The organism is Chryseobacterium gwangjuense, from assembly GCF_021311115.1.
GTDB lineage: Bacteria > Bacteroidota > Bacteroidia > Flavobacteriales > Weeksellaceae > Chryseobacterium > Chryseobacterium gwangjuense.
The window spans coordinates 115,344-173,014 of record NZ_JAJTNP010000003.1 but is presented as its reverse complement, the minus strand read 5'-3'; the positions used below and the strand labels follow the sequence as shown (position 1 = coordinate 173,014).

Annotated in this window: 52 protein-coding genes and 4 tRNA genes (2 of these 56 cut by a window edge); 21 read left to right on the top strand and 35 right to left on the bottom strand. The window is 34.4% G+C overall.

The window, feature by feature from the left end:
- Positions 1–409 carry the 3' portion of an RsmE family RNA methyltransferase gene (locus LV842_RS07365; protein ID WP_233110809.1) on the top strand. The gene continues 287 nt to the left of window position 1, outside the view, so only the last 409 of its 696 coding nucleotides appear in the window; its start codon lies beyond the left edge, outside the window; its stop codon occupies positions 407–409.
- Here the strand turns inward: LV842_RS07365 and LV842_RS07360 are convergent.
- Complete coding sequence (locus tag LV842_RS07360) at positions 406–939, bottom strand: hypothetical protein (RefSeq protein ID WP_233110808.1); 534 nt, start codon at positions 937–939, stop codon at positions 406–408. The genes LV842_RS07365 and LV842_RS07360 overlap by 4 nt on opposite strands.
- A gap of 29 nt (positions 940–968) precedes the next feature.
- The gene (locus LV842_RS07355) at positions 969–1,640 is read right to left on the bottom strand and encodes a TrmH family RNA methyltransferase (protein WP_233110807.1); all 672 of its coding nucleotides are present in this window, start codon (positions 1,638–1,640) and stop codon (positions 969–971) included.
- A 78-nt stretch (positions 1,641–1,718) separates the two neighbouring features.
- Here LV842_RS07355 and LV842_RS07350 point away from each other — a divergent pair, with 78 nt between their 5' ends.
- Positions 1,719–2,744: an asparaginase gene (locus tag LV842_RS07350; protein WP_233110806.1), complete on the top strand. Its 1,026-nt coding sequence runs from the start codon at positions 1,719–1,721 to the stop codon at positions 2,742–2,744.
- A gap of 45 nt (positions 2,745–2,789) precedes the next feature.
- Positions 2,790–2,876, top strand: a tRNA-Ser gene (locus LV842_RS07345).
- A gap of 92 nt (positions 2,877–2,968) precedes the next feature.
- Here the strand turns inward: LV842_RS07345 and LV842_RS07340 are convergent.
- The 5 genes from LV842_RS07340 to LV842_RS07320 form a co-directional block, all read right to left on the bottom strand.
- Entirely contained in the window at positions 2,969–3,664 is a 696-nt protein-coding gene (locus LV842_RS07340) for a hypothetical protein (protein ID WP_233110805.1), read from the bottom strand.
- A gap of 140 nt (positions 3,665–3,804) precedes the next feature.
- Positions 3,805–5,247 (bottom strand): TolC family protein, encoded by a 1,443-nt coding sequence (locus LV842_RS07335; protein WP_233110804.1) that lies wholly within the window; start codon positions 5,245–5,247, stop codon positions 3,805–3,807.
- A complete protein-coding gene (locus LV842_RS07330) occupies positions 5,234–8,428 on the bottom strand; it encodes an efflux RND transporter permease subunit (protein ID WP_233110803.1) in 3,195 nt (1,064 codons plus the stop codon). The genes LV842_RS07335 and LV842_RS07330 overlap by 14 nt, the downstream gene beginning before the upstream one ends.
- Before the next feature lie 20 nt (positions 8,429–8,448).
- The gene (locus LV842_RS07325; protein WP_233110802.1) at positions 8,449–9,534 is read right to left on the bottom strand and encodes an efflux RND transporter periplasmic adaptor subunit; all 1,086 of its coding nucleotides are present in this window, start codon (positions 9,532–9,534) and stop codon (positions 8,449–8,451) included.
- Between the two features lie 146 nt (positions 9,535–9,680).
- Positions 9,681–10,073, bottom strand: coding sequence for a hypothetical protein (locus tag LV842_RS07320; RefSeq protein ID WP_233110801.1), 393 nt, complete (start codon positions 10,071–10,073; stop codon positions 9,681–9,683).
- 381 nt (positions 10,074–10,454) lie between these two features.
- Between LV842_RS07320 and LV842_RS07315 the strand changes: the two genes are divergently transcribed.
- Together LV842_RS07315 and LV842_RS07310 are read left to right on the top strand one after the other, a co-directional pair.
- Positions 10,455–10,853, top strand: a complete 399-nt coding sequence (locus LV842_RS07315; RefSeq protein WP_233110800.1) for a hypothetical protein — start codon at positions 10,455–10,457, stop codon at positions 10,851–10,853.
- Between the two features lie 36 nt (positions 10,854–10,889).
- The gene (locus tag LV842_RS07310) at positions 10,890–11,321 is read left to right on the top strand and encodes an META domain-containing protein (protein WP_233110799.1); all 432 of its coding nucleotides are present in this window, start codon (positions 10,890–10,892) and stop codon (positions 11,319–11,321) included.
- Positions 11,322–11,377: 56 nt separating this feature from the next.
- Here LV842_RS07310 and LV842_RS07305 read toward each other — a convergent pair whose 3' ends face one another.
- The 8 genes from LV842_RS07305 to LV842_RS07270 form a co-directional block, all read right to left on the bottom strand.
- Entirely contained in the window at positions 11,378–12,415 is a 1,038-nt protein-coding gene (locus tag LV842_RS07305; RefSeq protein WP_233110798.1) for an NAD(P)/FAD-dependent oxidoreductase, read from the bottom strand.
- 128 nt (positions 12,416–12,543) lie between these two features.
- The gene (gene porN, locus LV842_RS07300) at positions 12,544–13,482 is read right to left on the bottom strand and encodes a type IX secretion system ring subunit PorN/GldN (protein ID WP_233110797.1); all 939 of its coding nucleotides are present in this window, start codon (positions 13,480–13,482) and stop codon (positions 12,544–12,546) included.
- 18 nt (positions 13,483–13,500) lie between these two features.
- Positions 13,501–15,087, bottom strand: coding sequence for a type IX secretion system motor protein PorM/GldM (gene porM, locus LV842_RS07295; protein ID WP_233110796.1), 1,587 nt, complete (start codon positions 15,085–15,087; stop codon positions 13,501–13,503).
- Positions 15,088–15,139: 52 nt separating this feature from the next.
- On the bottom strand, positions 15,140–15,832 hold the full coding sequence (gene porL, locus LV842_RS07290) for a type IX secretion system motor protein PorL/GldL (protein WP_233110795.1): 693 nt from the start codon (positions 15,830–15,832) through the stop codon (positions 15,140–15,142).
- Between the two features lie 45 nt (positions 15,833–15,877).
- A complete protein-coding gene (porK, locus tag LV842_RS07285; RefSeq protein ID WP_233110794.1) occupies positions 15,878–17,296 on the bottom strand; it encodes a T9SS ring complex lipoprotein PorK/GldK in 1,419 nt (472 codons plus the stop codon).
- A gap of 108 nt (positions 17,297–17,404) precedes the next feature.
- The gene (glmS, locus tag LV842_RS07280) at positions 17,405–19,258 is read right to left on the bottom strand and encodes a glutamine--fructose-6-phosphate transaminase (isomerizing) (protein WP_233110793.1); all 1,854 of its coding nucleotides are present in this window, start codon (positions 19,256–19,258) and stop codon (positions 17,405–17,407) included.
- A gap of 28 nt (positions 19,259–19,286) precedes the next feature.
- Positions 19,287–20,846, bottom strand: a complete 1,560-nt coding sequence (locus tag LV842_RS07275) for a DUF4270 family protein (RefSeq protein WP_233110792.1) — start codon at positions 20,844–20,846, stop codon at positions 19,287–19,289.
- Positions 20,847–20,859: 13 nt separating this feature from the next.
- Positions 20,860–21,630, bottom strand: a complete 771-nt coding sequence (locus LV842_RS07270) for a glycogen/starch synthase (protein WP_233110791.1) — start codon at positions 21,628–21,630, stop codon at positions 20,860–20,862.
- Positions 21,631–21,800: 170 nt separating this feature from the next.
- Between LV842_RS07270 and panC the strand changes: the two genes are divergently transcribed.
- Positions 21,801–22,649 carry a pantoate--beta-alanine ligase gene (panC, locus tag LV842_RS07265; protein ID WP_233110790.1) on the top strand — a complete coding sequence of 283 codons (849 nt, stop codon included), beginning with the start codon at positions 21,801–21,803 and terminating at the stop codon, positions 22,647–22,649.
- Between the two features lie 321 nt (positions 22,650–22,970).
- Here panC and LV842_RS07260 read toward each other — a convergent pair.
- From LV842_RS07260 to LV842_RS07250, 3 genes are all read right to left on the bottom strand, one after another.
- Positions 22,971–23,043, bottom strand: a tRNA-Lys gene (locus LV842_RS07260).
- A gap of 72 nt (positions 23,044–23,115) precedes the next feature.
- Positions 23,116–23,198 (bottom strand) — tRNA-Leu (locus LV842_RS07255).
- A gap of 37 nt (positions 23,199–23,235) precedes the next feature.
- Positions 23,236–23,308, bottom strand: a tRNA-Lys gene (locus LV842_RS07250).
- A gap of 113 nt (positions 23,309–23,421) precedes the next feature.
- On the opposite strand from LV842_RS07250, the gene LV842_RS07245 reads away from it, so the two are divergent.
- Positions 23,422–23,937: a shikimate kinase gene (locus LV842_RS07245; protein ID WP_233110789.1), complete on the top strand. Its 516-nt coding sequence runs from the start codon at positions 23,422–23,424 to the stop codon at positions 23,935–23,937.
- Between the two features lie 23 nt (positions 23,938–23,960).
- On the opposite strand, the gene LV842_RS07240 is transcribed toward LV842_RS07245, so the two are convergent.
- Positions 23,961–24,398: an RNA-binding S4 domain-containing protein gene (locus LV842_RS07240; protein ID WP_233110788.1), complete on the bottom strand. Its 438-nt coding sequence runs from the start codon at positions 24,396–24,398 to the stop codon at positions 23,961–23,963.
- 58 nt (positions 24,399–24,456) lie between these two features.
- Here LV842_RS07240 and LV842_RS07235 point away from each other — a divergent pair, with 58 nt between their 5' ends.
- Positions 24,457–25,206 carry a hypothetical protein gene (locus LV842_RS07235; RefSeq protein WP_233110787.1) on the top strand — a complete coding sequence of 250 codons (750 nt, stop codon included), beginning with the start codon at positions 24,457–24,459 and terminating at the stop codon, positions 25,204–25,206.
- 47 nt (positions 25,207–25,253) lie between these two features.
- On the opposite strand, the gene LV842_RS07230 is transcribed toward LV842_RS07235, so the two are convergent.
- The 5 genes from LV842_RS07230 to LV842_RS07210 all read right to left on the bottom strand — a co-directional run bounded on the left by LV842_RS07230 (position 25,254) and on the right by LV842_RS07210 (position 31,945).
- On the bottom strand, positions 25,254–26,771 hold the full coding sequence (locus LV842_RS07230) for an FMN-binding glutamate synthase family protein (RefSeq protein ID WP_233110786.1): 1,518 nt from the start codon (positions 26,769–26,771) through the stop codon (positions 25,254–25,256).
- Between the two features lie 52 nt (positions 26,772–26,823).
- The gene (gene mtaB, locus LV842_RS07225) at positions 26,824–28,170 is read right to left on the bottom strand and encodes a tRNA (N(6)-L-threonylcarbamoyladenosine(37)-C(2))-methylthiotransferase MtaB (protein WP_233110785.1); all 1,347 of its coding nucleotides are present in this window, start codon (positions 28,168–28,170) and stop codon (positions 26,824–26,826) included.
- 67 nt (positions 28,171–28,237) lie between these two features.
- Positions 28,238–28,828, bottom strand: coding sequence for a DUF1572 domain-containing protein (locus LV842_RS07220; protein ID WP_233110784.1), 591 nt, complete (start codon positions 28,826–28,828; stop codon positions 28,238–28,240).
- Between the two features lie 86 nt (positions 28,829–28,914).
- Entirely contained in the window at positions 28,915–31,011 is a 2,097-nt protein-coding gene (locus LV842_RS07215; protein ID WP_233110783.1) for a T9SS type B sorting domain-containing protein, read from the bottom strand.
- Positions 31,012–31,147: 136 nt separating this feature from the next.
- Complete coding sequence (locus LV842_RS07210; protein ID WP_233110782.1) at positions 31,148–31,945, bottom strand: hypothetical protein; 798 nt, start codon at positions 31,943–31,945, stop codon at positions 31,148–31,150.
- Positions 31,946–32,144: 199 nt separating this feature from the next.
- Here LV842_RS07210 and glgP point away from each other — a divergent pair, with 199 nt between their 5' ends.
- A complete protein-coding gene (gene glgP / locus LV842_RS07205) occupies positions 32,145–33,809 on the top strand; it encodes an alpha-glucan family phosphorylase (protein WP_233110781.1) in 1,665 nt (554 codons plus the stop codon).
- Between the two features lie 63 nt (positions 33,810–33,872).
- On the opposite strand, the gene LV842_RS07200 is transcribed toward glgP, so the two are convergent.
- The gene (locus tag LV842_RS07200; RefSeq protein WP_233110780.1) at positions 33,873–34,058 is read right to left on the bottom strand and encodes a DUF6496 domain-containing protein; all 186 of its coding nucleotides are present in this window, start codon (positions 34,056–34,058) and stop codon (positions 33,873–33,875) included.
- Positions 34,059–34,072: 14 nt separating this feature from the next.
- Positions 34,073–34,546, bottom strand: coding sequence for a hypothetical protein (locus tag LV842_RS07195; protein ID WP_233110779.1), 474 nt, complete (start codon positions 34,544–34,546; stop codon positions 34,073–34,075).
- A 119-nt stretch (positions 34,547–34,665) separates the two neighbouring features.
- On the opposite strand from LV842_RS07195, the gene LV842_RS07190 reads away from it, so the two are divergent.
- The 8 genes from LV842_RS07190 to recG all read left to right on the top strand — a co-directional run bounded on the left by LV842_RS07190 (position 34,666) and on the right by recG (position 46,099).
- Positions 34,666–36,795: a S9 family peptidase gene (locus LV842_RS07190; RefSeq protein ID WP_233110778.1), complete on the top strand. Its 2,130-nt coding sequence runs from the start codon at positions 34,666–34,668 to the stop codon at positions 36,793–36,795.
- Positions 36,796–36,878: 83 nt separating this feature from the next.
- Positions 36,879–37,493 (top strand): hypothetical protein, encoded by a 615-nt coding sequence (locus tag LV842_RS07185; protein ID WP_233110777.1) that lies wholly within the window; start codon positions 36,879–36,881, stop codon positions 37,491–37,493.
- A 137-nt stretch (positions 37,494–37,630) separates the two neighbouring features.
- Positions 37,631–39,286: a peptide MFS transporter gene (locus tag LV842_RS07180; protein WP_233110776.1), complete on the top strand. Its 1,656-nt coding sequence runs from the start codon at positions 37,631–37,633 to the stop codon at positions 39,284–39,286.
- Positions 39,287–39,418: 132 nt separating this feature from the next.
- Positions 39,419–41,173 (top strand): peptide MFS transporter, encoded by a 1,755-nt coding sequence (locus LV842_RS07175; protein ID WP_233110775.1) that lies wholly within the window; start codon positions 39,419–39,421, stop codon positions 41,171–41,173.
- A gap of 148 nt (positions 41,174–41,321) precedes the next feature.
- Entirely contained in the window at positions 41,322–42,833 is a 1,512-nt protein-coding gene (locus tag LV842_RS07170) for a peptide MFS transporter (protein ID WP_233110774.1), read from the top strand.
- Positions 42,834–42,871: 38 nt separating this feature from the next.
- On the top strand, positions 42,872–43,405 hold the full coding sequence (locus LV842_RS07165) for a thioredoxin family protein (protein WP_233110773.1): 534 nt from the start codon (positions 42,872–42,874) through the stop codon (positions 43,403–43,405).
- Positions 43,406–43,472: 67 nt separating this feature from the next.
- On the top strand, positions 43,473–44,018 hold the full coding sequence (locus LV842_RS07160; protein WP_233110772.1) for a hypothetical protein: 546 nt from the start codon (positions 43,473–43,475) through the stop codon (positions 44,016–44,018).
- Positions 44,015–46,099, top strand: a complete 2,085-nt coding sequence (gene recG / locus LV842_RS07155; RefSeq protein ID WP_233110771.1) for an ATP-dependent DNA helicase RecG — start codon at positions 44,015–44,017, stop codon at positions 46,097–46,099. The genes LV842_RS07160 and recG overlap by 4 nt, the downstream gene beginning before the upstream one ends.
- A 424-nt stretch (positions 46,100–46,523) precedes the next feature.
- Here the strand turns inward: recG and LV842_RS07150 are convergent, their stop codons facing one another.
- The 4 genes from LV842_RS07150 to dapA all read right to left on the bottom strand — a co-directional run bounded on the left by LV842_RS07150 (position 46,524) and on the right by dapA (position 49,284).
- Positions 46,524–46,973 (bottom strand): hypothetical protein, encoded by a 450-nt coding sequence (locus tag LV842_RS07150; RefSeq protein ID WP_233110770.1) that lies wholly within the window; start codon positions 46,971–46,973, stop codon positions 46,524–46,526.
- A complete protein-coding gene (locus tag LV842_RS07145) occupies positions 46,970–47,548 on the bottom strand; it encodes a helix-turn-helix domain-containing protein (RefSeq protein WP_233110769.1) in 579 nt (192 codons plus the stop codon). The genes LV842_RS07150 and LV842_RS07145 overlap by 4 nt, the downstream gene beginning before the upstream one ends.
- A gap of 263 nt (positions 47,549–47,811) precedes the next feature.
- Entirely contained in the window at positions 47,812–48,315 is a 504-nt protein-coding gene (locus LV842_RS07140; RefSeq protein WP_233110768.1) for a GNAT family N-acetyltransferase, read from the bottom strand.
- Between the two features lie 96 nt (positions 48,316–48,411).
- Positions 48,412–49,284, bottom strand: a complete 873-nt coding sequence (gene dapA, locus LV842_RS07135) for a 4-hydroxy-tetrahydrodipicolinate synthase (protein ID WP_233110767.1) — start codon at positions 49,282–49,284, stop codon at positions 48,412–48,414.
- Positions 49,285–49,478: 194 nt separating this feature from the next.
- Between dapA and LV842_RS07130 the strand changes: the two genes are divergently transcribed.
- The 4 genes from LV842_RS07130 to recO are packed head-to-tail and all read left to right on the top strand — an operon-like array spanning position 49,479 to position 54,127.
- Complete coding sequence (locus LV842_RS07130; RefSeq protein ID WP_233110766.1) at positions 49,479–50,237, top strand: 5'-nucleotidase C-terminal domain-containing protein; 759 nt, start codon at positions 49,479–49,481, stop codon at positions 50,235–50,237.
- Positions 50,237–51,187, top strand: a complete 951-nt coding sequence (locus LV842_RS07125; RefSeq protein ID WP_233110765.1) for a bifunctional metallophosphatase/5'-nucleotidase — start codon at positions 50,237–50,239, stop codon at positions 51,185–51,187. Before LV842_RS07130 ends, LV842_RS07125 begins: the two co-directional genes overlap by 1 nt.
- 1 nt (position 51,188) lies before the next feature.
- A complete protein-coding gene (porZ, locus tag LV842_RS07120; RefSeq protein ID WP_233110764.1) occupies positions 51,189–53,441 on the top strand; it encodes a type IX secretion system anionic LPS delivery protein PorZ in 2,253 nt (750 codons plus the stop codon).
- A complete protein-coding gene (gene recO / locus LV842_RS07115; RefSeq protein WP_233110763.1) occupies positions 53,441–54,127 on the top strand; it encodes a DNA repair protein RecO in 687 nt (228 codons plus the stop codon). The genes porZ and recO overlap by 1 nt, the downstream gene beginning before the upstream one ends.
- Before the next feature lie 3 nt (positions 54,128–54,130).
- Here the strand turns inward: recO and LV842_RS07110 are convergent, their stop codons facing one another.
- From LV842_RS07110 to LV842_RS07090, 5 genes are all read right to left on the bottom strand, one after another.
- Positions 54,131–54,604: a GNAT family N-acetyltransferase gene (locus LV842_RS07110; RefSeq protein WP_233110762.1), complete on the bottom strand. Its 474-nt coding sequence runs from the start codon at positions 54,602–54,604 to the stop codon at positions 54,131–54,133.
- Positions 54,605–54,616: 12 nt separating this feature from the next.
- Complete coding sequence (locus LV842_RS07105; protein ID WP_233110761.1) at positions 54,617–55,264, bottom strand: DUF1684 domain-containing protein; 648 nt, start codon at positions 55,262–55,264, stop codon at positions 54,617–54,619.
- Positions 55,264–55,719: a hypothetical protein gene (locus LV842_RS07100; RefSeq protein WP_233110760.1), complete on the bottom strand. Its 456-nt coding sequence runs from the start codon at positions 55,717–55,719 to the stop codon at positions 55,264–55,266. The genes LV842_RS07105 and LV842_RS07100 overlap by 1 nt, the downstream gene beginning before the upstream one ends.
- Positions 55,720–55,735: 16 nt before the next feature.
- Positions 55,736–57,241, bottom strand: a complete 1,506-nt coding sequence (gene mqo, locus LV842_RS07095; RefSeq protein ID WP_233110759.1) for a malate dehydrogenase (quinone) — start codon at positions 57,239–57,241, stop codon at positions 55,736–55,738.
- A gap of 196 nt (positions 57,242–57,437) precedes the next feature.
- A protein-coding gene (locus tag LV842_RS07090) for an NAD(P)H-dependent glycerol-3-phosphate dehydrogenase (RefSeq protein WP_233110758.1) crosses the window boundary here: on the bottom strand, positions 57,438–57,671 show its 3' end. Its footprint extends 789 nt past the window's final position; the window shows 234 of its 1,023 coding nt (coding positions 790–1,023); the start codon falls outside the window, past its right edge; it ends in the stop codon at positions 57,438–57,440.

The window sequence follows — 57,671 nt, the reverse complement described above, 5'->3', positions numbered from 1 at the left end:
AATGGGAATTTCAGAGATTACTATTCTACAGACAGAAAAAACGGAGCGTAAAAACATCAATATTGATAAGCTCAGAAAACAGGCTGTTGCTGCCTCAAAACAGAGTCTACGATTTCATTTCCCTATTATTAATGATTCTATAAAGATTTCGGATTTTCTAAAAAAGATCAATCCTGAAAATACATTTGTAGCGCATTGTCATGAAAATCTGAAGAGAATTCAACTTAAAGAAATTCCACACCTGGAACATATTACTTTTTTAATTGGTCCGGAAGGAGACTTTTCCGAAAAAGAGATTTCCTTTTTAGCAGAACATAAAATAAAAGCAGTTTCATTGGGTAGCCAAAGGCTGAGAACTGAAACGGCAGGACTTTTTGTAGCCGCCTGGAATTACAACAAAATGATCTAACTTTTCTCTTTAAATCTTTTTATAGGCATCGTCAATCCGATCTGAAGCATATTAATTGGAAAATTTTCTGCTTTTAATAATCTGAAATTATATCCTACAGTCAGTTTTCCACCACTACCGCCAAATCCTAAATAAGGCATTACTCGTGGAATTACTTTTTCAAAATTAGTCTGGAATTGCACTTCTGCACCCATTGAAAGGCCTGCGCTGGAACTCACTCCCACTTTAGGTGCCATAAAAAAACCATAGCGATTGTTAATGATAAAATCACTTCCTGCATAATAGGTTTTTGCAGCTCCATGATTGCCTCCATAATCAATTATTTTAGCAACCACCAGTTCTATAATATGCATTTGTGAAGCTCTGAAAGTCTCTGAGTTGTCTTTTGTATCACCTGCATAATGATACCCTACTAATATTGCGGGGGAAATGGTTGTTTTTAATCTTCTGTGAGACAAAGTATCAAATTTCACTTGCGAAAACAAGATCCCTGATGAAATAAAAAATAAGAGAAAAAATAATCTTGCCATTATATTTTTTTTAATTTCAACTATACCTATTAAAAACTCATATTATTATCTTTCAAATATTTTTCAAATATCTGATCTCCGCTTCTCATTGAATTGACTGCCCAACGAATTTTCATTCTCAATAATTTTTCTTCATTAAGTTTATAATCAATCCCTGACTTCATCAGCTTTTGTTTTAATTCATATAAACAAATTGAAGCCGCTACGGAAACGTTAAAACTTCTTGTAAAACCATACATCGGGATCGCCAAAGTTTCGTCTGCAAAATCTAAAATTTCCTGTGAAACGCCTTCCATTTCGGTTCCGAAAACCAATGCAATAGGTTCTGTAATTTCATATTCAGGTAAAAATTTAGCATTATTTTCTAACGATACTGCTACCATTTTGTACCCTCTTTCTTTAATCTTTTGGAAGGATTCCATATTTCGGGGAAGTTTTTCTACCTCAACCCAGGTATCTGCTCCTTTGGTCACTCTGAGATTTGGCTCAAAACTATACTCTTCCTGCAATGCCACCACTTTATGAAAAGCACAGGCTTCTGTAGAACGAACCACCGCCGCCGCATTTCTAAACTGATACACATCTTCAAGAACAGGCAGCACAAAATCTGAACTTTCGGGAGCAAAATGTTCAATTTTTCTTATTCTTTCTTCCGTTAAAAACTCTTTGAGATAATCGTATGTTTTTACTAAATCTTCCATGCATTTTCAAATCTTTGCAAATTAACGTAATTTTGAGGAATGAACCCGACAAAGGTCCAAATTCTTAATAAAAGTTACATGAAACGAAAAGTCCTGCTGATCTATACCGGTGGAACCATTGGTATGGAAAAAGATTATGAAACGGGAAGTCTCCGCGCTTTTGACTTCGGAAATATTTTTGAAAAAATGCCGGAAATGAAGCTGATGGAATGTGAAGTCTCGCTTCACCCTTTCACTGAACCGCTGGATTCATCAGATATGGGACCCAAGGAATGGAAAATGATTGCCCATTACATTCGTGAAAACTATGATCAATACGATGGTTTTCTAGTTCTTCACGGAACCGACACGATGTCTTATACAGCTTCCGCTCTGAGTTTTATGCTAAAAGGATTGAGAAAACCGGTTATTTTTACCGGCTCACAGCTTCCTATTGGTGATTTAAGAACCGATGCCAAAGAAAATCTTCTGACAGGTTTATATTATGCAAGTTTGTATGAAAATAATGAAGCGGTTGTTCAGGAAGTTGCCATCTATTTTGAATATAAATTGTTACGAGGAAACAGAACCTTAAAATACTCGGCTGAGTTTTTTGATGCTTATTCAAGTCCGAACTATCCTATTCTAGGACAATCGGGAGTCCATTTGAATATTATCAAAGATAATCTTTACCGATGTGATCCTGCCATAGAATTTCATGTGGATGAACATATTTCTGAGGATATTCTATTCTGGAGAATTTTTCCGGGAATGCATTTAAGTCATTTTAAAGAAATTCCCCGAATGAAAGTATTGATTTTACAGGTTTTTGGATCCGGAACTATTTTCAGCAATGAAAAAACACAGGAAACATTACAGGAACTTAGAAATAATAGGACAGAAATTGTGGTGGTAAGTCAATGTATTTCAGGAGGAATTTCCTTCGGAAAGTATGAAAACAGTAATGTTTTTTCAAGAATAGGAGCCATTAGTGGCAAAGACATGACTGCAGAAAGCGCGATTACAAAAGCCATGCATTTGATTAACAATCCTGCATACACAGGAAGTTTCGCCGAAAATTTCACAAAAAGTCTTTGTGGAGAAATTTCTGAGGAATCCCATTAATAATTTGCAGATTCAATAAATTACTCTATTTTTGCAATCTGAAAAAGAAAGGTGTCCGAGTGGTTGAAGGAGCTACCCTGGAAAGGTAGTATACGGGTAACTGTATCGAGGGTTCGAATCCCTTCCTTTCTGCACATTAAAAAAAAAGCCTGATCAAATGATCAGGCTTTTTCGTTTGAAAAATTTCAAACTACAATTTAGTATATGAATGTTTGGTATAAAAATCAATTACAGATCGTTAAAAATTGATTATTTATCTGTACTTTAAACTTAGCTTCAGATTTTAATTTTGAGTAAATCATATGTTCAAAAGCATGAACATCTTTTAATTTCTGATCAATGAATTCCGCTATTTGAACCACTGAAAAAATAAAATCTCTGTATACAGCAATATTTACAGTCTGTCCATCAACAGGAAGATAGGCTTTCAAAAAAGGAAGCGTTTGCTGATGTTGATTATAATTCACGCAATATCCTGCTCCTTCTCTTGAAGAAATGATTTGATAATTGTTGATAAAATCAAGAACATTTTGTCTATTTTTGTTATTGTGCATCAAAAAATGTCTGTTAATTCTGTCCAAAATATACTGTGCATATTCCATCATGGTAATGGTTTTCCACTCAAATTCGTGGTTCATTCTTTTTAAAGATCGACCAGGTTTCTCATTCTCACACCCTATACAGAAAGACAACCCGATCATTTCCTGATACGGAAAAAAACAATTTTTAATCTGAATCGTTGCATCAGCCTGAAGCCTGTCATTGGCAAAACTATAATACAGGAAAGGACTATATAGATTGGCAAGAAATTGCAGATAATCCACTTCATTGGTATTGCTATATTTCTCAAACCATTTTTCTAAATGATCATAATAACGGCTTTCAAATTCATTAAAAGTTAAATATAATGGCAGTTCCATAGCTTTGTAATTTTGATACTCCAAAACTATTCCGCTAATGCGACAAAACTTGACGTGTTATTTTTAACCGTAAAAAAAAAATCAAAAAAAAGAGACCGTCAATACGACGGCCTCCCAAATAAAACATTAAGGATTTACAATTACTTCCAGCCTCCGCCTAAGCTCTTATAAATATCCACAACTGTACTCAGCTGTTTTTGTTTTGCTTCCACCAGTTCCATTTTTGCATCCAAAGCATCTCTCTGGTTCAGAAGAACTTCCAGATAGTCTGCTCTTGAATTCTTAAATAACTGATTAGCAATATCTATTGATTTCTCCAAAGCCTGTGTTTCTTCAGACTTCAGTTTGTAATACTGATCAATATTTTTCACTTTAGACATCAGATTTGCCACGTCTAAGTAAGCATTCAGAATTGTTTTATCATATTCATACAAAGCCTGAATTTGTCTTGCATCTGCAGTCTGGAAATTAGCTTTAATAGCACTTTTATTAATCAGCGGTCCTGCTAATTCACCTGCTAAATTATAAGCAATAGATTCCGGCATTTTCACCAGATAAGAAGGCTTAAATGCTTCTAATCCTAATGTTGCAGAGATTTCCAATGAAGGATAAAACTCTTTTCTTGCCGCTTCTACATCTAATTTTGATGATTTTAATTCTAATTCTGCCTGCTTGATATCAGGACGATTCGCCAACAATTGGGAAGGAATTCCTGTATATACCGTTTGCGCGATGGTCGTCATAAAATCTTCTTTTGTTCTTACAATCGGCTGTGGATAACGACCGCAAAGCGCATTGATTTGATTCTCCTTTTCGGTAATTTCCTGACGGATGGTATATTCTGTCGCTTTAGATTTTGCTAATTCCGCTTCAAATTTTTTCACTGCCAATTCAGTTGTCGCTGCAGCTTCTTTCTGAATTTTTGAGATTTCCAACGCTTTTTGCTGAAGCTTGATATACTGCTGAATAATATCCAATTGATTATCCAATGCCAGCAATTCATAATAGTTATCAGCAACTTCTTCAATTAAATTTGAAAGAACAAAATTCTTTCCTTCAACTGTTGAAAGGTAATGTGCAACTGCCGCTTCTTTTTCCGTTCTCAGTTTTTTCCAGATATCGATTTCCCAGTTGGCCATTAAGCCGCCTTCAAAATTTCCAAGCGGATCCGGCATTTCTTTACCGGGTTCTATTTCTGTGGTTGCATCCCCTGCTCCTTCACTTGTATAGCGTCCTGCTTTTTTCAAGCCAGCTCCAATTCCTGCAGAAACAGTCGGGGTTAACTTTCCTTTTTTTGCTAAGACTCCACTTTTTGCAATTTCAATCTCCTGTAAAGTGATCATTAATTCCTGATTATTCTTTAAAGAAGTCTCAATTAATGCGACTAAGTTAGGATCAGTGAAAAATTGTCTCCAAGGGGTTGTTCCACTATTATTATTGGCGTCTCCTTGCTCTTCCTGATTAAAGTTTTGAGGCACATTTTCTTTTACCTCGTCCTTTATCACGGTCGCCATTGGCGCCTTACAACTTGCTAAAACAAGCGATAAGGCGATGGCTGCTATATATTTATTATAAATCTTCATGTTTGTCATCGTGTTGATACGGTTCTGTTTGTTCTGTTAAAGGATTTTCTTCTTCATATCTTGCCAGTCTCGACTTATCCGCAATTGTTCCGAAAATATAGTACAATCCAGGAATAATCATTAATCCGAAAATAGTTCCGATTAACATTCCCCCTGCTGCTGCTGTACCAATGGTTCGGTTACCTATCGCTCCAGGCCCGGTCGCCATTACCAATGGAATCAAACCTGCAATAAATGCAAATGAGGTCATCAAAATCGGACGGAAACGGATTGCCGCTCCTTCAATGGCTGCCTTTGCCACAGGAATTCCTTCCTCTGCTTTTTTCTGAACGGCAAATTCTACGATCAATACGGCATTTTTACCTAATAAACCGATCAACATCACCATTGCCACCTGAGCATAGATGTTGTTTTCCAATCCTAACAATTTTAAACATACAAATGCTCCGAAAATACCCGTTGGCAACGATAAAATTACTGGTAGCGGAAGGATGAAACTTTCATACTGAGCCGCAAGAATTAAATAAACGAATCCTAAACAGACTAAGAAAATAAATACCGCTTCATTTCCACGACTTACTTCATCTTTAGAAATCCCTGCCCAGTCAATACCAAAGCCTCTCGGCAATGTTTTGTCTGCCACTTCTTTTATCGCCGCAATAGCCTGCCCTGAACTGTAACCCGGTGCAGGAGTTCCACTTACCTCCGCAGAATTGTACATATTATGTCTTGTAATCTCCGATAAACCATATACTTTTTCCAAATGCATGAAGTCTGAATACGGAACCATCTGATCTTTATCGTTTTTAACATACAGTTTCAATAAATCCGTCGGCAATGCACGATATTGCGGTCCCGCTTGAACAATTACTTTGTAAGGTCTGTCGAAACGGATGAAGCTCGTTTCATAGTTGGAACCAATCAACGTAGATAAATTGTCCATTGCTTTTTCAATCGTTACTCCTTTTTGTTCCGCTAGATCATTATCTACTCTTAACATATATTGAGGGAAACTGGCAGAATAGAAGGTAAATGCAGATCCTAATTCAGGACGTTTTTTCAATTCTTTCACAAAATCATTACTTACCTGCTCCATTTTATGATAATCTCCACTTCCTGCCTTATCCAGCAAACGAAGTTCGAAACCTCCTGCAGCACCATACCCCGGAATTGATGGCGGTTGGAAGAATTCTATATTGGCACCCGGAATATTTTTAGCTTTTTCTTCAAGCTTTTCAATAATTTCTGCGGCAGATTCTTTACGGTCTTCCCAGCTTTTCAGGTTAATCAAACAAGTACCCGAGTTGGAACCTGTACCTTCCGTCAAAATTTCATAACCTGCCAACGAAGAAACAGACTGTACTCCATCAATATCTTCCGATTCTCTCAATAGTTCTTTAGCAATCTGATTGGTTCTTTCTAATGTGGAACCTGGAGGAGTCTGAATAATCGCATAAATCATTCCCTGATCTTCCGCAGGAATAAATCCTGAAGGAAGCGAGTTGCTTAAAAAGAATGTTCCCGCACAGAAAGCTAATAGTAACGGTAATGTAAATGCTTTTTTAGTAACCGTTTTATTAAGCATCTTTTCATACTTTCCTGCTCCTTTTGTAAATAAATTATTGAATTTATCTAAGAAAATAGTAATCGGACCTCTTTTTTTAGCCTTTCCATGATTATTTTTCAGGATTAAAGCACATAAAGCCGGAGTCAAGGTTAAAGCGACTACCCCTGAAAGGATAATTGCAGAAGCCATGGTAATGGAGAACTGACGATAGAAAACCCCAACCGGACCAGACATAAACGCAATCGGAATAAACACCGATGCCATTACCAAAGTAATTGCGATAATTGCTCCACTGATTTCATGCATTGCTTCTTCTGTGGCTTTCAATGGTGACAGGTGTTTTTCCTCCATCTTGGCGTGAACGGCTTCAATAACCACAATCGCATCATCTACCACAACCCCGATTGCCATTACAAGGGCAAAGAGTGAGATCATGTTTAATGTAATTCCAAAAGCGGACATTACTGCAAAGGTACCGATCAATGAAACCGGAACCGCTATTGCAGGAATCAATGTCGAGCGCCAATCTCCCAGGAAAAGGAATACTACAATTGCCACCAAAATAAAGGCCTCAAATAGGGTATGAATCACTTTTTCCATCGAAGCATCCAAAAATTTGGATACGTCATAACTAATGTCATAATGCATTCCTTTTGGGAACGTTGTTTTCTGAAGTTCAGCCATCAAAGTTTTTACGTTTTTGATAACATCACTTGCATTGGAACCATATGATTGTTTTACAGTGATTGCAGCAGAAGGTTTACCATTCAGTGTAGAGTAAATATCATACATTGAAGAACCGAATTCTACATCTGCAACATCTTTTAATCTGATGAATTCTCCGTTTGATTTTGCTTTAAGAATGATATTTCCATAGTCTTTTTCATTATTGAAACGACCTGGATATTTCAAGATATATTCAAATGACTGAGATCTTTTTCCGGAACTCTCCCCTGTTTTTCCAGGAGATGCTTCTAAACTCTGTGCATTCAAAGCTTCCATTACTTCATCTGCTGAAATACTGTAAGCCGTTAATCTATCCGGTTTTAACCAGATACGCATTGCGTATTCTCTTGTTCCCAGGATATCTGCAAAACCAACTCCGCTTACTCTTCGTAATTCGGACATTACGTTGATATCCGCATAGTTGAAAAGGAATTTCTGGTCAGCTTTCGGATCATCACTATACAAGTTAATATACATCAACATGTTCGGTTCTTCACGGGTAATTTTCACCCCTTCACGAACTACCAAAGGAGGAAGTTTATTCACAACGGAAGAAACACGGTTTTGAACGTTTACTGCTGCTACGTTCGGATCGGTTCCCAGGTCAAAAACCACCTGAATAGATGCTTCCCCGTCGTTTCCGGCATCGGAAGTCATATATTTCATTCCGGGAACACCATTTAACCCTCTTTCTAATGGAATAACCACGGATTTAATCAACAATTCGTTGTTGGCTCCCGGATATTCTGCGGTAATATTAACTTTTGGTGGTGAAATGGAAGGAAATTGCGTAACCGGTAATTTTACCAGGGACAAAATTCCCATAAATACGATAATCAAAGAGATTACGATAGACAGAACGGGTCTGCGAATGAATTTCTTAAACATACTACTTCATTTATAGAGCCTTACTCTGCTTTTAATTTCAATGATTGAAGAACTTTTTTCGGATCCTGAACTTTTATCTGAACTTTTTGGTCATCTTTTACTTTCTGAACTCCTTCCAACAAGATATTTTCTCCTTTTGAAAGCCCGGAAGCCACCACATATAAGTCCGGAAGCTCGTAAGCGACCTTAATGTTTTTAGATCTTGCCACTCCATCTTTGCCTACTACAAAAACATATTTCTGATCCTGAATTTCATACGTCGCTTTCTGAGGAATGATTAAAGCATTTTTAATCAGTAAAGTCATTCTTACTTTTCCTGTTTCTCCGTTTCTTAATAGTTTATTCGGATTCGGGAATTTAGCTCTGAAGGCAATATTTCCTGTTTCATTGTCAAATTCTCCTTCAATGGTCTGAACTTCTCCTTTTTGCGGAAAAACTTCTCCGTTTGCCATTACCAATGCTACCTGATTACTTCCTCTGGTTGCAGCATGGGTCTGATATGATAAATATTCCGGCTCTGAAACGTTGAAGTACGTATAGACATCATTGTTATCAGACAAAGACGTCAGCAAATCCCCTTCATCGATCAAACTTCCCAATTTCAAAGGAATTCTGTTGATAATTCCTGAAAAAGGAGCTTTAATGTCTGTAAACGACAAGTGAATCTGAGCCAGTTTAGCTTCTGCATTGGCTGCATCCAACTTAGCTTTAGCCATTGCTCTTTCGTTTTTGGAAACAATGTTGTTGTTAGCCAATGTACTTGCGTTTTTCAATTCAATAGTAGCTTGAGCCACTTCTGCCTGAGCTTTTAAGAGTTCTGCCTGATACAATTTAGGCATGATTCGGAATAATGTTTGTCCCTGATGAACAAACTGACCTTCGTCTACATAAATTTTCTCAAGGAAACCTTTTTCCTGTGCACGAACTTCAATGTTCTTTACAGACTGGATCTGAGCTACATACTCTTTATCAATCACCGTATCCATCACTACTGGAGAGGTAACCGGATAAATCGTAGTTTCTTCTTTTTCTTCTTTTTTCTTGTTACAACCTGTGAACAATAAAAGACTGCTTAGCGCAATGCTTGCGACAACTCTTTTGATCATAATTCTAGAGTTTATATAAATCGTTAATGTTTTAAAATGAAAATTTGGCAATAAGAATTATTACGATGTGATGATTACCAACAAACACAACGCAGAAGGTTTCCCATCCAATATGTGGACAGAAAATCAATCGGAAAAAATGAAATTTAAATTCTGATAGAGCGTATCAGAATGAATCTTTTAACTGTAGAAAATTCGGATAAAAAGCCGTGAATAGTCGGCTTTAATTTTTTAAAACTTTTTAAACCAAAAATATAAACCAATGTGAAAACACTGGCAAAAACAACCATCGCCTGAAAAGTATCAGACAACTGAAAATCATCTTCTGTAAGCTCTAATGAATAAGCATTGCTTGTATCATCAGGAGCCTGCTGGACAGAAATTTTCTCGTAGGTTTGGTTTAAACGGTTTGCTCTTTTGGGTAAATTATGAGAGGTATGAGTATTATAGTCATTTTTTAACGTTTTGACATTCATCTTGCTTTCTACTACGAATAGCAGAAAAAGACTCGTCAAAAAATATACTATATAATTTCTCATAATTTGAAGGCACAAATGTAAGTCTTAGTTCGGTTACATTCTAAATCAATTTTATGATAAATGACATACATTAACAATATTTAACTCACCTTTAAATATGCTGAATAATCATTAATACTTTGTAAATGTTTAAAATCATTACAAGAAGATAATTTATTTCATTTTGGTTTTCAACAATTTATATTCCTTATTATTGATTTTTTCTTCAAAAATTTCATAAATTACAGTAAAATCGTGATGTTATAAGGCAATTTTTACATGAAACATTTAATCATTTTTAAAATCACTTTATAATTTATATTAATTTAACAGTTTTTATCTAAAAAAACAATAACTTTACCATACAAATCACACCAATGAAACACACCAAAACAAATTATTATGAAAAAAAAGGTTCTATTTCTAACACTCTGTATTTCCGGACTTACTATAACAGCATGTAAACATTCTACCAAAGAAAATGAAGTTGTAGCCACGCAGTCTCCTACTGAAATTGTAAATGACAGTATTACAAAAGCAACTTTTGTAGACGATTTCGGGGATCAAATGGAAGTTGTGCTCAATCATACTCAAAAGACAGCTAAAGTTTTTCTTGATGGTAAAACATATGACATTAAAAAAGATGATGAGTTACCGGAATATACTGCTGCTAATGAAGAATACCAATACTCTAACATCCGTGGAAATATCACCTTCCTGAAAAAAGATGCAGATATGGTTTTGTTTCATTCTAAACAAAGTAAAAAAGAAAACGATCCCACAAAAATGGCTTCTTATTAAATAACACCAAACTATATTAATTTAAACTTTATTATTATGAAAAATCTACACCACTACATTACCGTTTTTATCTTATCAATATTTCTTTTTTCTTGTAACAGCGCCAAACAATCATCATCAAAAGATATTACAGGAAAAACATGGAAACTTACGGAACTCAACGGTAAGCCTATTCAACTTAAAAACCCTAAAAGCAATCCTTATTTTAAGCTCAACATGAGTGATATGAGATATGAAGGACACGCCGGATGCAATGGTGTGGGAGGAACTTTTGAGATAAAGCCGGAAATGATGCGTATAAAATTCAACCAGGGAATGTCTACCATGATGGCTTGCGATGATCTGGAAACAGAACATGCATTTACAAAAGCTTTATTAGCTGCTGATAATTATTCTGTAAATGGTAATACGCTTACTCTAAATAAAGCCAGAATGGCTCCTTTGGCAAAATTTGTTCTTAGCAATTAAACACAATTTACCATATATCAAAAAATATCGAGGCTTTAAGAGCCTCGATATTTTTTTTAATTTATAAATCTTTCCATATTTACTTCAGCAGGCAATGGAGAGCCATTTTCCGCGAAATCATATAGTACTTTAGAAAAATAGCATCCGTTCAGTATTCCTCTTGCTCCTAAACCGTTAAATACAAACATATTTGAATGTTCGGTATGTGCTCCAATAATCGGTCTTCTGTCTTTGACAGTAGGACGAAATCCAAAATTGACTTCTTTTATTTCAAAATCATACGGATAAAATGCAGACAAACCATCTACCAATTGTTCTACAGCAGAATCGTCTACATGGCTGTGAAGTTGCTCCCGATCATATGTTCCTCCATAAAAATATAAATCGTTGCCTACTGGGAATAAAAAATGTTTCTTTTTAATGGTTATATTTTCTGGTAAAGGTTCTGATAATTTTACTTTGATATGATGTCCTTTATTGGCATTCACAAGTATGTCTGAAAAAAAAGGATTTTCTTTCACTCCCATTCCTTCACAAAAAATAATTTTTCCAAATTGAATATCGTTATAAGTAGAATCTTCAACATTAATTTTAGTATAATCGAACTTTTCTTTGATTAATTTTGATCCGTTTTCAAGAAAATCAAATAGACCCATAAAAAATCCATTAACATCCAGTCTGGCAGATTGATTTACCTTTCCTGTCTTAAAATCGTTTTTTACTACTTCTACGTGATCAAAATTTTTGTCTAAAAAGTTAATAAGCTCACTATTCTCAGATTTCTTCAGCCAAAGCTTCTGTTCATTTTCATCATGGAAAATTCTATGAATAGGAGCATCTATTAAATAATTTTTCCCTGTATAGTTTTCAATTTCTTGTAACGAATCTTTTAGAAAATTTATCTGCTCCTGAGCTTTCCAAAAAGTAGTAAACTTCTTTAAAACCACAGGATTTATAATTCCGGCGGAAACCTGTGAAGCACTTTTTCTGCCTTCAGAAAACATGACAAAGGACTTATTATTTTTAATCAGCTGATGCGCAAAAAAAACACCGGCATATCCGTCTCCTACAATTATATAATCTACTTTTTCCATACAAAAATCTTCATTTAATTAAGGTAATATGAATCGCCTATATCATTAATTCCTTATCATTATAGGATTCTATCATAAAAAAACCTGAGTAAAAATACTCAGGTTTTGTATATGAATCAAATGAAATATTAATAATTCCACAATTCGTTTTCCATTTCAAGAATCTGTGCTTTGATTCTATCACTTTCTTCAAGTTGTTCTTCAGCATTTCTAGGAACATAATCTTTGATATTCCCGTCTCCTAAACCGCTTGATGACTTATAGATCACAGAAGAGAATCTTCTTGCATTGATTACATCATCGAAAGATAAATCAGCTGCTGAATTCTTTTTGTTGAAAACATAATTGTTAGCTAAAATATCTCTTGCTTTTGGATAGTATACCCAGAATAAATCAATTAATTCATCCTTACCAGCAATTGCTTTTCCTTCAGCATCATAAACTCCTTGAACAGCAGGATCTGGTCCCATTGCCGCAATACCAAGAGGTCTGTATTTCATTTGACCATCTCTTTTGTCGATGAACCACATTCCCATAATTTTCAACATTTTAACTTTATCAGTTGTTGTTTGAAAATAATCGGTATATTCTTTCTTTTCCTGCTCTGTCAATTGTCTTCCTGACTGCAAAATATCAATTGCAGCATCATTTAAAACAACTTTTTCAAGTCTTTTCTTAATCCCTTCTGGAGAAAGTTTTGTAGTAAAATCTTCATCATCATATACTTCTTCTATTTGACCGCTTAATGCTGCATCCAATAAAATTTGGTATAGAGATCTTGTATTTTTAGACAAAAGGCTATTTGGATTGTCATAGTAGAATGGCTGATTAATCTTATCATTCAAATCTATAATTTCCCAAACAAACATACCTTTTAAGATGTCTTTGTCTTCTACAAATCCGTATTCTAGTGGTTTTACTTTATTACTAATAACAGTATCTCCCACTTTTCTCATATTTTCAGCTCTCATTTGTCTGAATTCTTCTGGAGAAGAAGCATTTAGAATCGTTTGGGATAATGCAAACCCAGAAACCAATACTAAAAGACTGCTAATATATTTTTTCATAATAATTGCTATTTAAAATTATGGAACATGTATAATAATTGGAGTAATTCTCTTAATAGGTCCTTCCAATCCTTGAGCTGTCGCCTTTATTTCAATAATTGATACATCATCACCTGATCTTACATTTTTCAATAGACCAGCTGCATCTTGTAATGAATTTCCTTTCACAAGCATTGCTGCTCTTCCCGGAACTCTAACCATAAATTCAGTTACAGTAAACGTTACAGGGAAATCAAAGTCAGGAATCGCAGCCTGAACTGTTTGATTCTGAATCGATTGAGCCGGCATTGTTAATACATTCTGTCCTCTCATCTGTCCTTGCGGCGGTGGTACATTTTTAATTCTGTACTCAAATACCTGAGAAACAGCTTTACCGTTAGGCTCTCTACCAGACAATGTTAATTTAACAACATTTCCAGCTTGTGGCTTCACAATCCATTTACCTGGTCCTGTACTTCTAACTAAAGCTCCTGGAGCAGATAATGTAAGTTTAGAATTATCAGCACCTAAGATAGATCCAGATACTGGGTTTTCTAATCCTCTATACATTACATTCATCTTATCAGCAGAAAGTAATAATCCTTTTTCAAGTTTTACTTCTTGCGGACCAGCAATTACGTTATAAGTATGAGTCCATGTGAAAGGTTGAGCTTTACCTGTAGCATCAGTAAGTGTAATAACACCTCCAATTTTGTGTTCACCCAATCCTCCTGTGTTTAAAGAAAGGAATCCTTTACCGTTTTCCTGTCTACCAACTCCACTAATACTAATTTTGTTACTGTTAGAATAGTTACCTAACATTACAACTGCTTCAGCTTTATTACCTGCAACGATATCTGTAGGAGCAGAAACAATAGCTTCGTAGCTTGTAAACTTGATACTAGCATCTACTTTCTCTTGTAGCATTAACGCCAATGCATCTGATTGTACGTTTCTTGCATCATTCTGGATAATTCCTAAATTAGAAATCGCTGCAATAAGTGGCTGGTGATAGAATTTATTCTGAAACCAAGTCTTACCGTTCGGAGATTTTCCTTGAGGATATTCAGCAATTAAAGAAGCATTTGCTCTTTCTACTAACTTTGCCAATTGCGGATTTCCACCAAATGTAGCGTTGATATACTTTCTTACATCATCGATTTTTGCTTTTAATGCCAAAGCATTTTTTGATGGACTGTTTTCGTCTCCTCCGTTGAAGAAGTATTCAGTAGTCGCTTCATTATTATTTAATGCTGAGAAGTTTTCACTTACATCCATATCTTTCCCCGCTTCATCTTTATCGTGGAATTCTGAATGTTTTTTAAGTGTAGTTTTTACCTCTTCTGCAGCTGAAACTAACCCATCAATTTTATCTCTCAATACTTTATACTGTTCCCATGGTTGTGCATAAGTATCTGGAACTTGCTGAGCTTTAGCTTCAAGCGTTTTTTCAAAAATATCTTTATTCTTTTGCTCCGTTAAGTTACGGGTTTGGTTAAGAGATATTGTAGAGTCGTAAAACGACCTAATAATTTCAACATCAATATTTAGGGCCATCATCGCGATGAACACCAAATACATAAGGTTGATCATCTTCTGACGTGGAGTCTGTTTTCCTTTTGCCATTCTCTTTTCTTTTGTTTGATTAAATAATTAAAATTTAGAAATGGTTAAGAAATTAAGACTTCATCGCAGTTAACATACCGCCATAAACTCTATTTAAATTATTTAAATTAGACGTTAAGCCTTGTAACTCTTGGTTGAATTTTTCTGATTGTTCAGCAGATTTTTGCATATCTGCAACATATTTGTTTGCAAATTCTGATTGTCTTTTACCGCTTTCCAATTGCATAGCGTATAAAGCATTCATACTTTCCATGTGCTCAGCAGCTTTGTTCAACTGATCATTATATTTGTGAGTAGAAGCAGATACGTCTACTGTTTGGTTGATCTGGTCTACAGAGCTAGAAAATTTATCGATTCCTGTTCTTAATCTATCAAATAACTGAACGTCAAGTTTTGCATCCTGTAACATTTTGTCAAGTTTACCAGAAAGAGAGTTCTCTAATTCTGCTAAGTGGTTGTTATTATTTCTAGTAGAAACATTAGAATGTAATGGGTTAGGGTTTGCATGTTTATCTAATAATTCAGGATAAACATTTTCCCAAGCATAAGACTCTTCATTTTTCGGAGGGTCAAAGGCAAAAATGATGAAGATAATAGCTTCAGTAATAAGTCCTACTGTAAGAGCAATATTACCATTAATAGGTCCCAGTGTAATGTGAGTAATTTTAAGCCAAGCTCCAAGAATTACAATTGCAGCACCGAATGAATAGAAGAAATTCATCCAAGCATCTTTAGTCTTAAACATATAAGTTAGTTTTTTTTAATGTTAGTGTAAAATTAGTTTTATTGGTTATCTGTTTATTTTTCTTGGTTTTACAGCAGCTTCAGGGATATCCTGTACTGTTCTAAATCCAATATAACTTCTTGCAGAATCTTTTCTTTCCCAATCTCTCATACCAGTCATCAACATATACCCAACATCTTTCCAAGAACCTCCTCTTACAGATTTTCTAGAGTCTGATTTATCTTTAGTAGATGGGTTAAGCGTAGAAGTAAATACTGCAGATGAATTATTATATCCAGACTCCGTCCATTCAGCAACGTTTCCAGCCATGTCATATAAACCGAATCCGTTCTTTCTAAATTTCTTTACTGGAGCAGTATAAGTATAAGTACCTTTTTTATCGTCCTCCATATAGTTACCTCTTTTTGGCTTAAAGTTTGCTAGATAACAACCTCTATCATCCATTAAGTAAGGTCCTCCCCAAGGATAAGTAGCATTTTGCTTTCCTCCTTTTGCAGCATATTCCCATTCAGTCTCGTTAGGTAGACGGAATTTCAAAGGTCTTTGTTTTCTTCTTTTTAAACTTTCATTGTAATCAGATTTTAATTTAGATCTAAAATTACAATAAGCTCTTGCCTGATCCCAAGTTACCCCAACTACAGGATAGTCTTTGTAAGCTTTGTGCCAGAAATATTGTTCAAATAATGGCTCATTATAAGTAAAGTGAAAGTCTTTTACCCAAACCGTAGTATCCGGATATACAGCAATACTTTCTTTTTTCAAATAATTTGCTCCTCTTTCATTATCAGCAATAGCAGCATCCATGTCTCCCCACTGATAGTTGTATTTTAATTTACTTACATCTAGAATTCTCTCGCTTCCAACTCTAGAAGAAGCCGGAAGATACATTGATTCTAAAACCTCTGCATATTCTACATCCGGATATTTTGAAGTATTCCAGTTCAATGGAATTTTCCAATCTAATTTCTTACTTGCATCGTAGCTTCCTTCATCTCCGCCACCTTGGCCTTCTAAATATTCTTGATATGGTGTTAAATTATCTTCTTTTTTAGCAAGGTAAGCATAGTCTCCAATACTAGCTCCTTTTCCTTTGCCATCTCCGCCTTCACCTGCTGCTTCTGCAAGCAATGTTCTGGCAATAGAGTCTCTCACGTAATTGATAAACAGTCTGTATTCCGCATTCGTAGTTTCAGCTTCGTCCATGAAGAAAGAAGAAACCGTTGATGTTTTCAACGCTGATTTTTCCGGAGAGTTTGTTGGGTCCTGATCTGCCATACCCGCTATAAACGAGCCTGCAGGAATCGCAACCATACCATATGGTCTTTCCGCAACAAATGATTTTGCTTTTTCTCTTGGTATCAATTCTCCTTTCGTTCCTGGTTTCCCTACAGAAGAAGTACCACCACCTGAACAAGATACCGACGCTACTGACGCAGACAATAATAAAAGAAATATCCTTTTCATGTTAATTTTTATAATTAAGCCGTAAATATATAATTTTTTTAAGAAACTTTTAAGATTTTTTTTGAAATAACGGAAGAAATCTAAATTTATTTTATTTACACCAATTTTTTATTCCACAGTTACAGATTTTGCAAGGTTTCTTGGCTGGTCCACATTTGCTCCTCTATACACTGCAATATAGTACGCCAATAACTGTAATGGCACTGATGCAACAATTGGTGAGAAACATTCAGAAGTCTCAGGAATTTCGATAACATAATCTGCCATCGCACTTACTTGAGTATCTCCTTTATTAACAACCGCAATAACTTTTCCTTTTCTCGCTTTAATTTCCTGAACATTACTTACAATCTTATCATAATGCCCTTTTTTCGGAGCAATGATAACAATTGGCATATTTTCATCAATTAAAGCAATAGGACCATGCTTCATTTCTGCAGCCGGATATCCTTCTGCATGAATATAGGAAATTTCCTTTAATTTCAGAGCCCCTTCCAATGCTGCCGGATAATTATATCCTCTTCCTAAATATAGGAAGTTGGTAGTATTTACAAAATCTTTTGCAATATTTTGAACCAATTCGTGTGTTGAACTTAGAACATCTTCAATTCTTTTAGGAATAGCATCTAATTCAGCAATTAAGCTCATAAAATCCGCATTCCCTAGGTTTCCGTTATGTTTACCTAATTTAAATGCAATTAAAGTAAGGATTGTCAACTGTGCAGTAAAAGCTTTCGTTGAAGCTACTCCAATTTCAGGACCTGCATGCGTGTATGAACCTGCATCTGTAATTCTTGCAATTGAAGAATCCACAACATTACAAATACCATATATAAATGCTCCTTTTTCTTTAGCTAATTTTAATGCAGCCATTGTATCGGCAGTCTCTCCTGATTGAGAAATTGCAATCACCACATCTTTATCCGTAATGATTGGGTTTCTGTATCTGAATTCTGAAGCATATTCTACTTCAACCGGAATTCTCGCATATTCTTCAATTAAATACTCACCGATAAGACCTGCGTGCCAAGAGGTTCCACAAGCAATGATGATAATTCTGTTCGCATTTTTGAATCTTTCAATATGATCCCAGATTCCAGCCATTTTGATAACCCCTTCATCTACAAGAAGTCTACCTCTCATGGTATCGTGTATAGATTTTGGCTGCTCGAAAATTTCTTTTAACATAAAATGTTCGTAACCTCCTTTTTCAATCTGCTCAAGACTCAATTTAAGTTCTTGAATTTCAGGTTCTATTTTAGAATTATCATTAATAGTTCTGATATCTACTCCATTTTCTAAAGAAATTGTAGCCATATGACCTTCTTCAAGATATATTGCTTCTTTCGTAAATTCTACAAAAGGAGAGGCATCAGAAGCAATAAAATATTCTTTTTCACCAATACCAATTGCTAAAGGAGATCCTAATCTTCCTACAACCAGTACTCCTGGAAAATCTTCATGCATTACTGTGATAGCATACGCACCATATACTTCATTAAGGGCATATCTTACCGCAGTAGGAAAATCCATTTCGGAATTTAGATCCATAAAATACTGGATAAGATTCACCAAAACCTCAGTATCAGTCTCAGATTTGAAAGTAAATCCTTTTTCCGTCAACATTGTTTTAATAGTATCATAGTTCTCTATAATACCATTGTGAACAAGCGCAATTTTATTATTATTAGAAAGGTGTGGGTGAGAGTTTCTATCGCTAGGAACTCCATGTGTAGCCCAACGAGTATGTCCCATACCAATTTTAGCAGTACCCTTCAGTCCTTCAGAAATCTTTACTAAGTCATCTACTTTCCCTTTCGTTTTTTCAACTTCAAATTTGCTATTTCCATCTTCTAAAACAATCCCTGCACTATCATACCCTCTATATTCCAATCTTCTAAGACCATTGATAACAATATCATACGCATCTTGAAATCCTGTATACCCTACTATTCCGCACATAATTTATCTCGTGTTTTTTATTTGTATTTTATTTTTTACTGTGAACAACTAAAAGCTGTATTTTGTTTTGACTAGATGAATCATTTCCTACAAATACAAGTCTGTTTGTATCATATGATCTAGAAGTATACTGAAATCCTGCTAAACCTGTTCCAGCTGAATTATTTAAGAAAGCTGCCATATCAATTCTAAAATATTTGGTAGAATTATCCGCTCCCTTCTCTACTAAATCTTTTACGGATTTAGTAACAATAAATTCATAATACGCCGAGTTTTTATCAAGATTATAATATTTAAAAAGAGTATATCCTGGAACGCCAACTAAACTAAATATATCATCCGTAAAATTAGTTTTAGTTTTAGTACCATCCTTATATTTTTGCAAGAAAGTGAGCTCCGTTGGCTTAGCATAGTTATTATTCCATGCTGGATCTGCATATATTCTTATTTTAGCACTAATAATTGCTGATTTCTTATCATTATACAATTTCTTAAGCTTATCTATCTCCCCATCAGGGATTTTAATCCCGATCGAAGGACCTCCCATTCCCTGTAAGAATAGTTTTTTGTCTCCTTGCGACGGATTTCCAATTGTACTGTTAGCCCAAGCAGAATTGGTTCTATTATACTCATATTGACCAATATGTGCGTTAGAAGATCCTAGATCAAATGAATAAGTTTTTTGAGGTCTTGTTGTTGTACTCCCATCTACCTTATCATATTTATAATACATGATAAGCTCCATTGTATTTGGAGAGAATTGGAATAGGTAACCATCCGATTCGTCAACCGCTATTCTAAGACCTTTAATATGTCTTATAAAATTAGAAGCATCCTGAAGTTCCGGTTTATCCTGCTTTGCAATAATTTTATCCTGGAAGAAATCTTTGTTAAGCTTAATTCTAATCCCAGGTGTAGCCGTTGTAAACAATGAACTTCCATCAGAATCTTTAGTAATTGCTATAGAATTTATATCTCCTTTAAATTCTTTTGCCCCTAAGGCCGTTGGGTCATATGCGAAGGTCTGATTAGATTTTACCGTATCCGAAACTGATTTTAGGAAATCCGTTACTTCAAAAACTTTAATATTAAATGTAGTTTTACCATTTATTTTAGCTTTCCCGAATTTTCGCACAGGGTAAGTATTTACCACTTTTTTAGCATCTACATTACCATCAACACCGGCAAAGACATAACTTTCGTCTGTAGTTGTAGTAACCGAATCACTTGCATAAGTTGGTTTCATTACTAAAACTACAGAATCTACAGTTGCATTTTTTCCAAAATCAGGATCATATGTTGATAATCTCAGCTGTGTAAGATAAGAAGCTTTCTGTCTTCCAAACTGATCTTCCGAAAAAGCTCCAAGAACTCCGGCACCTAACTTTCCGGCGTCACTACGGATACTATCATGATTATCAATATTAAAAGCAATTACATCATAAGGCGTCTCGTCTCCTTGAACTGCTCCATTTAAAAACAACTGCTCTCCTAAAGTATCTGTTTCAGGCTCACAATTGTATAATAATACACTTCCAAAAATCGCCATAAACAAAATGGCGAAAGATTTTTTAATAGTATAAGTCATTAAAATGTGTTTTTTAATAAAGTTGGTTTATAGAATCTACATCAAGATATTCTGATTTTGATGTACCGGTTTCGTTGAAAGCTTTATCTAAGTCTTCGTTTAAGAACTCATCTCCTTTTACAATAGAGTCTACGTAGCTCATACTTTCAATCACAACGTTTTGAATTGTTGGATTATTTAACGTTTTTAAACCAGAAATATTATCAAACTTAAGCTTTTCCTCAATTTTATCACTTAAAGCAGCATCTTTCTCATTGTAAAGAGACAGCACTATTTTAGCATCTTTGAAATATGCATCAGTTTCGTAATATGTTTTCAAGTAAATTGGAACGAAAGAAGACATCCATCCATTCAAATGGATTACGTCCGGAACCCAGTTTAGCTTTTTAATGGTTTCAATAACCCCTCTCGCAAAAAAGATTGCTCTTTCATCATTGTCATCAAAAGGGTTTCCTTCATCATCAAAATAATACTGCTTTCTTTTGAAATATTCTTCATTATCTATAAAGTAAACCTGAAGTCTTTCCCCTGGAAGAGAAGCTACCTTAATGATAAGTGGCTGATCTAGATCATTGATAATAATATTCATTCCTGAGAGGCGGATAACCTCGTGCAGCTGAAACTTCCTTTCACTTATTTGTCCAAATCTTGGCATAAAAACTCTTACATCATTGCCATCGTTGTGCATCTTAAGTGCCATTTTGTTTACCACTGTTGCTAAATTTGTATCTTCCTGGTAAGGGTACATTTCTGTGGTAATGTACAGTATCTTTTGATTCGGCATAAACTTCTATCTAATTTTTTGTAAAAATGCTTTAATGTGCAAAATTACAAAAAAACATCCAACATTATTTTAATTAACATTTTTTTACGATAATTCCCTTTTTCAAATTATCAAACTACACAGTATTATATGATATTTTTAGTATTTTTGAAATATTATTATAACGAACTATGGAAGTTTTAAAAAATAAAAAAACACTTCAGGATTTCATTGAAAGACAGAAAGAAATGGGAAAAAGAATCGGCTTCGCTCCTACAATGGGAGCATTGCATAACGGACATCTTTCTCTTTATGAAGAAGCCAGAAAAGAAAACGATCTTGTCATTTCTTCAATTTTCGTAAACCCCACTCAATTCAACAACTCTGAAGACTTAGAAAAATATCCCCGAGATGTCAATCGAGACATTTTAATTCTAAAAAACTCAGGATTAGTAGATGCTGTATACACTCCCGAAGTAGCAGATATTTACCCCGAAAAAACAGAAAGTCAACATTATGATTTCGACGGACTAGAAAACGAAATGGAAGGAAAATCACGTCCTGGTCATTTTGATGGGGTTGGAACAGTTGTAGAAGAGCTTTTTAGACAGATACACCCCGACAATGCTTATTTCGGAGAAAAAGACTTCCAACAATTAGCCATTATTAAAAAAATGGTTGAAAAGAAAAAACTTCCCATTAAAATAAAAGGAGTTCCTATTTACAGAGCGACTAATGGTTTAGCGTTAAGTTCTAGAAACCAAAGACTTCATGAGGATAGAAAAGAAGCTTCGAAAATCATTTATGCAACATTAAAAAAGGTAAATGGTTGGTTTAAAGAAATTACCATAGCAGAAATCAAAGAGAAAGTACAGGACATTTTTAATCACCAAGAAGGCATGCAACTCGAATATTTCTTAATTGCAGACGAGGAAACTTTAAAAGAGACTAATCTTTTTTCCGAAGACAAGAATTTCAGAGCTTTCATTGTAGTTATTGTGGATGGAGTTCGATTAATTGACAATATGCATTTAGATTAATATTGTACCTCTATTTTTATAAAAGACAAACTCTGATATTACCATCAGAGTTTTTTTATTGTAATAAACACCAATTCACAAAATAACAACTATATGATCCAGCACTTTAAATTTTATTTTTCTCAATTAGATTTTGAATAAAATAAAAAAGAGACTCCAATTGGCAATAATAGATCAATGATTACCTACGGTTCTTTTTCTAAAACTTTTGCTTCTATTATTTTAGATTGAACACAAAAAATCAAAGGCTTCTTACGAAGCCTTTGAAACACCAAATCACAAAATATTAATATGAAAAAAATTTACTTTTCAGTAAACTTGTGACCCGGCTGGGATTCGAACCCAGGACCCATACATTAAAAGTGTATTGCTCTACCAGCTGAGCTACCGAGTCGGCCACAATTGTATGATAAATATAAAATTAATTTTAATAAATCACATCAATTATTTTATTTTTTTTGCAGTGTGCCTGCGACTGGACTCGAACCAGCACATCCTTAGGAAACCACCCCCTCAAGATGGCGTGTCTACCAATTTCACCACGCAGGCAATAAAATTACAAAATTCAAGTAATTTTCTTGCTTTGTGACCCGGCTGGGATTCGAACCCAGGACCCATACATTAAAAGTGTATTGCTCTACCAGCTGAGCTACCGAGTCGGTCACCTATTATCGATTAACACTGTAATAATGTCCCTCGTTTTTAGTGGTGCAAAGATATGAGTTTTTTCTTTATCTCAAAACTTTTTCGCAAATTTGTTTAAAAAAAATTCATGATAATTTCACTCGTTGGATACATGGGGAGTGGCAAATCTCACATTTCCAAAATATTAAGCGAAAAAACAAATTTTAAATTAATTGACCTCGACAAAGAGATTTCTAGGAGGAATAAATTGACAATCTCTGAAATCTTTGATAAAAAGGGAGAAATTTACTTTAGAAAATTAGAAAGAGAGGTATTGGAAGAAATTTTAGCATCTGAAGAAAACGTTATTTTGAGCCTTGGTGGAGGAACTCCTGTTTATTATAACAACATGGAAATTATTAATCACAGCTCAAAAAGCGTTTTTTTAAGAGCTTCTGTTGCTACTTTATCAGAAAGGCTTTTAAAACAAAAGGAAAAACGTCCGTTGATTGCCAATATTTCTGATGAAAATCTTCCCGAATTTATTGCTAAACATCTCTTCGAAAGAAACGTTTTTTATAATAAAGCTCAAATCAATGTAAATACTGATGCCAGAGAGCCAGAAAATATTGTTGATGAAATAATAGAAAAGCTCTATCTCTAGAGCTTTTTGTTTTTTAAATAAAATTAATCCTCATTTTCCGAATCATCCCCAGTCTCACCAAAAAAGTCGTCCCAGTCTGTAAAATCTGCGGGTACATCATTTTCTACATAGTCATCCATATCACGTCGATCTTTCTTTGTAGGTCTTCCCTCTCCCTTATTCCGGTAATAATCCTGTGACATTTTACGCATTTTTAGCAATTCGTACTGTTCTTTATCTGTTACATCTTTTATATGAAGCGAAACCAACTTCGCTCCGATTCTACTTTTAGGAATTTGAATTACTTTAATTTTATAATCAATCTGATTTTTACGGATCTTAATTACATCACCTTCCTTCACTTCTTTAGAAGACTTCACCACCGACTCACCAATAGCGACTCTATTTTTTTTAATCTCCTCAGTAGCAACGGTTCTGGTCTTATAAAAACGAATGCTCCATAAAAATTTATCTATTCTCATAATTTTTTATACTTTTGTCGTTATATTATTTGTAAAGTAATTAAAAGTTTTTTTAAAAATGAAAAAAATATTTTTATATATCCTAGCAGGATCTTTGTGTTTTTCTGCTTGTAAAAAAGATGATGAAGTTGAAACTTTTGTGGAGCCAGATGACATAGCAGTAAGAAACTCATACGATGACCAGGCTATCCAAAAGTTTCTAAATGACAATTATTTAGACACCCAAGGAAATATAAAAACATTTAGTGCCACAGATACTGCAGATGATAATGAAAAGAAATTATCTGAATTAAATCCTGTAAAACTTCCCTCCGGTGTTATCTACATTGTAAGAGACGGTGCACAACCCACATCTGGAGTTCCAATTGATCCGTTTGCTACTGACCTTAGTTTAAAAACTCAAATCAAAACAATGATTAGAGCAAACTATTATCTTGCTACTAATACTGATGGCAATGTATCTTTTTCATTCGCAGGAAGCCTTGTTAATACAATTAATGGCGGAGGTTCACCTATAACAGATCCCCTTTTCTATTATGTTAAAGATCAAGTATGGAAAGACGCTGGAAAAAGCAGAAGCTTCTATGAAATCGAAGGATTCCAAGAAGGATTATCACATTTTCAAGGATTTTCGAATATGGCAGATGGAGATGCTTATAACTTACAGGGTGTGATTATTGTTCCGTCAAGAGCAGCTTTCGCTAGAGATGCTCACTACAATTACAATAATTACTCTTTAAAGAATATTTCTTTTATATTTAATTTTCAAATATATAAAGCAAATCCAAGACCTACTGCTGATCAATAAAATAAAAAAAGCGCTTCAAAATTTGAAGCGCTTTTTTTATTTACTTTTTAAGACCTTGCTTTCTGCTTAACATTTCCTAAAATATCCGGGAAATACAAATCTGCCAGATGATCAAATTCATCACCTCTCATAAACATGGTTGCATCAACCTCTTCATAAGAACTTCTTCCTGCTGCAGCTATGAGCTCATTGCAAGTGTGAAGCGTATTTTTATGAAAATGATATACTCTTTCTGCTTTATCCGTCACATCAAGTCCTTTAATTAACATTTTATCCTGAGTAGCGACACCAGTCGGACAATTATTAGAATTACATCTCAAGGCCTGAATACAGCCCAAAGAGAACATAAATCCTCTAGCATTATTACACATATCCGCTCCCATCGAAATTGCTCTTAAGATATCAAGACTTGTTAAAACCTTTCCACTGGCAATCACTCTCAGCTTATCTCTTAAATTATAATTCTTAAGTGTTCTGTTAACAAAGATTAAAGCCGGTTCCAAAGGCATTCCAACTCCATCTGAAAATTCCGGTGGTGCTGCTCCTGTTCCTCCTTCTGCTCCATCAATAGTAATAAAATCCGGATAAATTTTTAATACATTCATCTGTACACAGACATCTTCAAATTCTTTAGTATCACCGATACACAATTTAAATCCAACAGGTTTTCCACCCGAAAGTTCTCTCAATTGTTGTACGAACTTCAACAAACCTGCCGCATCAGAAAAAGAACTATGCGAAGGTGGGGAAATTACCGTAACACCTGGTGTGACGTGACGAATTTTTGCAATTTCAACTGTATTTTTCACTCCCGGTAAAACTCCTCCGTGACCTGGTTTCGCCCCTTGAGACAATTTTATTTCAACCATTTTCACATTCGGCATAGTTGAATACTTTTTAAACAATTCAGGGTTGAATTTCCCTTCCTCATCACGACATCCGAAATACCCTGTTCCGATTTGCCAGCAAAGATCTCCTCCTTCCAAATGATATGGAGAAATCCCTCCTTCACCTGTATTATGGTAAAAATTACCTTTTTTTGCTCCTCTATTCAATGAAATCTGCGCTCTGTCGCTTAATGCTCCAAAACTCATCGCCGAAATATTAAATAATGAAGCATGATAAGGCTGTGTACATTGCTCTCCTCCTACCCAAACTCGCGGAAGTTCTTCTTTAGGAGATTTAGCATAAATGGAATGTTTAATTCCTTCATATTTTCGATGATTAACTTCAAGTTGTGTCCCAAAAGCTACTGTATCACTTAAATTTTTAGCTCGTCTATATACTGCAGAACGCTGATTTCTAGGAAATGGTTTCCCATCAGTTTCCCTTTCAATGAAATACTGCTGCATTTCGGGTGAGATACTTTCAAAAAAGTATCTAAAGTAGCCCAAAACAGGAAAATTCCTTAAAATAGCGTGTTTGGACTGATAGGCATTGTAAACTCCCAATGCATAGATTGCGGATAGCAGTATCGGTATCCAATAGTGTGTTCTTATTAGTATTGCAACAATCCATGTAGCAATAACTAATACAATTCCCCAAGATAAAAACTTATCTCTCATGAATGTAGTATTTAAAGTTAAAAATAAATTTAGTAGAAATTTTGCAAAGAGACTATGCTTTTGCTAAAAAACTTTCGTAAGAAGATTGCACAGAAACCGTGCCATCTGACAGGATTTTTTCTAAATTTAAGAATTCGATTGTATTAACAGAAGCCTGGTCAAAGTCTTTTTGAACTCTCACATAATTTTCTGTGAAGCCAAACATTTTTCCGTCTTTATTTTCGTGTTCCCAAAGTACAGGGAGAGTCTTTCCAAGCTGAGTTTGGTAAAATGCCATTTTTTTCTTTTCAGATAAAATTCTTAGCATTTTGTTGCGTTTTTTTCTTTCAGGAATCGGAACAACACCTTCCATTCCTACAGCTTCTGTATTTTCTCTTTCAGAATAAGTAAATACGTGAAGGTAAGTAATCGGAAGCTCGTTCAGGAAATTATAGGTTTCCATGAATCTTTCTTCCGTTTCACCAGGAAAACCAACGATTACATCAACACCAATAGCCGCATGAGGCATTACCTCGCGAATTTTGTTTACTCTATCATTATAAAGCTTCGTCAGGTAACGACGCTTCATTTTTTTCAACAAATCATCACTTCCCGATTGTAAAGGAATGTGGAAATGCGGAACAAAGCTTTTGCTTTTAGAAACCAACTCGATACTTTCATCTTTTAAAAGATTGGGTTCGATGGAAGAAATACGGATTCTTTCGATTCCTTCAACCTGATCGAGCTCTGAAATTAAATCCAGAAAAGTATGTTCGTGTTTTTTGTTTCCGAATTCACCTTTACCGTAATCTCCAATATTAACACCAGTCAGAACAATTTCCTTAATGTCTCTTTCTGCAATTTCTTTGGCATTTTTCAGAACATTTTCGATGGTGTCTGAACGAGAAATCCCTCTTGCTAAAGGAATTGTACAGTAGGTACATTTATAATCACAACCATCCTGAACTTTCAGAAAAGCTCTGGTTCTGTCTCCAATAGAGTAGCTTCCGATAAAGAAGTCGGTTTCTTCAATTTCACAAGAATGTACGATACCTTCACTTTCAGATTTCTCTAAATCATCAAGGTAGCTCAAAATATTGAATTTTTCTTTGGCTCCTAACACCAAATCAACACCTTCAATTTGTGAAATTTCTTCAGGCTTTAATTGCGCGTAACATCCAACAATCACCACCAAACCTTCAGGATTGGCTTTCATGGCTCTTTTCACGTGGAGTTTACACTCACGATCGGCGTTTTCCGTTACGGAACATGTATTGATAACATAAATATTCGCTTTCTCATCAAAGCTCACCTTATCATAACCTGCATCTGTTAATTGACGAGCAATAGTAGATGTTTCCGCAAAATTTAATTTGCAGCCAAGGGTGTGAAATGCGGCAGTTCTTTGAAAAGTTGACATTTATGTACTCCTGATTTTTGTGGTTGCAAAGATAGTAATTTTAATATGATTTTTAAATTGATTCAGTCTATTGCTTAAATTCTCCTCTTACTTCCGGACTATTTTGATAACAAACCGGCGAAGAATTTGACTCCAAATCGTTTTCAGCAAGCTTATTTTTCATTTCAGTATTAAATTCCTGCGACTTATTTCTGGCAATAGAAAGTGTTTTCCAATGATCGTTTTTAACCATTTTTGCAATATATACGACCTGTCCGATATGATAAGGATAATGTGCCAGTTGACGGAAAACAGCATCAATTACCGAGTGTGCTTCACTTCTGATGTAAATTGTTGCATATAAATTCTCATCATTTATTTGACTCAATGCATTAAAAAGACATTCCCATCCTTTTTCCCAATATGCTAAAACTTCTTCTTTTGTTTTAAAAGTATTGATAAATTCTTCATCACGGTTTCTCCAAGCTTTCTCACCATCTTCTGTTAAGAAATTCGTCCATCTCGACAGCATATTTCCGGCAATATGTTTCACAATAACTGCTATTGAATTACTTTCTTCGTTGAATTGCCAGAAAAACTGTTCATCAGAAAGCTGTTCAAACGACTTATCACCAAGCATTTTATAATACTCAAAACGTTTTATGAATAAATCTTTCATACCTAATAATTTGATACACTAATTTAACAATTTTGGAAATAAAAAACCGCCACTATTTGTGACGGCTTTACTATTTTTAAATTAATTTATTCTCTGTTTTTCACCATGATCCATCCTGAATATTTAACCGGTGTATTTTGTTTACCCGGTTCATTCCATGTGATAGAATACCAGTAATTTCCTGTTGGAACAGCTTTATTTCCGGTAGTTCCGTTCCATTTATAGTTATTAAATTTATCTGCCTCGAAAATCTTGTTTCCGTATCTGTCATAGATATTAAATACCAGATTATGTTTACCTGCCAATGCCGAATAATCAATAACATCATTGATTCCATCTCCGTTTGGCGTAATGGCATTAATTAAATTCGGAACAACAATAATCACCTCTACAGGCTCACAGTTATAAGCATCTTTTACATAGATGGTATGATCCCCTCTCTTAACATTGGTAAAGATATTCGAGTCCTGCCAATTGATATTATCCATTGAATATTTGTATGGTGCTGTACCTCCTGTAACGTTTATCGTAACCGTAGTAGTAGAAATATCAACACTTAATACTACAGGTTCTTGAGAAGCATGTACTTTTACCATTTGTGTAGCGATACATTCTCCTTTTTTTAATTTTACCCAATACACTCCCACACTCACATTCGCAATACTTGAGGTAGTTTCTCCTGTACTCCATTCATAACCATCAAATCCAGATCCTGCATCAAGAGTCGTCTTATCTTCAATACAAATCGTTTTATCTTTTAAAACCGATGAGTAAACCGGAGGAATGATTGACAATGTTATTTTAGCAATTCCATAACAACCATTCGCATCTGTTACTTTCACGTACGCAACACCTTCTGACGAAACATATGCTGTAGGAGTCAGTATTTCATTAGTTCCGTTGATTGCATTAGCAACTGAGGCATAATATTTTTTAGTAACACCACTCTGTGTCGTCACAGATACTGTTGTCAAGTTAAAAGACGCTGTTTTAGGATCTTTCTCCGACGCACAAGCTTTTAAAGAAGCATCATTCACGATGACTTCCGGATAAAATTTAAGCGTAATTACCGCTACCGTTGAACATCCTTGTGAAGTTTTTATGGAAGCATATACCGTACCTTCTGCTGATAAATACTGACTCGGATTTGTAATTTCTGAGGTTCCTGCATTCAAATCAGCCATTGTTGGATAGTATTTAATCGTCACGTTGGATCCGCTATAAACATTTGCTGTGGTTAAATTAAATAAACCTTTCCCCGATTTATAATTATTACAAGCAAATAACGTAACATTATTACCCGAAATTCCCCCTAACTTAAATTTGAATTTACCAATCTGTCTACAAAAATTAATAGGATTATTAGGATTTGAAGGATCCTGATAGTGTATACTGTAATAATAAATTGCAGTGGTATTCACCGTCATAGGTGCTACAATAGGACTCGTTCCGGCAAGTGCGTCGTTTTGAGTCGTATGATAAGTAATGATAAAATTAGGATTTCCATTCAGAATTCCCGGAGTCAGCGTACTGAAATCAAAAATAGCAGGGTTTGCACAGATCAGAATTTCTCTTGGATCATTTGGATTTGCTGCAGGAGTTCCCGGTGGAGTAAACGGATGCGGCTGTAAAGTAGGGTCTGTAAAAGGAGAAGCCAACGTTGCAGTTCCGCCCCAAGTTAAAGAAAATGGAGCAATAGTGGTACTTCCCGCTCCTACCCAATTATCAATATACAGGTAATAAGTTTGTCCAGCCAATACATTCATGTACATACAATACGGAGTAAGTGATCCTCCTGCTGCACTGGTAAGTGTACTCGTCATATTTAATCCTGTAGATGCTCCTACCCCAATTGCAGTAGCTGCATTGCATCGTATGGGTGAACCTAAACTTCCGCAACTTACATTAGGTCCGTAAATTGCCCAATCATAATCTGCTCCCGGATCATTCGGAACTAAATCAAAAGTAAGTGTTCCGCTGGTAGCAATCGTAAGTTTATACCATATTGAATTATGTTCACCTGTTGTCAAGCAGCCTCCTAAAGTTTCATTAACTGCACCTATTCCTGTAGGACTGTATGTGATGCTTGAGTTTCCGCACACGGACAAAGCAGTAGAACAATCTGCCTGAGAAAAATAAACTTGTGATAATAATAAAAGAAATAATAGTAAAGTTTTTTTCATTATCAATTGGTTATTAAATTTTAAGTTACACCAAATATAATAATTTTAAATTAATAATAAAAAAATACGAAAAAACCAAAATATTTAATTATAAAAACGATAAATAATTAAACTTATGGAAACAAATAAACAGAAACTACTTTATACTCGTAATATTTCCGCACATATTTTCAAGATGGAAAATTTTATGAAAAGGACTCTTCACCTCATTCAGATGCTCTTTATCCTGAATGAAGGTATATCGGGAAGCCAAAGAATTCATATCAGAAACAATCACTAGCCAACATTCATCTACTGTAGTATCATAATAAGGAAATTTCTCGTTTTTCTTTTCGATTAACTCTAAAATCTTCTCAGAGCAAAGCTCATCAAACAAGTTCATGTTGTACTCATGAGTAATGAAAACATTTCTGCGGTGAAATGATTTTCGCACACTTTTCACGCAGCCAAACGCTTTTCCTTTCTTAATGCTTTTGTAAATACTTAAAATAATTTCTTCCTGATGTTCCAGAGAATCCAGCTTAATATTTGGATAGAATTCTAAAAAATAAACACCACGATACTTCGTAGTGTCTTCTTGTTCCAGCAATATTTCTGTCTGACGGAAAATCTTATTTAAGCTGCTTTCAACCTTTTTCATTTCAAGATGGTTGATTACTTCCGTAAGCTCTATTCCTATTTTCTTGTCGTTGAATTTAGCGATAAAGTCAGGACTTTCGCAGGTAAGGTTTTCAAATTGTACTTCGGGAAAATGATGCATAAAAGAATTCAGCAACAAAATTTCGGCTTTCTTTTTGTATTTCTCGCGATCATGAAGCGGAGATTCATCTATTTTACGATGATACTTCTCCATCGGCTTTTTTTTCAAATGTCGATTCAGATAATATAAGCTCAGATTTTTAATTAAATCTTCATCAGAAAATGTCTTTTTCATGTGCTTGTTATATTATTGTTATGGAACACATACAACTCCCGATTTCAATTCATGAAGTTTTGATTATCAAAAATTTACACTTAAAGGTAAGTAAAAAAACGATTCAAAAAGTGCTTTTAGAAATAATTTCTCATATAATTAATATAGAGTTTACTTTCTTAATCGATACCTTTGCCCTTCAATTATAAAACTGCGATTTATGGATTTTAAAAACTTTAAAATACCTTACAGCATCAATCCCCAATATTCTAAAAAAGTAGCCTATTTTTCAATGGAATTTGCCATTGAACAGGTGTTGAAAATATATTCAGGAGGTCTCGGATTTCTAGCGGGATCTCATATGAGAAGTGCTTATAATTTAAAGCAGGACCTTATAGGAATCGGTATTCTTTGGAAATTCGGATATTATGACCAGGCCAGAAATCACGATCAATCCTTACAACCGACATGGACACGAAAGATGTATAGCTTTCTTGAAGACACAGGGATAAAATTTCAGATTGAAATACACAGTGCTCCGGTTTGGGTAAAGGTTTGGTATTTAGATCCTGAAATCTTCAATACGGCTCCGATGTTTTTCCTGTCAACAGATGTTCCTGAAAATGATCACCTTTCAAAAACGATCTGTCACAAACTCTATGATGCCAATGAAGCTACAAAACTAGCGCAGTACATTTTATTGGGTAAGGGCGGAGCAAGATTACTGGACGAAATGAACATCGAAAGAGACACTTATCATCTTAACGAGGCTCACGGACTTCCTGCAGCATTTCATTTACTGAAAAAATACAACGGAGATTTAAATAAAGTAAGAGAAAAGCTGGTTTTCACCACCCATACTCCTGAAGAAGCAGGAAATGAAAAACACAACCTGAAATTATGTTATGATATGTCATACTTTTCAGGTTTGAGCATGGAAGAAGTAAAAAAAATTGAAGGTGCAGACGACGACCGTTTTAATCATTCTCTTTGTGCTTTGAAAATGGCAAAAATTGCCAACGGAGTTTCACAGCTTCACGGAGTGGTTTCCAGAGCTATGTGGAGCAAATATTCCGGAATTTGCGGAATTACCTCAATTACCAATGCTCAGGAATTTAAATATTGGGCAGATAAACCGCTGTACAATTCAAAAGACGAAAATGATGAAACCGTTTTCGATTACAGAAAAAAACATCTAAAGAAAAGACTATTCAAAATTGTTGCGGACCAAACCGGAAATTTATTTAACCCGAACGTATTTACCATTGTCTGGGCAAGAAGATTTGCAGGTTATAAAAGAGCCGACTTACTATTACACGACAAAGACAGGTTGTACAGATTATTGAACCATCCTAAATATCCGATACAGATCATTTGGGCAGGAAAACCTTATCCGATGGATTACTCTGCGATTTCCACTTTCAATTCGTTGGTTGAAGAAAGCAAAAATCACAAAAATATGGCAGTTCTTACAGGATATGAATTGTCATTAAGCAAGTCTTTAAAACAAGGTTCAGATCTTTGGTTAAACAATCCCAGAGTTCCGAGAGAAGCTTCTGGAACTTCAGGTATGACGGCTTCTATGAACGGTTCTGTTAATTTATCTACAAATGACGGATGGATTCCCGAGTTTGCAAAACACGGAGAAAATTCATTTGTTGTTCCAAAAGCAGATTACCAGAATATGAGCATTTACGAGCAGGACAATTATGATTTGAATAAATTATATGAAATCCTTGAAAACGAAATTCTTCCTACCTATTATGAAAATCCTAATGCATGGAGAAAAATTCAGCACAATGCCATGAATGATGTGAAAGATCAGTTCAACAGTGATCGAATGGCAGATGAATATTACAAGATTCTTTACAACTATAATGGATAACTCACTATAAAATAACAAAATCGGTTTGAACATGCTTCAGACCGATTTTGTTTTGTGTATTAATCAATTTTTCTTTTTTGGAGGCACTTTCAAACCTGCTTCCCTAGCTTCAGAAATACCAATCGCTATGGCTTGTTTTCTGCTGGTCACTTTTTCTCCGGAAGAAGATTTTAGTTTTCCTGCCTTAAATTCGTGCATTACTTGTCCTACTTTATCTTGAGCTTTTTCTGAATATTTTATTTTGCTCATGATTCTGTTTTTTTTTAAGATTTAGGAAGGGCTACCCCTATTTCATAAACACATGCATGCTTCAAATACTTTGAGCGTTCTCTGGATGTCACCGATTCCAAATGATTGTTTTTTAATACGATAATCGGATCTTCCGTATTTTCAATTTCAAAATTCGCAAAATATCTTTCATCAGGACTTGTTTTGTCATTGTGTGCTTTTATTTTTTGCAGTTCATCTGCATATTTTCTAAATCCCGGATCCGAAGAATGGATAAATTTATATTCGTCACCTGCATCCACATAATAATGTAGTTTTTTCTCAATTAAATCTACCTCCTGGCAAATCTCAGGATTATCATTTCCATCTTTAAAACTCACTTCCACCAATGTTCCTCCTTTTTTCTGTGCACATTGTTCAGCATCATTATAGCTGGAAAATCCAGTATATATAACTTGATTATCTAAAACATATCGATTCAGTTTTTGGTTAAATGCATTCGTTTCCATAATTATTATTGATTTGATTATATATTAATTATATTCAATTTTGTTGCCAAAAGCATTGTTTTAATTTGCTTTTTTTAGCATTTATAAAATTATTATATTTGGAATCTTTAAAATTAGAAATGAAAAAATTCTTACTAACGCTTACAGTTGCGGCTGTATTTCAAAGTTTATCCGCACAAGAAATCACTTTAGATAAAATATATTCAGGGTATTACCGTGGTAAAGGCATTGCCGGAATCACTTCCATGAAAAACGGTGAAAATTACTTAGTGATCGAACAAGGCGGAATTGCTAAATATTCTTATAAAACATCTCAAAAGGAAGGAAACCTTGTAGACGGAAATTTTGAAAGCTATGAGTTTTCTGATGATGAATCTAAAATTCTTTTGTTAAAGCAAAGTCAGCAGATTTACAGACATTCATTTTTAGGAACATTTGATGTAAAGGATCTGAAATCAGGAAAAACAATTTCATTAAACAATGGAAAACCGGTTCAGGAGCCAAGATTCTCTCCGGATGCAACAAAAGTCGCTTTCATTGTTGATAATAATATTTTTTATCAGGATGTAAATTCAGGAAAAATAACGCAGGTTACAGAAAATGGTGTTAAAAATAAAGTATTAAACGGTCTTGCAGATTGGGTATATGAAGAAGAATTCGGACATGCAAGATTGTACGAATGGACAAAAAACTCCAATGCCATTATCTTCGTAGAATCTGTTGAAGAAAGTGTTCCGGAAATTTATATTCCAATTTACGGAAAAACACTTTACCCAAGTGAAATGCGTTACAAATATCCAAAAGCAGGAGAAAAGAACTCTGTCGTTTCTGCCCACATCTATCTTTTGGACAGCGGTAAAAAAACGAAAGTGAACTTGAATAACTTTAAAAACTATTATATTCCCAACGTTATTCAGACTGCAAAATCAGACGAAATTGTATTGATTACTTCTGAAAGAACACAAAATGCTTCAGATATTTTAAAGGTGAATACCAAAACGGGAGATGTGAAAAAGCTTTTCACCGAGACCGATGAAAAATGGATCGACACCGATAATGTAACGTTAGAATTCTTAGACGACAACAGCTTCCTTTGGGGATCTGAAAGAGACGGAAACCGTCATTTGTACTGGTACGATCAGGAAGGAAAACTGAAAAAACAAGTTACAAAAGGAAATTGGGAGGTTACTGATTATTACGGTTACAATCCAAAATCAAAAGAAATCTATGTTCAGACCACTGAAAAAGGAAGCATCAATAAAGTAGTTTCTAAAGTAAATATCGAAAACGGAAAAGCTCAGCTGATTTCAAATGCCGAAGGAAATAATTCCGCAAACTTCAGCAAAAACTATAATTACTGCATCGAAACTTCTTCTACTGCTGCAAAACCTTACACATTCGTTCTTAAAGACGGAAACGGTAAAGTGGTAAAAGAACTTCAGAATAATGATGCTCAGCTTCAAAAATTAAAAACAGATAATTTCGTTGAAAAAGAATTCATCACTATTCCAAACGAAGCAGGAGATCAGATGAACGCATGGATTATCAAGCCTAAAAACTTTGATAAAAACAAAAAATATCCATTATTCATGTTCCAATATTCTGGTCCGGGATCTCAACAGGTTGCTAATTCTTGGGACAACGGAAACGGAATCTGGTTTGAAATGTTAGCTCAAAAAGGGTATATCGTAGCTTGTGTTGATGGACGTGGAACAGGTTACAAAGGGGCTAAATTCAAGAAAGTTACCTACATGAATTTAGGAAAATACGAAATTGAAGATCAGATTACCGCTGCAAAATGGTTCGGAAACCAATCATACATCGACAAATCAAGAATCGGAATCTTCGGATGGAGTTTCGGAGGTTATATGGCTAGTTTAGCGATGACAAAAGGAGCCGATGTTTTCAAAACAGGAATCGCAGTGGCACCGGTGACTAACTGGAGATATTATGATTCAGTATACACAGAAAGATTTTTAAGAACGCCACAGGAAAATCCAGATGGATACGATAAAAATTCTCCTACTGAATATGCTAATTTATTAAAAGGAAAATTCTTATTAATTCACGGAACTGCTGATGACAATGTACATTTCCAAAATTCTATGGAATTCTCGGAAGCTTTAATTCAAAATAAAAAACAGTTTGAATTCATGGCGTACCCTGATAAAAACCACGGAATTTACGGCGGACAGACAAGACCGCAGTTGTATCAGAAAATGACTGATTTTATTTTAGAAAATCTTTAAAATCATCATTTAATAATAACAAAATCCGACTCATCTGAAGTCGGATTTTTTATTTAAAATGTATATTTTTAACTAAACAAAAAATGATGCATAAAATATTTATCACTTCTCTGCTATTTTGTTCTCTCTATATTTTCGGACAGGATGAAAGTACAGAACTCCTTCTTTATAAAAATGTTATAGAAAAATCTGATTCTTTATTCGCTATTGGAAAAATCTCGGAAATTGACTTTAAAATGGTGACCAATCTTGCTAAGAAATCAGATATGGAATCCCCTTCAAAATATTTTGAAAATTCACTACACCTTTTTAAAAATTCTAAATATAACGAGAGTGCCTTTTTGTATTATTTAGGGAAAATGAGAACTGCAGATTTCAATAATTATGGCAATGGACATTTTCAACTTTCTGCAGATGAGAATGTAACTTTAGAAGAAGGACTTTTTATGTATATGGCTTTGGACGCAGATAATTTTGTGAAGATTTTAAAAATGGCTAAAGATTTTTACCATACAAATGATTATCTATACATCAGTAAAAATAAAGGATACCAAAAAGTAAAAAGCCCCGGAAATTATAATGAACTTATAACTGAAATAGAACACAATAAACCAAAGGCTCAGCAGGAATTTTCCACACAACGGGACGAGATGAAAAAACGTGTGCTGGAGTACCTGCAATACTTTAATTCTAAATAACTTCACAACCCATCTCTTAATTATCAAACTTTTCAGGAAGTCATTTATTAATTTCATTAATCATTTCGTGAAATTTCAATTTATTTTATCAATTAAAATTAAAAACCTATTTTTGGGAAATTTGAAATTTATCAACTATGAAGACTAAACATCCTAAAGGGTTGCCTTTCCTCTTCTTTACTGAAATGTGGGAACGTTTCGGGTATTATTTAATTCTCGGAATTTTTGTATTGTACGTGATTGAACCAACAGGTTTAAAAGGAGGTCTTGGACTTCCCGACAAAACAGCAGACGACATTTTTGGAACTTATATCGCTTTGACTTATCTAACCCCTTTCATTGGTGGATTTTTAGCAGACAGAGTTTTAGGGTATATCAAATCGATTTATTTGGGAGGAATTTTAATGGCAGCCGGATATATCGGAATGGGTGTTTTCAAAGATCTGACATTATTTTATTGTTCATTGGCATTAATTATCATCGGTAATGGTTTCTTTAAACCCACCATTTCCACATTGCTTGGAAATCTGTATTCCGAAGAACCTTATAAAGCCAATAAAGATTCCGGATACAATATTTTCTATATGGGAATCAATATCGGAGCGTTTATCTGTAATATTATTGCGGCATTCATGCGAAATAAATTCGGTTGGGGTGAAGCTTTCATCACTGCCGGAGTCGGAATGCTGATCGGTATGGTGATTTTTACTATCGGTAGAAAACATTATATCCATGCTGCTCAAATGAAGCCGGTTCAGGAAGGAGATACCAAACTTTCTGAGATTATGCTGAAAGTTTTCTTACCAGCTATCATTGCCGGAGCAATCGGTTGGGTAATTCCCGGAAATATTTTTGGAAGTGATAATACGGATGCCTTTATTTTCGCTTGTATTCCTGTTATTTACTTTTATGCATCCCTTTATTTCAAAGCAAAACCGGAAGAAAAATCATCCATCGGAGCTTTGTTATCAGTATTTTTAATCAGTATGTTCTTCTGGGCGGTGTTCAAACAAAACGGAACTGCGTTAACAAGATGGGCAAATTATTATACAGACAGAAGCGTTCCGGCATCATTAGAAAAACCTTTAGAAGGAATTTATATGGTTGATGGGAAAAGCTATGAAAACAAAGAAGTTCCTGTATATGATGATCAGTTCCAGTCTCAGAAAGATAAAGACGGAAACACAATTAAAGTACAAGGGAAAGATGTTTATTTTAAAAATATATCTCCTGAACAACGTGCAGCATTAGAGAAAAATCCTGAAACAAAGACATACTTATATAATACAGAATTATTTCAGTCCATCAATCCATTCTGGGTAATTGCCTTAACTCCTGTTGTGGTCGGATTCTGGGCACTATTGAGAAGAAAAGGAAAAGAACCTTTAACACCGACTAAAATTGTTTTGGGATTATTTATTTCCGGATTATCATGTCTGGTAATGGTTTTAGCAGTTTCTGCCGGAGATAATGGAGCTGTAAAAGTTTCGCCTTGGTGGTTGGTAGCCAGCTATGGCGTAATCACAATTGGGGAATTATGTCTTTCTCCGATGGGATTATCTTTCGTTTCCAAGCTTTCTCCAGCAAGAATTACCGCTTTGATGATGGGAGGCTTCTTCCTGGCAAACTCTGTTGGAAATAAGCTTTCTGGAATTCTTGCGAGTACCTGGTATAGCTATGACAACAAAATGAATTATTTCCTTGTAAACTTCGGATTATTAATATTTGCTACCCTTTTAGGAGTATCAATGTTAAAAAGATTAAACAAAATCATGAAAGAAAAAGGACATTAATCCTTATCACAATAAAGATTTTCAAGCTGTAGAGTTATTCTGCAGCTTTTTTATTTAAATATAAAATTAAAACCTTGCCGAAAACTCAAAAAAAACTATATTTGTCAGTCTTAACAAAAATTAACAATAAAAATGGATAATATTGAAGCATTAAATCCGAAAGCGGATGAATTTGTAGAGAATAAAGGTTCCAGACATCCAAAAGGATTATGGGTTCTTTTTGGAACCGAAATGTGGGAGCGTTTCAATTTTTACGGAATGAGAGCGTTACTTACGCTTTTCATGGTAAATTCCTTATTAATAAAAGAAGCTGATGCAGCTATCATTTATGGTGGGTTTTTAGCTTTATGTTATCTTACTCCGCTTTTAGGAGGTTTCATTGCTGATAAATATATCGGAAACAGAAATGCAATTTTGATCGGAGGATCATTAATGGCAATTGGTCAGTTCTTACTTTTCATCAGTGCTTCAACGTTCTCGGGAGGTCTTGATACTGCAAAAATGATCATGTGGTTGGCTTTATTTGTTATCATTTTCGGTAACGGATTCTTCAAACCAAACATTTCCTCAATGGTAGGAAGCCTTTATCCTAAACAAGAAAAATCAAAACTAGACTCTGCATTTACGATTTTCTATATGGGAATCAACATTGGAGCATTCTTAGGTCAGTTTATCTGTCCATACGTAGGAGACGTAAAAGATGCTACAACGGGAGTAAGAGATATTTTTGCTTTCAAATGGGGATTCTTAGCCGCTTCAATTGCTATGGTAATTGGAACAGTAACATTCTTCATCCTTAAAAACAAATATGTTGTAACACCGGAAGGGAGACCTATCGGAGGATTACCAAAACATAATACAAGTGCAGATTTCGAAGAAGGAGAAACGCAAACTGCTAAATTCTCAGGAGCAGCTTTAGGAATTACAGGTTTTATTTTCGTTGTTCTTTTCTTTGTTTTCAGATATTTACTTGTAGGTGAATTCGGATTCAAAGCAGTAGAAATGGGACAATTAATCAAAGGAATTATTTATCCTTTCATTTATGCAGCGGGTATTTCCTTAGCATTCCTTATCATGTCTTCTGCAGAAAACAAAGTTGAAAAACAAAGAATCTGGGTAATCTATATCGTATCATTCTTTATTATTTTCTTCTGGGCGGCTTTCGAGCAGGCAGGATCTTCATTAACGTTTATTGCAGACAACCAAACAGACAGAAGCATCTTCGGATGGAATATGCCGCCTTCAATGGTTCAGATTTTCAACGGAATTTTCGTTGTATTATTAGCAGTTCCTTTCAGTTTATGTTGGGATAAACTAAGAGCAAAAGGAAAAGAGCCGGTATCTCCGATGAAACAGGCAATTGGTTTAGCTTTAATTGCATTAAGTTATTTCATCATTGCACACAACGTAAAAGATCTTGGAAACTCAGGATTATTAGCAATCAAATGGTTAATGTTACTATACTTCATCCAGACTTGTGGTGAGCTTTGCTTATCTCCAATCGGGTTGTCATTGGTAGGAAAATTAGCTCCAAAAAGATTCGCTTCATTATTATATGGTGTGTTCTTTATTTCTAATGCTGCTGGTTATGCATTAGCTGGTTCATTAGGAGCGTTAATTCCTGCAACAGGTGATAAATTCTCTAAAGCACAAGAAATCGGAGTAAATCTTCAGGATGTTTTAGATAAAAAAGTTACTTTGACTGCTGATCAGGTTGCAGCTTTTGAAAAAGCTCAGTTACCTTTAGAAAACCCAACTTTTGTAGGTTTTGAGATCCACAATTTATTCGAATTCTTTATGGTATTCGTTGTTCTTTGTGGTATTGCAGCTGTTATTTTGGCTTTAATTTCACCAATCTTAAAGAAAATGATGCATGGTGTCAACTAATTCGCATCAATAAAATACAATGAAACCTCTGCTAAGTCAGAGGTTTTTTTTATTTTCGTATGTTCTTTATTAAAATACTTGTTACAATACGTCAACAATTAAATAAATTGAGCTAAAATCCCTAATTAAAATTTAATCATATATCATTATGAGCTTAACTTTAGATGAAATACAAAATTTCAAAGGAAAATACCCAAGGCAAATCTGGAGTCTTTTTTTCTCTGAAATGTGGGAACGTTTCTGTTTCTACGGAATGCGCGGAATGCTGGTTTTCTTTATGATTTCCCAGCTTAATTTCCACGAAAAAGAAGCCAATCTTCAATACGGTGCCACCCAAGCATTCGTGTACGCTTTTACTTTTGTTGGCGGACTTTTCGCTGATAAGATTTTAGGTTTTAGAAAATCTCTTTTTTGGGGTGGACTTTTAATGATTGTCGGAAGTTTAATTCTGGCAACCGATCCACACAAATTCTTTTTCTTAGGAATTGCATTCACCGTTGTAGGGACAGGATTTTTTAAACCCAATATTTCATCGATGGTTGGTCAGCTTTACAAACCAAACGATTCAAGAGCAGATGCAGGATTTTCATTGTTCTACGCAGGAATTAATCTTGGAGCGTTATTGGGCGGATATTTATGTATTGCCATTGGAAAGGGAGAGCTTTTCGCCAGTCTTATCCCAGAAGAAATGAGATGGCATATTGCTTTTGGTTTTGCTGCTGTAGTAATGGTAATAAGTCTTATCAACTTTATTTTTACTCAAAAAAGATTAGGTACAATCGGACTTCAGCCGGGACACCCTTTAAATGAAGTAAAATCTGCCCCAATTCCAAAATGGAAAGAATACGGAGTATATGTATTATCCTTAATCTTTGTTCCGATCATTATGATCATGGTTGCGAAAACAGAATATACCGATTATTTCATGTGGACGATCGGACCATTGACGTTAATCTATCTGTTCTACGAAATGACAAAAGTAACGTCTGCAGAGCGTAAAAAACTTTGGGCTGCTTTGGTTTTCATTTTATTCTCCATTTTATTCTGGGGAATCTACGAGCAAAGTGGAGGTTCGTTAAGTATTTTCGCTGCTAAAAACTTAAATAAAGATCTTTTGGGGCTGGATCCGAATGGGGTAAATAATTCCGGAGGCGCCTTCTTCATTATTTTCTTAGCTCCGTTGATCGGATTACTTTGGATTTGGTTAAATAAAAGAAAAATTGAACCTAATACCATCATTAAATTTGGTTTAGGATTTATTTTCCTTGGTTTAGGATATTATGTTCTATTTGCGACAAGACTTTTCGCCAACCTTCAGGGAATCACTTCTTTAAACTTTTTCACCATTGCATTATTAGTGATTACGTTGGGAGAACTCTGCCTCTCTCCTATCGGATTATCTATTATGACAAAACTTTCTACGAAAAACCTTCAGGGAATGATGATGGGAATGTGGTTTCTGGCTTCAGCTTACGGGCAGTATGTTGCAGGAATTATTGGTGCCGGTTTGGCAACCGCAAAAGAAGGTTCTACCAACTATGATGCTTTGATCACTTACACCGATGGATATAAACAATTAGGTTTATACGCTGTAATTGCCGGAGTGGTATTAATTTTGATTTCCCCATTCGTGAAAAAGTTAATGCAGGAAGTAAAATAGGAATAAGCAAATGCTTATTTTTACTTAAATATCAAATCATGAAGAAAATTATAAGCATCATCTGCCTTTTTTTGTTGACTTTCAACTTTGCGCAGGTAAAATGGATGACTATTGAAGAGGCATTGAAAGCTCAGAAAGAGAATCCTAAAAAAATATTGATCGATTTTTATGCAGACTGGTGTGGTCCGTGTAAGATTATGGATAAAAAAACGTACGGACATCAGGTGATTGCTGATATTATCAATGAAAATTATTATCCGGTAAAATTTAATGCGGAAGAAAAAAAATCAATCGAAATTTTTGACAGAACATTTTCAAACCCCAATACAGAAGTAAAAAGAGGTAAAAATTCTTTACATGAGTTTACTCAATATATGAATGTGGGAGCTGTTCCAAGTACAGTGTTCCTGGATGAAAACGGCGGACCTATCACCATATTGCAAGGAGAGCTGTCTGCTAAAGAATTAGAACCCTATTTAGAATTTATTTCAAAAGATATGTTCAAAAAAATTCGTTCGAGAGAACAATGGGAAGATTACCAGAAAAAATTTAAATCGAAAATAAAAAATTAAAATTTAGGCTTTCAGTATTGGAAGCCTTTTTTAATTTCCAATTTTTCCCGAAATTCGTAACTCATTTATGAATGGAATAATCAAAAAATTTTTCACAGTTATTTTAATTTCAATTCTCGCTGCTTTAATAGCGGGAATTTATGGCATTCTTCACGATCAACTCACATATACTATTTCTCCTGAATATTATACAAAATTTAAATTTATTCAGTTTAATATCTATGAAGATCATTTTGCAACAAGAGCTCGTGTTTCAACAGTTGGTTTTTTAGCAACTTGGTGGTTTGGCTTGTTGTTGGGAATTATTTTAAGTCTTTTCGGTTTATTACATAAGGACTGGAAAATGATGTTGAAAGTATCTATGAAATCTATTCTAATTGCTCTTATTACGGCTTTTATAATTGGGTTAATGGGACTTTTATATGGTCAATTTATTTTATCCAAACAACCAAGATCTCATTTTAATTCCTGGTACATTCCAGAAAATATAATTGACCTAAAAAGTTACATATCTGTTGGCTCTATGCATAATTTCAGTTATCTTGGAGGAATTATAGGTTTAATTTTAGGAGTCATTTATTCTTACAAAATATCATCCTTATCCAAAAAATGAACCTCGAAACTTCCATAGAATACGTTAAAGGTATCGGTCCTGAAAAAGCCAAGCTCATCAAAAATGTGTTGGGAGTTTCAACCGTGGAAGATTTACTGAACTTCTACCCTATTCGTTATTTAGATAAAAGCAAAGTTCATAAAGTTTCTCAATTGAAGGATGTGAATACAGATGTTCAGCTGAAAGGAAAAATTACAAGCATCCAGGAAATACAAACTGGAAAAACCAAAAGGCTTTCTGCTAAATTTAATGACGATACAGGTGCTATGGATTTGGTCTGGTTTCAGTATTCCAAATGGCTGAAAGAACAAATTCCTGTGAATAAGGAAATTTATATTTTCGGAAAGATTAATATTTTTAATAATCAATTTTCAATGCCCCATCCGGAAATTGAAATTGAAGAAAAAAAGGAAACCGACAATCGTTTAAAACCAATTTACCCAAGTTCTGAAAAGCTCACCAAAAGAGGTTTAAACCAAAAATTCTTTCAAACTATTTTAAAAAATATCTGTAAAGAAATTCCCAATCTCATTGAAGAAAATATGCCTGAATATATGACGAAACATTTTAAGTTTTTATCAAGGCAGCATACGTATCTCAACATCCATTTCCCAAAAGATTTGGAACATTTTGAAAAAGCCAATTACAGATTGAAGTTTGAAGAGTCTTTCTTTTTTCAACTAGGTTATGCTTTAAAAAAGCTCCATCATAAAACGCAATCGCACGGTAATCCTTTTCCTATTGTAGGAGATTTTTTCACGGGTTTCTACGAGAATAATCTTCCTTTTGAACTTACCGGAGCACAGAAAAGAGTGTTAAAAGAAATTCGTCAGGATATGAAGAAACCAATCCAGATGAACAGGCTTTTACAAGGTGATGTAGGTTCCGGAAAAACAATGGTTGCCCTGCTCACCATGCTTATTGCCATGGATAATGGTTTCCAAAGCTGTATGATGGCTCCCACAGAAATTCTTGCTCAACAGCATTATAACGGAATTAAAGATCTGCTTGCTGAAACAGGGATAAACGTGCGCCTTTTAACGGGTTCTACTAAAGCATCCGAAAGAAAAGTCATTCATGAACAGCTTGAAAATGGGGAACTTTCTATTTTAGTAGGAACTCATGCTGTTTTGGAAGATAAAGTAAAGTTTAAAAATCTTGGTTTGGCGATCATCGACGAACAACACAGATTTGGAGTTGCACAACGGGCAAAACTTTGGGCTAAAAATAAAATCCCACCTCATATTCTAGTGATGACTGCTACTCCTATTCCCAGAACACTGGCCATGAGTTTTTATTCTGATCTTGATGTTTCTGTGATCGATGAAATGCCGGTCGGAAGAAAGCCCATCATAACGGCTCACAGACGGGAAAAAGACAGGGCTTATGTTTATAATTTCTGCAGAGAGGAGATTCAGAAAGGAAGACAGATTTATTTTGTGTATCCACTCATTGAAGAATCTGAAACTTTAGATTATAAAAATTTGATGGTAGGATTAGAAAATGTGATGGATAATTTTCCAAAGTATAATGTGACCATGCTTCACGGAAAAATGAAACCTGATGAGAAAGATGCGGCTATGAATTATTTTGCATCGGGAAAAGCGGAAATTATGGTCGCAACCACCGTAATTGAAGTGGGTGTGAATGTTCCTAATGCTTCTGTAATGGTAATTGAAAGTGCGGAAAGATTCGGCTTGTCACAGCTTCACCAATTGCGTGGTCGTGTAGGTCGTGGCGCAGAGCAAAGCTATTGTATTCTGATGACTTCCGATAAATTATCTTCTGATAGTAGAACCCGCATCAAAACCATGACAGATACCAACGATGGTTTTAAAATCTCTGAAGTAGACATGAAACTTCGCGGTCCCGGAGATATTCTGGGAACTCAGCAGAGCGGTGTTGTAGATTTTAAAAGGCTGGATTTAATTGAAGATTCGGCCATTATAAAATTGACAAAAAAAACCGTTGATAAAATTCTTGAAGCTGATCCTGTGCTCAGCCGACCAGACAATCAATTGATCAAAAACTATTATCTTAGATATTACAGAGGGAAAAATAAATGGAGTAAAATTTCATAAAAAAGCCGTGAAAAAAAAATTTCTCACGGCTTTCCTAAAACTGTTATTAAGAAGAAATTGAAAGGCAAATAAAAAACAAAATGAATTGAGTTTCCAAATATTATTATAAAAACCAACTATTTGGGCTAAAAGAAAATTCTTTTAACTTTTGAGTTTTCATGATTGTACCGTTTTATTTAAAGATCTTCTGCGCTTAAATTGGAAACTCTAATCATTCATTTTGTTTAACTAACATTTTTTATCTAAGATTCTAGAGATAACATTAACTTTTCAAGCATTGTGTTTTTTATATAGCTTATTTGTGTTATTAATTTCTATTACAAAATTGATATATCCCAACAAAAAAAAATTACATCATTATCATTATTTTTTATATAATTATCACCTTAAAGTGAATATTATGTAACGTATAATTTATTTAGGATTACCCTATTTTCATGATGAAATTGCTTTTATTCAGCCCTGAAGTCTGGTATTGCCAAATCATTGTAATAATCTCAGAAACATGTTTCTTAAGTTTGGTATAATCATCATTGATTTTCAAAAAGATATTCGCTCCGGCAATAAGAACTTCCTCTATTTCACTATCTGGTAAGTCTTCAGCATAAACAATACATAATACAGCATTATATTTTATATCATTTATTCTTTCACGAATAATCTGGAAATCTGTATTATGAATGTCTGTATAACTGACAAATATTACATCCGGAATGCCTGAAGCAGCTTTATTTAAATATATAGCAAAGTCTTCTTCATTACTAAAATCTGTATATCTTATTTTTATTCTATGCTCTTGAAATATTTTTTTTAAAAGAATAAGATGATGTACATTGGAATCGAATAAGGCAACATTCAAGAACTCTTTATTCATACAATTGTTTTAGTACTTAATTCAACTTCTTTCAGGTTTTTCCTTTTTCCTATAATCTTTAAAAATTGGGAGGGTGTAAGACCCGTGATATTCTTAAATTGACTGCTTAAATGTGCCACACTTGAATAGTTTAGTTTTAATGAAATTTCCGTTAAGCTGTATTTATTACTCAACATCAATTCTTTAGCATATTCAATTTTTTGAATAATGATAAAGTTTTCTATCGAAGTATACGTAATTTCTGAAAACAGATTCGACAAGTATCCGTAGCTATGGTTCAGTTTTTCTGCAATATAAATAGAAGCCTTTATAGAAATATTGTTTTCCGCAAAAACAAGTCCTACAATCGCATCTTTTATTTTCTGCACCAAGGCTATTTTTTGACTTTCGATGATCTCAATACCATAGTCCTGAAGTTTTCTTTTAAAAACAAGATGCTGCTCTTGAGTAAAGTCTTCATAAAACTCAACTTCACCAAAATCGAGCATTCGGTATTTCAATCCGTATTCTTTCAACTGGTCGTCCAATACTTTCCTGCAGAGAGCATTGAAATCAAACTTAACATACATTTTCATCCTAATCCTAATGTGTTTATATTCTAAGTAAATATACTATTATTTCAAATGCAAGTGATATAGTTCTGCAAAAAAAAATTCCTGTATCTATTCAATACAGGAATTAAACACTAAGGATGAAAAAAAATATACTTACTAAAAAGCTAAAAATGCTAATAACAAAGTATATGTATGTTATATTTATAAGTGACTTGATACTTGCAAATATGCCAAGATAAATAAATTCACCTATTATAGAATTATAATAAAATGTTATATAATTTTTAGCTTTGTACTAAATATTCCATCAAAAAATCATCCATTACAAAACCATTCCCAATATCAAAAACGCCTTCATCATAAACTTTATACCCTTGAGATTCGTAAAAATTTCTTGCGGAATTGTATTTATTCACATTTAAAATAATTCTTTTGTCACCGAATTCGGCAACACTTTTATTTAAAAAAAGTAATGCTTGTTTTCCTACTCCTTTTCCTTTGCTTTCCGGAACAAGATAAATTCTGTGAAGCTTTGTCGTCTTCTCTTCGTAGTTGTTTTCATAACCTATAAAACCATCATAAGCATTATTATTTTCATCTTGAATTAAATAATACTGATAATTTAAATTTTGTAAATGCCCCGCAATTTCATCATAAGAATACATGGTACTGAGCATATACTCCATTTGTTCACCGGAAAGTATTTCTGCATAAGCATTCTCCCAGGATCTTCTTGCCAATTCCTGAATCAAAGGAATATCATTTTCTGTAGCTTTTATAAATTTCATTGTAGTTAAATTTTCTTGATTAAAAAAGGTGAAAAGTACTAAACCTTTCACCTTTATATGTTTGTTGTAACGTTGAAATGTTACTGGAAAATCATATTAAATATTTGCCATTTCAGCTTTAATCTTTGCATGAAGACCTTCAGAAGCCTTAACCAACGGAAGTCTCAGATAATTTTTAATAATTCCCATTTCCGCTAAAATTACTTTAATTCCGCAAGGATTTCCTTCAGCAAAAATCAATCTAGTGATTTCAACTAATTTGTTGTGAATTTCATAAGCTTCATCAACTTTTTTATCAAAAGCCAATTGAACCATCGTTGAGAATTCTTTCGGATATGCCTGTCCGATTACTGAAATCACCCCGTTTCCACCTGCTAAAGTTACAGGAAGTGTATATTCATCATCACCAGAAACCAAATTGAAACCTTCAGGCTTTTTTCTTAAAATATCGAAATACTGAAGAATATTAGGTGCCGCTTCTTTAATTAAGAATAAATTCGGGAATTCATTTGCCAAACGTAGTGTGGTTTCCGCTTCAATATTTTGTCCTGTTCTTGACGGAACATTGTAAATAATGATATTTTTTCCTGTAGAAGCCAACATTTTATAATGCTGATAAAGTCCCTCCTGATTAGGCTTATTGTAATAAGGTGATACAGAAAGTACAGCATCAAATGCAGAAAGATCTGCTTCTTCAATCTGTTTCTTGACTTCAAGAGTATTGTTTCCGCCAATTCCCAATACCAAAGGAACGCGTTTATTATTAACCTTAATGATATGTTCAATCACCTGTTTCTTCTCCTCAGCAGAAAGCGTCGCAGCTTCGGCTGTAGTTCCCAAAACAACTAAATAATTGGTTCCGTTTTCGATGTTGTAATCAACTAATTTTGTTAAACTTTCGAAATCTACGGATAAATCTTCATTAAAGGGTGTCACCAATGCAACACCTACTCCTTTTAAAATGCTCATCTGTTAGAATTATTTTTGCCAAATTTAATCATTTCGACTAAGAATTTATCATAAAAAATAATGTTTTATTCTACATATAATTATATTTGCATATACTAAAAGATATTATGAAATCGCTGTAACCGAAAATATTTACAAAAAACAGTGAAAATACTGGCGATTACATATGACCTTACAACAAAAATTTACAACATATGAAAAATAAATTCATATTACTAGGAATTGCTCTGGCAACTTTATCCGCTTGTAAGACGGCATCTTCGGTGCAGCTTGCGGAGGTGAAAACCCAGAAAAATATTTCTATTAATAATGAGCTAAAGAATGATGAGGAGTTTGTAAAAATTATTGAACCTTATAAGCAAAAATTGGATAAAGAGATGAATCAGAAAATCTCCCATACCAATACAGACCTTACTAAACAAGGAGATAATAGTAATTTGGGCAATCTTTTAGCAGACTATACATTCGATGGAGCTGATGAATGGGCGAAAAAACATCTTCAAAAAAACGTGGATGCTGCACTAATCAATATCGGAGGAATCCGTACAACGATCGGGAAAGGTGATATTTTACTGAAAAGTGTGTTTGAAGTAATGCCTTTCGAAAATGAAGTGATTATTGTAAAAATGAAAGGTTCGGATTTGCAAGGACTTTATGAGTATTATGCAAAAACTCAGGTCAATAATCCGGTTTCCCATTTATACATTGAAACCAATAACGGACAATTAACCCAAACTTTAATCAACGGAAAAGCAGTAAACCCGACTCAGGATTATTATATTGCTACGTCTGATTATTTGGCTTTAGGTGGTGACAACATGAAATTCTTCGCAAAAGGAGAAGCGATCCCTACAGGAATTAAATTGAGAGATTTATTTATTGATTATTTCAAGAAAAATTCTGAAGTGGTACCCAATGCAGATGTTCGTTTAAATTTTATCGGTAAGAAATAATGGATAGAAAAAAGTTTTTAAAGGCAATAGGAGGCGGAACTTTAGCAATGGCTTTAGCTCCCAATATGATGATGGCGGAAGAATTAAGTATTCTTGATTTAAAATCCGCAAATAAGCTTACTATTCTTCATACCAATGATCAGCACAGCAGAATAGAACCTTTTGATGCTAGTTATACCAAAAATCCCAATCAGGGAGGTTTTGCAAGAAGGGCAAGTTTAATTCAGCAAATCAGAAATCAGGAATCTAATGTTTTGCTTCTAGACTCCGGTGATATTTTTCAAGGAACTCCTTATTTCAACTTTTTCGGAGGTGAGTTGGAGTTTAAATTGATGTCTATGATGAAGTATGATGCTTCAACCATGGGAAATCATGATTTTGATAATGGTTTGGACGGATTTCTAAAGGTGTTGCCGAATGCGCAGTTTCCTTTTATCTGTTCAAATTATGATTTTAAAAATACGGTTCTTGACGGAAAGACTTCTCAATATAAGATTTTCAACAAAAACGGAATCAAAGTCGGTCTTTTCGGAGTAGGAATTCAACTGGACGGACTGGTTGGCAAAAAGCAATATGGGGAAACTGTTTATTCAGACCCGATTGATGTGGCACAACATTATTCCAACTTCCTGAAAAACGAGAAAAAATGTGATCTGGTCATCTGCCTTTCACATATCGGTTACGATTACAAAGACGAACCTAATAAAATAAGTGATAAAATCTTAGCTGCCAAAACAGATAATATTGATATTATTCTGGGTGGTCATACTCATTCTTTTTTACCGGAACCCCAAACTTTTACCAATAGAGCAGGCAAAAATGTTCTGGTCAATCAGGTGGGATGGGCAGGTCTTTTGTTGGGCAGAATAGATTTCTTCTTTGATTCAAATAAAAATGTAAAACATATTTCCTGGAATAATCAGGTAATTGACAGTAGCATAATAGCATAACATGAAAAAACTTTTAATTTCTCTTGGCGTTTTAGCTTCTCTGCAATTGATAAATGCACAGAACATTACTTCTAAAAAGTGGGCAGACGTATTCTCATACAATAACGTGCTGGCAATGAAAGAAGAGAATGGAAAAATAGTAGCTGCAACTGAAAACGGTATTTTCTTTTATACCGTTTCAACAGGGGAAATTACAAAACTGTCTAAAGCTAACGGCCTTCATGAAGTTAAAATTTCAGCATTTGATTACAATCCTCAAACTAAAATAGGATTAATCGGGTATCAAAACGGTTCATTGGATGTGATTACTCCAGATGGCATTACCTATGTTGTAGATATCCCTATTGCCACTGGATATAACGGAAGCAAAAAAATCAATCACATCTCTATCACAGGAGATAAAGCTATCATTTCTGTTGGTTATGGAGTTTCTATTTTTAATCTTAAAAAGAAAGAATTTGGAGATTCAGCATTTTTTGTTTCGGGAGGCGTTTATCAAGCCAGTAACGAAGCTACCATTTTAAATAATAAAGTATATGCTGTAACGAACTCTGGACTTAAAACCCATGATTTAAATACCACATTCCCGGTTTTTTCAACCTGGACAACGGAAAGCCCCGGAACATATACCAATGTAGATTCTGAGTCTACTGTTGCATTTTCTTCTTCTACTACTGTACAATTACTGATTAATGGAACATTCACTACACTTCCCCAAACATTCACTAATGTAAAGGATGTTGTCGTAAACGGAGATAATGTATTGGTAGCAGACCTTAACAACGTTTATAGTTATAGCCTCACCGGTATTTTAACAGGAAATGTCTCCGTAGGTGAAGAATGTAATACAGCAGCTCGCATCAATTCCAAAATCTATGCAGGAACCAAACTTTCCGGAATAAAAAATGAAGACCGCAATACTTTCAAACCAGATGGTCCTTATTTTAATGACTCTTATAAAATAAGAATATTCAATGAAAATCAATTATTGGTTTCAAGCGGTGCGAGAATCAATGGGTTTAATGAAGGTACCGACAATCCAAAAAATCCCGGATTTTATTATTTTGATGGAATGCAGTGGATTTATTCTTCTTATTTTAAAGGGAGCAGCACAAAATTTAATGTTTTAGATGCTATGTTCGATCCAGCCAGCCCATCAGATCTATTCTTTACAAATTATAGCACTGCAATAGGGCAAGGAATATACAAAATGAAGTATAATAGCTCTAGCAAAGACTTTGACTTCACAAAGCTTTATACTGTAGGAGCAGATGGAGTTTGGGATCGACGACCAGTTGGTTTTGCTTATGATGACCAAAATAATTTAGTTGCGGGGCTCGCTTTTACAGAAGGAAAATACCCCGGAATGGCTTTTTACGATAGAGGAACCGACAATTTTTTGGTAAAACAGGTAATTCTTACAAGTAATGCTGTACAGCAACCTATTTTTTATCAAGGCTTATTTTGGGTTCCGCTTCCAAGATCAATCAACTTTTTGGTATATGATCATAAGCAAACATTAAATACTTCAGATGACACACAGTATATTTTAGAATCCTCCAACAATCTTCCGGGGGGAACAATATCTGCGGCTTTTGATAAATCCGGAGATGCATGGATTGGAACAGATATGGGATTGAGAATTCTTCCTAATGCAGCTACCTCAGCAAAAAACAATCCTCAAACGGAGGCTATTGTCATAGAACAGGGAGGTCTCGCTGAAGAACTTTTTAAAGATTCTCAGATTCTGCAAGTTGAGGTAGATGGAGGAAACCAAAAATGGGTTTCCGTAGATGGTGGTGGTGTATATTATCTTTCAGCGACCGGAGAGCAGACCCTTAAACATTTTACAAAGGAAAATTCTCCGCTTCCTACCAATAGTGTAACTGATATAAAAGTTGACAAAAAAACAGGAAAAGTTTATTTCGTAACATACGACGGAATTGTAACCTACCAAGGAGATGTAGGAGATGTAACGTCTAATTTTGGCAATGTATTGGTGTACCCAAACCCTGTTGTCTATTCAAATTTCAAAGGAAAAGTAACCATTAAAGGATTAGCTGAAAAAACAAACATCCGAATTACTGATGCTGCAGGAAACATTGTTCATTCGGCAGTAGCCAGAGCAGGATATTACGAATGGGATCTTAATAACCAACGCGGAACAAGAGTAGCTTCCGGAATGTATTTTGTTCTCATGACCAATGAAGACGGCTCAGATAAAGCTACTGCAAAAATAGCCGTAGTCAATTAATGAATTTACAAACAGGCTTTTTACTTTCTTATGTAAAATATGGTGAAAATGATGCCATTATTCATACATTCACTGAGAATGATGGCTTTCAAAGCTATTTTTTAAAGGGTATTTACAGCAAAAAGAACAAGAAAAAAGCTTTTCTTCTGCCTTTAAATAAACTTAATTTTGTAATTAATATTGCAAAAGGAAATAGTATTGCCACTATTTCGAAATTTGAATTGGTTGAATTTTATGATTTCTATACAGACATTAATGCCAATACTGTTATATTCTTTATTTCAGATTTTTTAAATCAAATTTTAAGAATTGAAAATAAAAATACTTCAGTATTTTTGGGAATTGATGAATTTCTTCAGGAGCTCAATCGTAGAAATTATCAGTCACACCTCATTTTTTTAATTAAAATTCTGAAAATACAAGGAGTTGCGCCTCTCATTAATGACGGGAAATATCTTGATCCTGAAACCGGAATTTTTACCACTGACATGACTCATCATTTTTTTGATGAACAGAATTCTCATATTTGGAAAGCCATTCTTTCTTCAGAAAATCCTTACGAAATAAAGATTCCATCAAAACTCAGAAGAAATATTTTAGACAGTATTTTGATTTACTATCACTATCATTTTGCAGATTTTAAAACTCCCACATCGTTAGAAGTGATTCAGCAGATTTTTGAATAGTTTTTATAATTTCTTTGACATTAAAAACTGTGGTCCACTTCTTCCCTCCCGGATTTTCCCATCATAGGAATACCCAGTTTTCAGATAGATTTCATAGGCTGCATTATTGTTTTGGTTAACAGCAAGAACAATCTCATCACAAGTATTAAAATGTTTTTTCACAAAATCATCAGTTAGTAACATCGTCGACTTCCCAATTCCTTTTCCCTGAAAATCAGGATTAATGGATAATGATCGCAATAAAACTGAATTTGGGTTATCTGTAATATCTAATTTATCTGCTCCAAAATCCAGGACTAAAAAGCCAACCAATATTTCATCATTAAAAATAGAAACCGGAAATGCCAAACCATCATTTCTTTCTTTAATTCTTTCTAATGCATGCTCTGCTGTAGAAGTATAAAGGCTTTGTATCTCATCCAGAACATAGTTGAGCCCGGGTAAGTCTTCAGAAATAAAAAATTTTAAATGAACCATTTCAGTATATAATTAATGATGATAGATATCCTGATACATTACTCCTGCTCTGATTTCAACAGGTAACTTATTTTCCTCGGGAACAATCGGACAATTGTAATCGTAAGCATTGTACGCACAATAAGGATGATAAGATTGATTAAAGTCTAAAATAATCGAATCTCCTTCAGGAATCTTCAGATCCAGATATTTTCCTCCACCGTAGGTTTCTTTGTTATTGGTTGCATCCCGAAAAGGAAGAAAAAGATGGTCTTTATATTTTTCCATTTTCATAAGATCTAAACTTTGATAAATCGTAAGAGTATACGATGCTCCGTCAAGTTCAAAAATTGCCTTTCCAAATTCCTGATAAGATTTTGTTTTTCCTGAGGAAGTTGGAAGGTCAAATGGCTTAGGATTTTCCGTTTTAACGAATTTTGCCTTTACCCTGTATTTCAAGTCTATCGGAAAGAAAGGATGCTTTTTAAATTGGGTGAAGTTTCCTCCTCTTAAAGGGGTTTCTTTAGGGTTTAAATATTCTTCATTCAAATCCTTTTGAAATTTTTTGATCTCTTTCAATTCTTTTGCATTCGCTTTTACAATTGCTTTGTCCGCAATATTCTTTTGAGAAAAACTAAAAAAAGGAATTATTAGAAGTAAAAGTACAATATATGATTTCATTATGAGTCGGAGATTTTAATTTTATAGATATCTGAAGCATTTCTTTTAATTGATTTCACAAAAAAACCTCCTTCTTCGGGAATAACTTCATGAAAATCGAAACTTTTACAATCTTTCGGGAGCCCCGAAAACACTAAGGTAAACCAAAAATCTTTCATAAAAGGAACCGGCGTCCAGTTAGGATATATTGTAATATTTTCCGCATGAATCAGTTTACTTTTATGATCAGAATTGTTATCAAAAAGATAAGTAGAGCTCCAGATTCGGATAAGATTTCCTAAAAACGGAGAAGCGGGGAAACAACAGTGAACAATTACCTGTTTTTCCTCTTCTATTTTGGTTTGAAGAGACTCAAGAATTTCTGTTACTATTATAGGTTTTTTAATGGTTTCTGCCACGTTTATTGTATAAGTAATGAGTAATAAATAATGAGTAATAGTTACATTACTCATCATTCATTATGCTTGTTATTTAATATTCTAATTCAAGTTTCTCTTTAGAATAGCTTCTTACTTTCTTAGCAAGTTCGGGATGTTCAGCCAGTTTTTGTCCATAAGAAGGAATCATTTCCAGTAACTTACCTTTCCATTCTTGATGAAGTTTTTCCGGAAAGCATTTCTCAAGAACATTCAGCATCGCATACACAGCCGTAGAAGCTCCTGGTGAAGCTCCCAATAATGAAGCAATAGTTCCTGCTTTATTGGTTACCACTTCGGTTCCGAATTCTAATTTTCCGCCTTCTTTTTCATCTTTTTTAATAATCTGTACTCTTTGACCGGCCACTTTTAATTCCCAATCTTCTTCTTTAGCATCTTTGATAAATTCTCTCAAATGCTGCATTCTCTGCGCTTTGGTCATGGCAACCTGTTGAACCAAATATTTCGTTAAAGGAATATTATGCCACCAAGCTCCAAATAAGGATTTTAAATTTTTAGTATTCACACTTTCAGGTAAATCAAGATAGCTTCCTTCTTTCAAAAATTTAGTTGAAAATCCTGCAAAAGGTCCAAAAAGAAGTGCTTTTTCACCATCAATGATTCTCAAATCCAAGTGAGGAACAGACATTGGCGGTGCATCGACCGTTGCCTGAGTGTACACTTTTGCCTGATGTTTTTCTACCAGTTCCTGATTGTGAGAAACCAACCATTGCCCGGAAACCGGAAAACCACCATATCCTTCACTTTCTTTGATATCTGAACTATCCAGTAATGGTAAAGCATATCCACCGGCTCCGATAAATACAAAATCTGCAACAACTTCTTGTTTATGACTATGAATCCTGTCTTTCACCTTCATTTCCCATTTTCCGTCATCTCTTGGATCAATGTCTTTTACTTCATGGTACAAGAAAACTTCAACATTGGAATCTTCCAGTAAATGTCTTCCCATTTTTCTTGTTAACGTTCCGAAATTAACATCCGTTCCCAGTTTCATTTTGGTAGCTGCCAATACCTCGGTTTCGTTTCTTTTACTCATGACCAAAGGAATCCATTCCCTTAGCTTGTCATGATTGGCTGAATATTCCATTCCCTGAAATAAAACCGACTCAGATAGTTTTTCATGGCGTTTTCTAAGAAATTCCACATCTTTTTCACCAAATACCAAACTCATATGAGCGCAAGAATTGATAAAATCTTTTGGATCATGAATATAACCTTTATTGACTAAGTAAGACCAAAACTGTTTAGAAATTTCAAATTGTTCTGCAATACTTTCAGCTTTTGAAATATCTATAGATCCGTCTTCTTTTTCAGGGGTATAATTAAGTTCACAAAAAGCAGAATGCCCTGTTCCTGCATTGTTCCATGCTGCGGTACTTTCCTTTGCAAACCTGCCTAATCTTTCAAAAATTGCAATTTCAAGATTAGGATCAAATTCATGAAGCAGTGTTGCTAAAGTGGCACTCATAATTCCGCCACCTATCAGTACAACGTCATATTTTGGTTTCGGTGTTCTGCTAATAAGCGATTGTGACATAATTTCAAATTTTATATCAAATTTCGGGAAAACTTATTACAATTGATTTGATTTCAACCTCTTATTTTTCCGGATTTCAACATTTTTTCTCCGGGAAGAAAATATTATGGAAAATATCAATGAATTGATATTGAGTATATAAATAAAAAAGCACCAACAGTCTTGTCGGCGCTTTTTTAATTTTTGTTTATTTGATTTAATTCAATTTTGCAGTGAGCTTTTTGAATTGTTTTTCTGCATTTTTTCCTTCGTATAAAATTCCATATATCGTATCAACAATCGGAAGTTTCAACCCTTTCTCTTTTGATGTTTTATAAATGGAATCTGCTGCATAATATCCTTCTGCCACCATATTCATTGACTGGATTGCCGATTTTACTGTATATCCTTTCCCGATAAGATTTCCTAAGTTTCTGTTTCTTGAGAATAA

Coding starts and splice junctions, on each gene's coding strand:
- LV842_RS07215 (WP_233110783.1), bottom strand. CDS start 31,011: ATGAAAAAAACTTTACTATTATTTCTTTTATTATTATCACAAGTTTAT.
- LV842_RS07240 (WP_233110788.1), bottom strand. CDS start 24,398: ATGAGAATAGATAAATTTTTATGGAGCATTCGTTTTTATAAGACCAGA.
- LV842_RS07160 (WP_233110772.1), top strand. CDS start 43,473: ATGAATGGAATAATCAAAAAATTTTTCACAGTTATTTTAATTTCAATT.
- LV842_RS07140 (WP_233110768.1), bottom strand. CDS start 48,315: ATGAAATTTATAAAAGCTACAGAAAATGATATTCCTTTGATTCAGGAA.
- mqo (WP_233110759.1), bottom strand. CDS start 57,241: ATGTCACAATCGCTTATTAGCAGAACACCGAAACCAAAATATGACGTT.
- LV842_RS07170 (WP_233110774.1), top strand. CDS start 41,322: ATGAGCTTAACTTTAGATGAAATACAAAATTTCAAAGGAAAATACCCA.
- dapA (WP_233110767.1), bottom strand. CDS start 49,284: ATGAGCATTTTAAAAGGAGTAGGTGTTGCATTGGTGACACCCTTTAAT.
- porM (WP_233110796.1), bottom strand. CDS start 15,087: ATGGCAAAAGGAAAACAGACTCCACGTCAGAAGATGATCAACCTTATG.
- LV842_RS07315 (WP_233110800.1), top strand. CDS start 10,455: ATGAAAAAAAAGGTTCTATTTCTAACACTCTGTATTTCCGGACTTACT.
- LV842_RS07340 (WP_233110805.1), bottom strand. CDS start 3,664: ATGGAACTGCCATTATATTTAACTTTTAATGAATTTGAAAGCCGTTAT.
- LV842_RS07270 (WP_233110791.1), bottom strand. CDS start 21,630: ATGCCGAATCAAAAGATACTGTACATTACCACAGAAATGTACCCTTAC.
- LV842_RS07105 (WP_233110761.1), bottom strand. CDS start 55,264: ATGAAATCATATATTGTACTTTTACTTCTAATAATTCCTTTTTTTAGT.
- LV842_RS07330 (WP_233110803.1), bottom strand. CDS start 8,428: ATGTTTAAGAAATTCATTCGCAGACCCGTTCTGTCTATCGTAATCTCT.
- porN (WP_233110797.1), bottom strand. CDS start 13,482: ATGAAAAAATATATTAGCAGTCTTTTAGTATTGGTTTCTGGGTTTGCA.
- LV842_RS07305 (WP_233110798.1), bottom strand. CDS start 12,415: ATGGAAAAAGTAGATTATATAATTGTAGGAGACGGATATGCCGGTGTT.
- mtaB (WP_233110785.1), bottom strand. CDS start 28,170: ATGTCAACTTTTCAAAGAACTGCCGCATTTCACACCCTTGGCTGCAAA.
- recO (WP_233110763.1), top strand. CDS start 53,441: ATGAATTTACAAACAGGCTTTTTACTTTCTTATGTAAAATATGGTGAA.
- LV842_RS07100 (WP_233110760.1), bottom strand. CDS start 55,719: ATGATGAGTAATGTAACTATTACTCATTATTTATTACTCATTACTTAT.
- LV842_RS07130 (WP_233110766.1), top strand. CDS start 49,479: ATGAAAAATAAATTCATATTACTAGGAATTGCTCTGGCAACTTTATCC.
- LV842_RS07245 (WP_233110789.1), top strand. CDS start 23,422: ATGATAATTTCACTCGTTGGATACATGGGGAGTGGCAAATCTCACATT.
- LV842_RS07210 (WP_233110782.1), bottom strand. CDS start 31,945: ATGAAAAAGACATTTTCTGATGAAGATTTAATTAAAAATCTGAGCTTA.
- LV842_RS07325 (WP_233110802.1), bottom strand. CDS start 9,534: ATGATCAAAAGAGTTGTCGCAAGCATTGCGCTAAGCAGTCTTTTATTG.
- LV842_RS07310 (WP_233110799.1), top strand. CDS start 10,890: ATGAAAAATCTACACCACTACATTACCGTTTTTATCTTATCAATATTT.
- LV842_RS07220 (WP_233110784.1), bottom strand. CDS start 28,828: ATGAAAGATTTATTCATAAAACGTTTTGAGTATTATAAAATGCTTGGT.
- LV842_RS07175 (WP_233110775.1), top strand. CDS start 39,419: ATGGATAATATTGAAGCATTAAATCCGAAAGCGGATGAATTTGTAGAG.
- LV842_RS07165 (WP_233110773.1), top strand. CDS start 42,872: ATGAAGAAAATTATAAGCATCATCTGCCTTTTTTTGTTGACTTTCAAC.
- LV842_RS07190 (WP_233110778.1), top strand. CDS start 34,666: ATGAAAAAATTCTTACTAACGCTTACAGTTGCGGCTGTATTTCAAAGT.
- porK (WP_233110794.1), bottom strand. CDS start 17,296: ATGAAAAGGATATTTCTTTTATTATTGTCTGCGTCAGTAGCGTCGGTA.
- LV842_RS07235 (WP_233110787.1), top strand. CDS start 24,457: ATGAAAAAAATATTTTTATATATCCTAGCAGGATCTTTGTGTTTTTCT.
- glmS (WP_233110793.1), bottom strand. CDS start 19,258: ATGTGCGGAATAGTAGGGTATACAGGATTTCAAGATGCGTATGATATT.
- LV842_RS07275 (WP_233110792.1), bottom strand. CDS start 20,846: ATGACTTATACTATTAAAAAATCTTTCGCCATTTTGTTTATGGCGATT.
- LV842_RS07360 (WP_233110808.1), bottom strand. CDS start 939: ATGGCAAGATTATTTTTTCTCTTATTTTTTATTTCATCAGGGATCTTG.
- porZ (WP_233110764.1), top strand. CDS start 51,189: ATGAAAAAACTTTTAATTTCTCTTGGCGTTTTAGCTTCTCTGCAATTG.
- LV842_RS07180 (WP_233110776.1), top strand. CDS start 37,631: ATGAAGACTAAACATCCTAAAGGGTTGCCTTTCCTCTTCTTTACTGAA.
- LV842_RS07150 (WP_233110770.1), bottom strand. CDS start 46,973: ATGAATAAAGAGTTCTTGAATGTTGCCTTATTCGATTCCAATGTACAT.
- LV842_RS07200 (WP_233110780.1), bottom strand. CDS start 34,058: ATGAGCAAAATAAAATATTCAGAAAAAGCTCAAGATAAAGTAGGACAA.
- panC (WP_233110790.1), top strand. CDS start 21,801: ATGGAAGTTTTAAAAAATAAAAAAACACTTCAGGATTTCATTGAAAGA.
- porL (WP_233110795.1), bottom strand. CDS start 15,832: ATGTTTAAGACTAAAGATGCTTGGATGAATTTCTTCTATTCATTCGGT.
- LV842_RS07355 (WP_233110807.1), bottom strand. CDS start 1,640: ATGGAAGATTTAGTAAAAACATACGATTATCTCAAAGAGTTTTTAACG.
- LV842_RS07110 (WP_233110762.1), bottom strand. CDS start 54,604: ATGGTTCATTTAAAATTTTTTATTTCTGAAGACTTACCCGGGCTCAAC.
- LV842_RS07145 (WP_233110769.1), bottom strand. CDS start 47,548: ATGAAAATGTATGTTAAGTTTGATTTCAATGCTCTCTGCAGGAAAGTA.
- LV842_RS07335 (WP_233110804.1), bottom strand. CDS start 5,247: ATGAAGATTTATAATAAATATATAGCAGCCATCGCCTTATCGCTTGTT.
- LV842_RS07230 (WP_233110786.1), bottom strand. CDS start 26,771: ATGAGAGATAAGTTTTTATCTTGGGGAATTGTATTAGTTATTGCTACA.
- LV842_RS07195 (WP_233110779.1), bottom strand. CDS start 34,546: ATGGAAACGAATGCATTTAACCAAAAACTGAATCGATATGTTTTAGAT.
- glgP (WP_233110781.1), top strand. CDS start 32,145: ATGGATTTTAAAAACTTTAAAATACCTTACAGCATCAATCCCCAATAT.
- LV842_RS07350 (WP_233110806.1), top strand. CDS start 1,719: ATGAAACGAAAAGTCCTGCTGATCTATACCGGTGGAACCATTGGTATG.
- LV842_RS07320 (WP_233110801.1), bottom strand. CDS start 10,073: ATGAGAAATTATATAGTATATTTTTTGACGAGTCTTTTTCTGCTATTC.
- recG (WP_233110771.1), top strand. CDS start 44,015: ATGAACCTCGAAACTTCCATAGAATACGTTAAAGGTATCGGTCCTGAA.
- LV842_RS07185 (WP_233110777.1), top strand. CDS start 36,879: ATGATGCATAAAATATTTATCACTTCTCTGCTATTTTGTTCTCTCTAT.
- LV842_RS07125 (WP_233110765.1), top strand. CDS start 50,237: ATGGATAGAAAAAAGTTTTTAAAGGCAATAGGAGGCGGAACTTTAGCA.